Origin of the sequence: Crenobacter oryzisoli, assembly GCF_030385785.1 — a bacterium.
GTDB lineage: Bacteria > Pseudomonadota > Gammaproteobacteria > Burkholderiales > Chromobacteriaceae > Crenobacter_A > Crenobacter_A oryzisoli.
Window position 1 is genome coordinate 1 of record NZ_JAUEDK010000009.1, and the last position, 53,459, is coordinate 53,459.

The following is a 53,459-nucleotide window of genomic DNA, read 5'->3' on the forward strand; positions in this document are numbered from 1 at the left end:
GTTTGTGATCGTCGATGGCCATCCGATCCACAAGGCGAAGCTGGTCAGGGACTATGTGGAGAGCTTGGAAGGCAAGCTCAACCTGTTCTACTTGCCGCCTTACTCGCCGCAACTGAATCCGGACGAGCAGGTCTGGGCGCACGTGAAGCGCCAGGTATCAAAGCGTCTGGTGCAAAACCATGAGGAAATGAAGCGGCTAGCAATCGGCGCCTTGCGTCGAATCCAAAAGCTACCCGGGCTGGTGAAATCGTTCTTCCGCCAGCCTGAGTGCCAATATGCCTGCCAGTGACAATACTTTTGCAAAGCTTAGTATATTCATTAAATGGCTTATTACCTCGCCTCGTGACAGGCTTTATTGTTTCCGATTGATGAATGGCAAAAATGTCCGCACTATGCATTTATGAAAAATCAATAGGTTGCGGCAACTACTCATCCTCGGTAAGTTTGCACTCTCTGGGGACAGATGCACTTCACAGTTACAAATTTGTTTGCACTCAGCATTTCTTCTCTCCCCTCCCGAGCCCGCCAACATACCAAAGACATATTATCAACACATAGCCAATCGCCCGAGATCCGACACTTAGCTTCCCTCTGCGCCAAACAGGCTGTTGAGAGGCACGACCATCTGCCTCCTCCTTGCCGAATACTTCTGTGCCACCAAGACAAACCGCCCCCCGGTCTGGACCGGCAGGGCGGTGACATGAATCAACCAGAAGCGCCGCGTGGCATCAGGCCGGCTTTGGCTCACCCACTTGAATTTCAGCCAGATCCTGCTGAAAACGCTGGTAGCTGGCCGGCGAGAAACGTATTGCTAGTACCAGCATGCCCAGACTGGCAATGGTCATCAGCAACCAGATGTAGGACAGATCATTGAATGCATCACGCAGGCTACCGGCGGTCAGCGGGACCAAGCTGGCAATGATGAAGCCCCCCCCTTGTACGAAGGCAGTAAAGTTTCCGGCCAGGGTCGGGTCTTTCAGGTGGTCCATGGCGACGATGATGGATAGTGGGAACAAGAGACCTATGCTGACGCCCAGCAGCGATACGGCAATGTAAGGTGCCTGCAGTGGCGCAACAATCAACATCACGTAGCTCGCGGCGACTAGCAGCAGCGAGGTAGCCAGCAAGCCACGACGATCGGGGAAGCGGCCAATGACAAGCGACAGCCACAGCGCGGTCAACGCCTCGACAATGGTCAGCACCGACAGCAGTAGCCCGGCCGTACCCTTGGCCAGTCCCAGACCGATGTAGAACGGCGAGATCCACGCCATGGCCAGCATGAAGGCGCCGGTGCCGATGCCGAAGAAAAGTAGCAACGACCAGCAGCGACCAATGCGCCAGAACGGTGCGCTTCGGGCGGTTACTTGTACGCTGCTGCGGCCCTCGTACTGGCTTCGGCGCGATGCCAGCAGCCAGTACACGGTGGCGGCTACGGCCGGCAGCGACCAGCTGGCCAGGGTGGACAACCAGCCGAACTGGTCTTCGAGCCAGGAAGCGGTACCGGAACCAATGGCGGCTCCCACCACGATGCTGTTGGAGTACAGTGCGATGACGCTGCTGGTACTGGCGCCGAAATTGCGCTTGATGAAGCCCGGCAGTAGCGCCTGGATCACGGCGATGCCCAGCCCTACCAGGGCGGCGCTGGTGAACAGACCATAACTGTTATCGGTCCACAAACGCATCAGGCAAGCGATGGCGATGACGGCGCCACCAATGGCAATACCGCCTCCCTCACCCAGTGCCTGGCGGATACGCCCGGCATAGATGGCACCCAACCCCATCATCAAGACCGGGATGGAAGTCAGCAGGCTGATTCCTACCGATTTGACCCCGGCAAATTGGCTGATGGACTGAACCAGAGGACCAATGGCGGCGATGGCCGGTCTTAGGTTAAGCGACAGTAGCAGGATAGCAAGCAAGAGGAGGATGCCTGCCGGCTTGGCATGTTGACTCATGACAATTCCTGTTCAAGCAGTGGGTGATCGGCCCGGCTGCTGCAAGGCGACCGGGCGAGGGTGAATCAATAGGTGTAATCGGGCCGTCTCAGCAGATCCGTCATGCGCGGGACGATCAGCGCCTGGTAGACCTGCTGCTGCCACAGCGCCGGTTCAACCGGCTGCAGATCGACCGACACGGCCCCGGTAGGGCATGACAGTTCCTGTTGCAGCAACTGCGTGAGCGATTGCTGGATGCGCTCCAGGTTGGCCGCAGGGATGTCGGCCTTGAAGCAATGGATGACGACATGTGGCATGAGGAGCTCCAGGGTTCAGCTCAGTCCAGCGGACTGCATGGCGGCAATGCCTTCCGGCTTCAGCACGTTGTAATGGCCCACCGCCAGATCGTGCCAGCAGATGTCGAGACCGGCCCGGATGCCCTCCGCGATGAAGGACTCGCCATCACCACGAGCCCGCCAAACCAAGATGGCGCAGCGCAGGGGCTTGTCGGCCAGGGTAATCTGGTAATCCGGTGAGTAGATCACGTGGCCTCGATCAGAATGCGACCAGCCAAGCCAAAAATGCCAAATGGGTTGACCGCAAATGAGCGGCATCATACAGTGACTGGAATGATCATTCCAAATTAATTATTCATTTTGCATTTTTGCTCGCAAAACCACAGAGCATGGACTCATGGTCTGAAACGATCGGAATGATCAGGAATAAAGACATGCCAGCTCCGGCTGGCCTATCAGGCCGCGGATGCACTCACAAAAGCGTCGGTTCATCACCGGCAAGACAGATCAAGGACATCACAATGAACAGCACAATCCCCACCACCGTTGCAGTGTTGGGTACGGGCCTGATTGGCGCGCCAGTAGCGCGCAATCTGGCAAACAAGGGATTCAAGGTGAAGGTATGGAACCGCACGGCGGCCAAGGCGCAGGCGATCGAGCAGGACAATCTGCAGGCCTGCGCCAGCGTGGCTGAGGCCGTCAGCGATGCCAGCTACATCGTGACTGTGCTGAAAGACGGCGACAGCGTCGCTTCGGCCATGGCGGCCGGCAGTGGGCATTTTCTGCCGGGTGCCAAATGGATACAGCTCAGTACGGTGGGGATCGACGCCAGCGTCAGCCTGGCCAGCCTGGCCCTGCAGCAGCAACTGGTGTACTTCGATGCGCCGGTGCAAGGGACACGTCAACCTGCCGAGCAAGGCCAGCTGATCATTCTGGCAGCCGGACCGCTGACTGAGCGGGAAGCGGTGCAGCCCTTGTTTGACGCCATCGGCAAACGCACACTTTGGGTAGCCGACAATGCCGGTCAGGCGAGCCGGTTGAAGCTGGCCCTGAACAACTGGGCATTTGCCCTGACGCATGGGCTGGCAGAGAGCCTGGCTCTGGCCAAAGGTCTGGGAGTAGACCCGGCACTGGTCGTCGACGTGGTCAGCAACGGGCCAATGGATTGTGCCTATTTCCAGCTCAAGAGCGCAGCCATTCTGGCAGACAACTACACTCCAAGCTTTACGGTTGCCAACGCGGTGAAGGACGGCAAACTCATCGTCGAGGCTGCTCGCCAGGCAGGTGTGCAGGCCAATGTGGCTGCCGCCGGATTACAACGCTTTGAACGAGCCCTTGCCGCCGGCCATGGTGACAAAGACATGGCCGCCAGCTTCCTAGCGTCAGACTCCCCTATCTGACCATCGCCTGCTAGTGTCAGGGAGTCCACCACCCACGGCCACGCAGATCGACCGAGGTGTATACGCTGCCCGCTGCAAAGGCAAAATTCACCTCGAACGGCTGAACCCGGTGTTGCCATTCACTGCGAGATGCCGGTGCCAGCCATAGGCGGCCTGCATCCCGTTCCAGCAGGCAGACTTCGAATTCGGTGAAATCAACGACGCGGCCCAGGCGGTAAGACATGGCCTTGTAGCCGGCCTCTTTGGCCGAAAAGATCAGCGTGGCTACGGCGGACAGCGCCTCCCGAGGCAAGTACGCACGATCTGCGGCGGTACAGCAGACAGCCAGAATACTGTCCAGCTGATCACCGGTGGCCAGCGGTTCGCAATCCAGCCCCAGCTCGCCAGGTTCCGCACTGAATGCCACCACTGCTGCAGCTAGATCAGGGCTATGGGTAATGGCCCCCGTGACACCGTCAGGCCACCGGGGCATACCAGCTGCATCGCGTCCAACCACCGCGCCATGCATATGCAGGCTGGCCAACGCCTGTTCAGCACACAAACGACCGGCCAGGAAAGATACCTGCCGGGACCGGACTACCCTTGCGGGAATCGCAGGGTGCAGGCTGGCGGGCGTAATATCCCCCAGCAAAGCATCCAGCGCCGGCAGCGACAAGGCCGCGATCGCCACCTTGCCCATCTGCAGTGGCCACGGTCGCCACAATGCGGCCAGGCTGTTGGTCGCCTCTATGCCCCGGATAGACAGCCCATGCAGCAGCGCGGGCAGCACGCCCGCCTGCTCAACATCGCTTAACATGCTGTGATAGCCTTTAGCGCTTGCAGACATGCCGGGCATACTAACAGAGCATCAGCCAGCTCTCCCGTGGCCGAACGGACCAGCGATGATGTCAACGCCACCCTCTCTCATTTGCCGATTACTATGCATACCCCTCATTTTCATCCCGACGACGCAGCCGACGCGGCCATGCGCATTTTCTGGCAAAAAGGCTATGCTGCCACGTCGATCCAGGATTTGGTCGAGGGAACCGGCCTGTCGCGCAGCAGCCTATACAACACCTTTGAGAGCAAACACGGCCTGTTTCAGCACGCCTTGCGCCGTTACCACGGGCAGACTGCGGCCAACGTCGCCCTGCTGGCTGAAGATGGCTCTGCCGTAGCTCGCGTGCGCGCTCTGTTGCAGCAGATCGTCACGAATGAACTGACCGACACATCCTGTTGCGGCTGCCTGGTGGCTAATACTGCACTGGAACTGGGTGGGCGCGACAGCATAGTGACCAGCTTGCTGGGCGAGCACTTCACTATCCTGGAGACCGCCCTTATCGCCCTGATGCAACGAGGGCAGCAACAGGGGGAAATCGCCTCAGAGAAATCGCCCATCGCCTTGGCGCGTTTCATCGTGGCTACCATTCAGGGCCTGCGCGTGCTGGGCCGGGGCTATAGCGGAGCCGAACAGCCGCAGCGCCTGAACGACGTCATCGATATCGCCCTTGCCTCCCTGTAAACCGAAGGCATACAGAAATTTGGACTGCCCCTAGAACGATGGACACTCCACTTCTTGGAGAGAAAGTAGCCTTTTTCTGCCCAAGGCAGAAATGGTGAGTTTGGCCAATACATTGCCTGAAGGATAGAAAGGCGGCAGTAACTCATATATGAAGCGAAAAGAGGCCCTAGGGCCTCTTCGCTTTTCTAGCATGACTAGCGGATGACAGACTTCATTGTCTCGTAACAGACTTTATTGTTTCCGATCACAAGTCATGAACCTAGCCGGTGCTTACTCGACCGTCACCGATTTAGCCAAGTTGCGCGGCTTGTCCACGTCGGTACCGCGCGCCAGTGCGGCGTGGTAGGCGAGAATCTGTACCGGGATCGCGTGTACCACCGGGCTCAGCACACCAACGTGGCGCGGAGTGCGGATCACGTGCACCCCTTCCGACTCGCTGAAGTGGCTGTCGGCATCGGCGAACACGAACAGCTCGCCGCCGCGCGCACGCACTTCTTGCATGTTCGACTTCACCTTTTCCAGCAGGCTGTCGTTCGGTGCGATCACTACCACCGGCATCGCACTGTCGACCAGCGCCAACGGACCGTGCTTCAGTTCGCCGGCCGGGTACGCCTCGGCGTGGATATAGCTGATTTCCTTCAGCTTCAGCGCGCCCTCCAGCGCGATCGGATAGTGCAGGCCGCGACCGAGGAACAGCGCGTGGTCCTTGGCGGCAAACTTGTCGGCCCAAGCCTTGATCTGCGGCTCCAGGTTCAGCGCATGCTGCACGCTGCCCGGCAGGTGGCGCAGGTCGTCGAGATAGCCGGCCTCCTGTTCGGCCGACACACGGCCGCGTACCTTACCCAGCGTCACCGCCAGCGTGAACAGCGCCACCAGTTGGGTGGTGAACGCCTTGGTCGAGGCAACGCCGATTTCGGCGCCGGCACGAGTGTAGAACACCAGTTCCGATGCACGTGGAATCGCCGACTCACGCACGTTGCAGATCGACAGCGCGTACTGGTGGCCGCGCTCCTTGGCGTACTTTAGCGCCTCCATGGTGTCGAGCGTCTCGCCCGACTGCGAGATGGTCACCACCAAGTGCTGTGGGTCGGCCCAGGCGTTGCGGTAGCGGTATTCACTGGCGATCTCGACATCGCACTGCACGCCGGCGATGCTCTCGATCCAGTACTTGGCAGTCAGGCCGGCGTAGTAGCTGGTGCCGCAGGCAATGATTTTCACGCCGGTCAGCTTGGGCAGCAGCGCCTCGGCGTTCTCTCCGAACAGCTGCATCGCGAAGCCGGCGTCGAGCACCGCCTCGATGGTGTCGGACAGCGCCTTCGGCTGCTCGTAGATTTCCTTCTGCATGAAGTGGCTGTACGGACCCAGCTCCAGCGATGCGAGCGACACGTCGGACAGGTGCACCTCGCGCTCGACGACCGCGTCATGCTTGTCGACGATAACGACGCTGTCGCGACGCAGATGACCGATGTCGCCCTCTTCCAGGAAGATCACCTTGCGGGTGGCCGACAGAATCGCCGACACGTCCGAGGCGATGAAATTCTCGCCCTCGCCCAGGCCGATCAAGAGCGGACAGCCCATGCGCGCGCAGACCAGCTCGTCCGGACGGTCCAGCGCGATCACGCCGATCGCGTAAGCGCCGGTCAGCTCGCGCACCGCACGGCGCACCGCCTCGAACAGGTCGGGGGCATTCTGGTAATGGTGGTGAACGAGATGCGCGATCACTTCGGTATCGGTCTGCGACTCGAAGGTGTAGCCGAGCCCCCTCAGATGCTCGCGCTGTTCCTCGTGGTTCTCGATGATGCCGTTGTGCACCACCGCAATCAGGCCGTGCGACACGTGCGGGTGGGCGTTCGGCTCGGTCACGCCGCCGTGCGTCGCCCAGCGGGTGTGGCCGATGCCGAGCTGGCCGTGCAGCTGCTCGGCGGCCGCCGCCTGCTCCATTTCGGCGACGCGACCGACCCTGCGCACCCGGCGGATCTTGTCGCCGTCCAGCACGGCCACACCGGCCGAATCATAACCCCGGTACTCGAGGCGCTTGAGGCCGTCTACCAGAACCGGAACGATATCGCGCTTGGCGATGGCGCCAACGATGCCGCACATTATTTTCTCCTTGAACTGTCGGTTGGCGAAGGCGCGCAAATCAGCGTAATGCCCTTCGCTTGAATCTTTTCCCTCGCGTCCACAGCGAGGGCGTCGTCGGTCACCAGGGTGTGGATCTTGTCCCACGGCAACTCGAGGTTGGGAATGCGTCGGCCGATCTTGTCCGATTCGACCATAACGATCACCTCGCGCGCGACGTCGGCCATGACCCTTGAGAGGCCCACCAGCTCGTTAAAGGTGGTGGTGCCACGCTCCAGGTCGATGCCGTCCGCGCCGATGAACAGCTGGTCGAAGTCATAAGAACGCAGCACCTGCTCCGCTACCTGCCCCTGGAAAGACTCGGAATGCGGGTCCCATGTTCCGCCCGTCATCAGAAGGGTCGGCTCGTTCTCCAGCTCGCGCAACGCGCTGGCCACATTGAGCGAGTTGGTCATCACCACCAGACCACGCTTGTTGCCCAGCAAAGGAATCATTGCGCTGGTGGTGGTGCCGCTATCGATGATGATGCGGTTGTGGTCCCGGATCCGTTCGGCGGCAGCTCGAGCGATGGCAAACTTTCGGTTTGAAACCTGCTCGACATCCCCTTCGACCACCATCTCGCTGGGTAGCGACACCGCACCGCCGTAGCGGCGCAGCAACAGCCCCCCCGTCTCCAGCAGGGCAAGATCCTTGCGGATGGTGACCTCGGAAGTCGCGAAACGCCGGGTCAGCTCGTCGACGCTCACCTCGCCCCGTTCCTGCACCAGTGCCGCGATGGCATGGCGACGCTGCTGGGTATTTCGTTTCGTCATGCATTTGTTTCGTTTCGAAAGTTTATAGATGGTAGCAGCGAATGGTCGGGGGAGGCAAGACGGCTACCGAGCACGCTGCTACACGAGGGTTCGGCTCAGAAGCAAAACGCGCACATACAACAAAAAGCGCCCATTTCCCCATCAGGAAACGGACGCCGTTGAATGAGCCTTGCCGACGACAGCCAGGTCGCGAAATCAGCCTTTCTTTTGCGGACGCTGCCAGCCGGTCAGCGTCACCTGGCGTGCACGCGCCACCGTCAGTGTCTCGGCCGGTGCAGTCTTGCTGATCACCGAGCCCGCCCCGATCGTCGCCCCGTTCTCCACCGTCACCGGCGCAACCAGCATGGTGCCGGAGCCTATGAAGGCGTTATCGCCGATCACCGTCTTAAACTTGTTCACACCGTCGTAGTTGCAGGTGATGGTGCCGGCCCCGATATTGCTGCCGGAGCCGATCGCCGCGTCGCCGATATAGGTCAAGTGGTTCACCTTGCTACCGACACCGATCTCACTTTTCTTCACCTCGACGAAGTTGCCGATGTGCACCTTTTCGGCCAAGGTGGCGCCCGGACGCAGCCGCGCGTATGGACCGATCCTGCAGTCGGCGCCGACCACCGCGTCTTCCAGGTGCGAGAACGGCGCGATCTTGGTACCTGCAGCGATACGCACATTCTTCAGCACGCAGTGGGCGCCGATCGACACGCCGTCACCCAGCTCGACGGTGCCTTCGAACACGCAGTTCACATCGATCGTCACGTCCTGACCATGACTCAGCGTGCCGCGCACGTCGATGCGAGCCGGATCGGCCAATGTCACGCCGGCCAGCAACAGTTCGCGCGCCTGATTCTGCTGCAGCACGCGCTCCAGCTCGGCCAGCTGCAACTTGTTGTTGACGCCGGCAGCCTGCCAGCTGTCGGCCACACGCACACCGTGCACGGTGATGCCGTCGCGAACTGACAGCGCAATCACGTCGGTCAGGTAGTACTCGCCTTGTGCATTGCCATTGTTCAACTCGCCCAGCCAGCCGGCCAGCCGCGCAGTCGGCAGCACCAACATGCCGGTATTGATCTCAGTGATCGCACGCTGCTCCGGATTACAGTCCTTGTCCTCGACGATCGCCTCGATGCCGTGTGCACCGCGCACGATGCGGCCATAGCCGGCCGGATTGGCCACCACATCGGTCAACAGCGACGACTCGCTGCCGGCGGCGGCGACCAGGTCAGTCAGCGTCTCGACCCGAGTCAGCGGCACGTCTCCGTACAGCACCAGCGTCTTGCCGGCCTGTGGCAACAACGGCAACGCCATCTTCAGTGCATGACCGGTACCCAACTGTTCGGCCTGCTCGGCCCACTCGATGTCCGGATCGGTGATCGTCGCGCGCACCTGCTCACCGCCGTGGCCGTACACCACCACGATGCGCGCCGGATTCAACGCCCGGGCAGTATGGATCACCCGCGCGAGCATCGGTTCACCACCGATCGGATGCAGCACCTTGGGCAGGGAGGAATACATGCGCTTGCCTTTACCGGCAGCGAGGATGACGATACTGAGTTGGTCCATGGATCAGGCAAACAACCGGAAAAAATAAAAGAAATGGGCTACCCCGAGGGGTAGCCCATTATAAACCACGAATCGAGTCGTGCTTTTAACGCGTACGGCGGCGGAGGTAGTCCAGCGTCTTCAGCTCGGCGATCGCCACAGCCAACGCGGCATGCGCTGCCGCCGTTGCCTTGTCGTCGACCGCCTTCAGCAGAGCCTCTTCGGCTGCCCGCTTGGCTTCGTTGGCCCTCGCCTCATCAAGGTCTGCCCCGCGAATGGCGGTATCAGCCAGCACAGTGACCAGGCTCGGCTGCACTTCCATCATGCCGCCGGACACGGCGACCAGGACTTCCTTGTCCTGACCCGGCACCGTCAGGCGCAGCACGCCCGGTTTGATGCGGGTCAACAGCGGCACGTGACGCGGGTAGACACCGATTTCGCCTTCTTCAGCCGGAGCCACCAGAAACTCGGCTTCGCCCGAATAGATCTGCTCTTCGGAGCTAACCACTTCCACCTGCATCTTGGCCATGAGCCGTCTCCTTAAAGGGTCTTGGCCTTCTCGGCAGCTTCTTCGATGCTACCCACCATGTAGAACGCTTGTTCCGGCAGATGGTCGTACTCACCGCTGAGAATTGCCTTGAAGCCCTTGATCGTTTCGCGCAGCGGCACGTATTTGCCCGGCGAACCGGTAAACACTTCGGCCACGTGGAACGGCTGAGACAGGAAGCGCTGGATCTTACGAGCGCGCGCCACGGTCAGCTTGTCTTCCGGCGACAGTTCGTCCATGCCCAGAATCGCGATGATGTCGCGCAGTTCCTTGTATTTCTGCAAGGTGGTCTGCACGCCACGCGCTACCGAGTAGTGCTCATCGCCAACGACCAGCGGATCGAGCTGACGCGAGGTCGAGTCGAGCGGGTCCACGGCCGGGTAGATACCCAGCGAGGCGATGTCACGGGACAGTACCACGGTCGCGTCCAAGTGGGCGAAGGTGGTAGCCGGCGACGGGTCGGTCAAGTCATCCGCAGGCACGTATACGGCCTGGATCGAGGTGATCGAACCATCCTTGGTCGAGGTAATGCGTTCCTGCAGGCGGCCCATTTCTTCGGCCAGCGTCGGCTGGTAACCCACCGCGGACGGCATACGACCCAGCAGCGCGGACACTTCGGTACCGGCCAGGGTGTAACGGTAGATGTTGTCGACGAAGAACAGCACGTCACGACCCTTGCCCGACTCATCCTTCTCATCGCGGAAATGTTCCGCCATGGTCAGACCGGTCAGGGCCACGCGCAGACGGTTGCCCGGCGGCTCGTTCATCTGGCCGTAGACCATCGCCACTTTATCAAGGACGTTGGAGTCCTTCATTTCGTGGTAGAAGTCGTTACCTTCACGGGTACGCTCACCCACGCCGGCGAACACGGACAGACCCGAGTGCGCCTTGGCGATGTTGTTGATGAGCTCCATCATGTTCACGGTCTTGCCCACACCGGCACCACCGAACAGACCCACCTTACCGCCCTTGGCGAACGGGCACAGCAGGTCGATCACCTTGATGCCGGTTTCCAGCAGCGAGGTGGCGGACGACAGTTCGTCGAACTTCGGTGCAACCTGGTGAATGGCGCGACGGTCTTCGGTCGCTACCGGGCCGGCTTCATCAACCGGGTTGCCCAGCACGTCCATGATGCGACCCAGCGTGGCCTTGCCGACCGGCACCGAGATCGGTGCGCCGGTGTTGGCTACGGTCAAGCCGCGCTTCAGGCCGTCCGAGCTGCCCATCGCGATGGTACGGACCACGCCGTCGCCCAGCTGCTGCTGGACTTCGAACGTCAGGTCGCCATCGACCAGCTTCAGGGCATCATAAATCTTTGGCATGGCATCGCGCGGAAACTCCACGTCGACGACCGGGCCAATGATTTGTACGATTTTGCCTTGGCTCATTATCGGTTCCTAAACTCAATAAACTTTTACAGGCTGTCGCGACGGTCAGACCGCTGCGGCACCGGCCACGATTTCGGACAGCTCGGTGGTAATCGCCGCCTGGCGCGACTTGTTGTACACAAGCCGCAGCTGCTTGATGGCGTTACCCGCGTTGTCGGTGGCGGCTTTCATCGCCACCATCCGGGCTGCCTGCTCCGAGGCCATGTTTTCGGCCAGTGCCTGATAAACCACCGATTCCAGATAGCGGCGCACCAGGAACTCCAGAACCGCGAGCGGATTCGGCTCGTACAGATAGTCCCAGGAGTGGGTGTGCTCGACCACCATGTGTTGCGGGGTCAACGGCAGCAGTTGCTCGATAGCCGGTTCCTGCTTCATCGTGTTGATGAAGCCGGAGTACACGATGTAAATCGCATCCAGCTCGCCGTCGGCAAACTTCTTGAACAGCACCGTAAGCGGGCCAATCAGTTTTTCCATCTTCGGCACATCGCCGAGCTGGATCGCGCTGGCCACGACATTCATCTTGGCGCGCTGGCAGGCCGAGAGGCCCTTCGCGCCCAGGCAGCACACGTCGATGTCGACGTTGGCGTCCTTGAGCTCCTGCACCTTGCCGAAGAAGCGCTTGAGCGAGTTGGCATTGAGGCCGCCGCACAAGCCCTTGTCGGTGGTGATCAGGATGATGCCAGCACGTTTGATGGTCTCAGGCGTTGCCAGCAGAGGGTGTTCCACGTCCGTATTGGCCTGAGCAAGGTGCGCCATAACCGTGCGCACCTTCTCGGCGTAAGGACGGGCAGTGCGCATACGCTCTTGCGTCTTGCGCATCTTCGAGGTCGACACCATCTGCATTGCGCGAGTGATCTTCTGCGTGTTCTGCACGCTTCGGATCTTGGTGAGAATCTCTTTACCGACTGCCATGTCCTGAACCTTTCTCTTTGGCTAACTAGTAGTGTCTACGTTGGCCGAAAGACTCAGTTGTAGCTGAAGCCGGCTTTGAACGATTCCATCGCCTTGACCAGCACTTGCTCGTTGTCGCCCGAGAGGTCACCCTTCTCGTTGACGGCCTTGAGCAGGTCGGCGTTGTTGGCGCGCACGAAAGCCAGGAAGGCTGCTTCGAAGTCCAGCGCCTTTTTCACCGGCACGTCTTCGTAGTAACCCTTGTTCACCGCCCACAGGGTCAGCGCCATTTCGGCGGTCGACAGCGTGGCGTACTGCTTCTGCTTCATCAGTTCGGTAACGATTTCGCCGTGCAGCAGCTGCTTGCGGGTCGCTTCGTCCAGGTCCGAGGCAAACTGCGAGAACGCAGCCAGTTCGCGGTACTGGGCCAGCGCCAGACGGATACCACCGCCGAGCTTCTTGATCACCTTGGTCTGAGCCGCACCACCCACGCGGGATACCGAGATACCGGCGTTAATAGCCGGACGGATACCCGAGTTGAACAGGTCGGTTTCCAGGAAGATCTGGCCGTCGGTAATCGAAATCACGTTGGTCGGCACGAACGCGGACACGTCGCCGGCCTGGGTTTCGATGATCGGCAGCGCGGTCAGCGAACCGGTCTTGCCCTTCACTTCGCCGTTGGTCAGCTTCTCCACTTCGTCGGCGTTGATGCGCGAAGCACGCTCGAGCAGACGGGAGTGCAGGTAGAACACGTCGCCCGGGTAGGCTTCACGGCCCGGCGGACGGCGCAGCAACAGCGAAATCTGACGGTAAGCCACGGCCTGTTTGGACAGGTCGTCGTATACGATCAGCGCGTCTTCGCCACGGTCGCGGAAGTATTCACCCATCGCGCAACCCGAGTACGGGGCGATGAACTGCAGAGCGGCAGCTTCGGAAGCGGTAGCCGCGACAATGATGGTGTGACCCATCGCGCCGTGCTCTTCCAGCTTGCGTACTACGTTGGCGATCGACGAAGCCTTCTGGCCGACTGCGACGTAGATACAAATAACGCCGGTGCCCTTCTGGTTGATGATCGCATCCAGAGCCACGGCGGTCTTGCCGGTCTGGCGGTCGCCGATGATCAGCTCACGCTGACCACGGCCGATCGGCACCATCGAGTCGATCGACTTCAGACCGGTCTGCATCGGCTGATCTACCGACTGACGCGCGATCACGCCCGGGGCGATCTTTTCGATCGGCGAGCTGAATTTGGCGTCAACCGGACCCTTGCCGTCGATCGGCTGACCCAGCGCGTTCACCACGCGGCCAACCAGTTCCGGACCAACCGGCACTTCCAGAATGCGGCCGGTGCAGGTGACTTCGTCACCTTCGGAAATGTGCTCGTATTCGCCCAGTACCACGGCACCTACGGAGTCGCGCTCCAGGTTCATGGCCAGGCCAAAGGTGTTGCCCGGGAATTCGAGCATTTCACCCTGCATCACGTCTGCAAGGCCATGGATACGAACGATACCGTCGGTCACCGAGATTACCGTACCTTTGGTACGGACATCGGCGCCTTCGGCCAGGTTCTGAATCTTGGCCTTGATCAGATCGCTGATTTCAGAGGGGTTCAACTGCATGATCTCTCCTAATTCTTGAGGCTAGCCGCCATGTCCTGCAGTTTGCCGCGAATCGACGCATCGATCACGTCGTCGCCGACCAATACTCGGACCCCGCCAATCAGCTCGGGGGTGACGCGCACATCAAGACGCACGGTCTTACCGTACTTCTTGGAAAGCGTGTCGATGAGTTCGGTCTTCTGCTCATCGGTCATCGGGAAGGCGGTTTCTGCCAGAGCATCCAGCACACCCTCCGCTTCAGCCTTGAGGAGCTCAAACTGTTCGGCAATTTCCGGCAGCAGCAACAGACGGCCATTGGCGATGAGCGTGACCACCAGGTTCTTCACCTCGGCATTCACCTGCTCTGCGCCCAGCACGTTCAGCACCAACGCCTCAATCTCTTGAGCGGTATGTTTCGGCTCGGTGACGAACTTGGTCACCACCGGGTTTTGCACCATGGCAGCGAGCCACGCGAGCGCCTCGGACCAGGCGCCGAGGCGTTGTTGCTCGTTGGCCAGGCTAAATACCGCTTCGGCGTAGGGCCTTGCTACGGTAGTAAGTTCTGCCATGAATTGATTACAACTCCGCTTTGATGGAGGCCAACAGATCGGCGTGCTTGGTCGCGTCGATTTCCTTGCGCAGGATCTTCTCCGCGCCGGCCACGGCCAGGGTAGCAACCTGTTCGCGCAGAGTTTCCTTCGCGCGCAGGACTTCCTGATCGATCTCGGCCTTGGCATCTGCTACCAGACGTGCGCCTTCTTGGCGAGCGGTCTCGCGAGCCTCTTCCACGATCTGGTTGGCACGCTTTTCAGCGCCCAGCATGATCTCGGTCGATTGCTGACGGGCCTTGTTGAGCTCGTCGGCTACGCGCTTCTCGGCAGCCAGGAGATCCTGTTTGCCTCTTTCCGCTGCGGCCAAGCCATCGGCGATGCGCTTGGCGCGCTCATCCATCATGTTGGTAAGCGGAGGCCAAACAAACTTCATGGTGAACCACACCAGGATGGCGAAGGTAATCGCCTGCCCCAGTAGTGTTGCGTTGAATTCCACGCTTGTTTTCCTCCAGTGTGATTACAACAACCGTCCCACTTGGGGAATTAGGCGCCAGCGCCAGCCTTCAGAGCGGCCAGAGCAGCGGTCAGGAACGGGTTGTTGAAGGTGAACAGCATAGCCACACCCACACCGATCATGGAGATCGCGTCCAGCAGACCAGCGATAATGAACAGCTTGGTTTGCAGAACCGGAACCATTTCAGGCTGACGCACCGAGCTCTCCAGGAACTTGCCACCGAGGATGGCGAAGCCCAGCGCGGTACCGATGGCGCCCAGGCCAATGATCAGGGCAGCTGCCAGTACGGTCATCGACTGGATCTGAGAAACGAGTGCTTCCATTTAAATCTCCTAAGATTTTAAAGCAAGGATGGTTGGTAAAAAGGTGAAACGTAAAACGGGTACGACTTAGTGTGCTTCTACTGCCAGGCTCAGGTACACGATGGTCAGCATCATGAACACGAAGGCCTGCAGCGTGATGATCAGGATGTGGAAGATCGCCCACGGCGCGCCCAGCACCCACTGCGCCCCGATCGGCAGCAGCGCGATCAGGATGAAGATCAGTTCGCCCGAGTACATGTTGCCGAACAGACGAAGCGACAGCGAAATCGGCTTGGCGACCAGTTCGACCATCTGGAACACGAAGTTCACCGGGGCCAGAATGATCGCGCCAATCGGGTGGCTGGCGTGGAACGGTGCGGTCAGGAGTTCCTTGGTGTAGCCGCCAACGCCCTTGGCCTTGATCGAGAAGGCGATGATCAGGATCATCACCGACAGCGACATGGCGAAGGTAGCGTTTACGTCAGCCGACGGCACGACGCGCAGGAAGACGTGGTGCGGCTCCATGCCGAAGAAGGTGAAACCGATCCACTGGGCGATCATCGGGAACAAATCAACCGGGAACAGGTCCATGAAGTTCATCAGGAACACCCAGCAGAAAATGGTCAGCGCCAGCGGGCCGACCACTTTGCTCTTGGCATGAAACACTTCCTTGACCTGGGTATTGACCATGTCGATGACGATTTCGACAAACAACTGCAGGCGACCCGGCTTGTCCAGGCTGGCACCACGGGCTACACCGGCGAATACCGCCAGGAAGATAAAGCCCAGCAGCAGCGAGATCGAGAAGGTATCGATGTGGAGGCTCCAGAAGCCGCCGGTCTCATGCGCGGAGTTCCAGAACGTTAGGTGGTGCTTGATATAGTCAGTCGCGTTGCTTGCCATGCTTATGTTCTCAATTTTTGACTAAAAGCTTGAACCAGTAGGCCGATACGGCGGCGATATATCCACCGAACAAGGCAGCTACCGATAAATCCTTGAAAAACGCGAAGGCTGCCCCAAACATTGAAATCGTGAGCAAAAACTTCACCGCCTCGGCGGCGAAGTGGGCCTTCAGCAGTTCCGCCGGTGCGGCACGGCGGCGCTTGTAAGCAATTCTTGCGTAGACGAGAGCCGGGATTATCACGCTGCTTCCGCCGATCAGCGCGGACAGCACTGCGCTCAGTCTGTTATGGCTCAATACTGCACTGACCAGCACGGCGCACGCCGTCAGCATGCCTTGCAGGCGCACTAAGCGCCTGATTTCGGGATTAATCATGCCCTACCAGTCAGAAAAATCACGCGATTATAGGCAGACAGATTGATAAGCGTCAAATCGACGCCTACGCACTTTTAATACCAAATGAAATAGTCACTCCATTGATTTCAATTGGAGTTTTTCCAGTAGCGTCTCGAATTGATCGAGCGATCCGTACTCGATCGTCACCTTGCCTTTGCCCTGATTGCCATGGCGAATCTGCACCCGGGTGCCAAGTCGCTCGGACAGGCTTTCCGCAAGGCGCGCGATGTCGGGGTCGAGCCGGCGCAGAGGGGTGGGGATACTGGCCGGCTCGGTCAGCGCCTGCACGCGTCGTTCCATTTCTCGCACCGACCAACCCTGCTCAGCCGCCTGTTGCGCCAATGCAACTTGCTGCAATACAGGCAAAGTCACCAGCGCCCGTGCATGCCCCATTTCCAGCCGTTTGTCATGAAGCAATTCCTGCACTGGATCCGGCAGTTGCAACAGCCGCAATAAGTTGGATACGGCGCTGCGCGAACGACCGACTGCCTGGGCGGTCGCGTCATGGGTAAGGCCGAACTCGTCGATCAGGCGCTTGAGCCCCTTGGCCTCCTCGATCGGGTCGAGATCTTGGCGCTGGATATTCTCGATCAGCGCCATCGCGAGCGCGGCATCGTCGCTGACCACCTTGATCACCGCCGGGATGTCGGTAAGACCGGCCAGTTGGCTGGCACGCCAGCGACGCTCGCCGGCGATCAGTTCGTAATCTCCGAGGCCGATGTCGCGCACCACGACAGGCTGGATCACGCCCTGCGCGCGGATCGAATCGGCCAACTCGGCGAGGGCCTCATCGCTGATGCGGGTACGGGGTTGATATTTGCCGGGGCGGATTGCCGTGACCGGCAACGAGGTCAGGCGGTCGTCCGCGGCGTCGGTCGAGCCGAACAGCGCGTCCAGGCCGCGACCGAGTCCTTTGGTTTTGGCCATGGGATCAGTGGGCTGCAGAAAGAGTTGCGGGTTCGACGCGGGCGATCAGTTCGTCCGCCAGCGCGAGATAGGCTTGCGAGCCGCGCGCAGCGCGGTCGTAGATGATGGCGGGCAGGCCGTGACTCGGCGCCTCGGCAACGCGCACATTGCGCGGGATCACCGTCTCGAACACTTTGTCCTTGAAATGGCTGAACAGCTGCGCCGACACGTCCTGTGACAGGTTGTTGCGCGCGCCAAACATGGTGCGTAGCACGCCGATAATGTCGATCCTCGGATTGATCGCGATGCGCACCTTGCGTAGCGTGGCCATCAGATCGGAAATGCCTTCGAGTGCGTAGTATTCGCAGATCACTGGCACCAGCACACTGTCGGCAGCGACCAGCCCGTTCAGCGTCAACAGCGTCAGCGACGGCGGACAATCGATCAGCACGTAGTCGTAGTCGTCGAGCACCTCGGATAGCGCATTTTTGAGCCGTGCCTCGCGGGCCAGTTCGTTGACCAGTTCGACTTCGGCGCCGCCGAGTTCACGGTTGGCGGGCAGCACGTGGTAGCCGCCCTCCTTCGCTTCGTGACGTGCCTCGGCGACGCTGGCGTCGCCCAACAGCACCTGATAGATACCGGCCGCAAGCCGGCTCTTGTCGATGCCGCTGCCAGTGGTGGCGTTGGCCTGTGGGTCGAGGTCGACGATCAGCACGCGGCGCCCGCGTTCGGCCAACCCGGCTGCCAGGTTGACCACAGTGGTGGTCTTGCCGACCCCGCCCTTCTGATTCGCTACCGCGATCACCCGTGCACTCATGCGTTCACCACTCTCACCAGATGTCGTTCGGCGTCCAGCCCCGGTACGGTCAGCGGCAGCACTTCGGCCACGCGCACATCCGCCGGCAGCAGGGCGATTTCTTCGTAAGGATACACGCCCTTCATTGCCACCCACTGGCCACCGTCGGCCAGCAGATGCCGGGTCAGCTTGACGAACTCGGCCAGCTCGGAAAAAGCGCGCGATGTGATGCGGTCGAACTTCTGTTCCGGCTGGTAATGCTCGACCCGCTCGGTCACCACGGTGACATTAGTCAGGCCCAGTTCGATCACCGCCTGACGCAGGAAGGTGGTCTTCTTGTGATTGGCGTCGAGCACCACCACGGTCAGGTCGGGACGCGCGATCGCCGCCGGGATGCCCGGCATACCGCCGCCGGAGCCGACGTCGAGCAGGCGCGTGCCACCATCGAGCTTGGGCATCAGGCTCAGACTGTCGAGCAGGTGGTAGCTGACCATGCGCTCAGCTTCGCGCACCGCAGTCAGGTTATAGGTCTGGTTCCACTTGCCGAGCAGGGTCAGGTAGCCCTGCAGCTTGTCGATCTGGGCGGCGTCGAGCTCGAGGCCCAGCGCCGCGATCCCTTGTTGCAATTCTTGTGTCGTCGTCATGCTGTTTTTTTCGCGTCGGCAAAGCCACGTTTCAGGTGCACCACCAACAGCGCCACTGCGGCCGGCGTGATGCCAGAGATGCGCGACGCCTGCCCGAGGTTTTCCGGGCGGTGCTGATTGAGTTTCTGCTGGACCTCCTTGGAGAGACCCTTGACTAGGCTGTAGTCGATGTCGGCCGGCAGCGCGACATCGTCGAGTTGGTCGCGACGCGCCAGCTCTTCGTTCTGGCGGTCGATATAGCCTTGATATTTGACCTGAATTTCGACCTGCTCGGCAACCGCCGGATCCTCGACCGCGCCGCCGGCTTCCGGCAGCGTCATCAGGTCCAGATAGCGCACGTCAGGGCGCTTGAGCAGGTCGGCGAGCGTGTATTCGCGCTCGATCGTCTTGCCGAGCAAGGTTTCCAGCCGCGCCATGTCGCTTACCTTGTTCGGGTGCAGCCAGGTGCTCTTCAGTCGTGCCTTCTCGGCTTCGACTGCGTCGCGCTTACGACAGTAGCTGTCCCACTGCACGTCACCGATCAGGCCAAGTTCGCGGCCGATCTCAGTCAGGCGCAGGTCGGCGTTGTCTTCGCGCAACTGCAGACGGTATTCGGCGCGGCTGGTGAACATGCGGTACGGCTCGGACACGCCGCGGGTGGTCAGGTCATCGACCAGCACGCCAAGATAGGCCTCGTCGCGGCGCGGCGCCCAGCCTTCTTCCTCGAAGGCGTAGCGGGCCGCATTCAGGCCGGCGAGCAGGCCCTGCGCAGCGGCCTCTTCATAACCGGTAGTGCCGTTGATCTGGCCAGCGAAGAACAGGCCGGCAATCGCCTTGCTCTCCAGCGTGGTCTTCAGCGCACGCGGATCGAAGTAGTCGTACTCGATCGCGTAACCCGGACGCAGGATGTGGGCGTTCTCCATGCCGCGGATCGAACGCACTGCGGCGAGCTGGATGTCGAACGGCAGGCTGGTGGAGATCCCGTTCGGGTAGAACTCGTGGGTATCCAGGCCTTCCGGCTCCAGGAACACCTGGTGGCTGTCCTTGTCGGCGAAGCGGTTGATCTTGTCCTCGATCGACGGGCAGTAGCGCGGGCCGACCCCTTCGATCACGCCGGTGAACATCGGGCTGCGGTCGAAGCCGGAGCGGATGATCTCGTGGGTGCGCCCGTTGGTGTGGGTGATCCAGCACGGCAGCTGCTTCGGGTGCATCGCCACATTGCCGCGATAGGAGAACACCGGCTCCGGCGTGTCGCCCGGCTGTTCTTCCATCACCGAGAAATCGACGCTGCGGCCGTCGATCCGCGGCGGGGTGCCGGTCTTGAGTCGACCGACCGGCAGCGCCAAATCGCGCAGCCGCGCGCCCAGCGTCAGCGCGGCCGGGTCGCCGGCACGGCCGCCAGTGTAGTTTTCCAGGCCGACGTGGATCTTGCCGGACAGGAAGGTGCCGGCAGTCAGCACCACCGCACGGGCGACGAAGCGGATGCCGATGGTGGTGATGGCGCCGGTAACGCGGTCGCCCTCGACGATCAGGTCGTCGACCTGCTGCTGGAACAGATCGAGGTTGGGCTGGTTCTCCAGCATGTGGCGGATCGCCGCCTTGTAGCGCACGCGGTCGGCTTGGGCGCGGGTGGCGCGCACCGCCGGGCCCTTGCTGGCGTTGAGAGTACGGAACTGGATGCCGCCGATGTCGGTGGCGAGCGCCATCGCGCCGCCGAGCGCATCCACCTCTTTGACCAGGTGCCCCTTGCCGATGCCGCCGATCGACGGGTTGCACGACATCTGACCGAGTGTCTCGATGTTGTGCGTCAGCAGCAGTGTCTTGCGGCCCATGCGCGCACTGGCGAGGGCCGCTTCGGTGCCGGCGTGGCCGCCGCCCACCACTATCACGTCGTATGTCGTCGGGTAAATCATGGCTATTCAGCAAAGAGCGCGTATTGAGGTAACCCGCCATTGTACGCCAATTCGGCGCACCGGGGTAAGTAACTGATTTGACGGCGCTTATCTTGTCATATTCCGGTTACTATTCCGTCATCATTGCGTCATCGGAGCGACACGGCTGCGTCAAACGGGCCGCCTAGCATGAGTCCAACACCATGAGGAGGACCAAGCCATGCTGTTAAACGAACAACAGTCCCCGCGCAAACGCCCCCGGCTGACCGTGCGACTCGCCGACGGCGCCGACGATGTTCGCCGCGCGCAGAAGCTGCGCTACAACGTGTTCGGCGAAGAAATGGGTGCCAAGCTTGCGTCGGCCCACCTCGGCCTCGATGTCGACGATTACGATGCGTTGTGCGATCACCTGATCGTCGAGGACCCGGCCAGTGGCATGGTGGTCGGTACCTATCGGATGCTGCCGCCGGCCGCGGCACGCCGGGCGCCGAGCCTGTACTCGGAACATGAATTCGATCTGTCGCGCCTCGCCAACATCCGCGAGCACCTGATCGAGTGCGGCCGTTCCTGCGTACACAAGGACTTCCGCACCGGAGCGGTGATCACGCTGCTGTGGTCGGGCCTCGCCGACTACGTACAACAGCAGGGCGGCGCGTACCTGGCCGGCTGCGCCAGCGTCAGCCTGGTCGACGGCGGTCATCAGGCGGTGAGCCTGTACCGTCAGATCGAGGCCCAGCACCTGGCGCCGGCAGAATGGCGGGTATTCCCGCACCTGGCGCTGCCGCTTGATCAGGTACAGGACGATGCCACCCCGGCGCCGATGCCGCCGCTGATCAAGGGCTATTTGCGCGCCGGCGCCTTCGTCGGTGGCGAGCCGGCCTGGGACCCGGACTTCAATTGCGCCGACTTCTTCATGCTGCTGCCGATGGCCAAGCTGAACCAGCGCTACAACCAGCACTTCGTAGCCTGAGCCCCCTCCCCTGCCCCAAGGTTGGCCGAATCGCGTCGGCCGACCTTGCCGGTCGCCCCAGGCTGCTACAATGCCCGTCATGCAGCCCGTCACTTTCGCGCCGATCGGCGTCATCCACTCCCCTTATAAAGAGAAGTTCGGCATCCCTCGCCAACCCTCGCTGGTGCCGGCAGCGCGGATCACCCTGGAACTCGTACCCCCGTTCGACCAACCTGACGCGGTGCGAGGCCTTGAGGCATTCTCTCACGTGTGGATCCATTTCGTGTTCCATGAGACCGCTGCGCGCGGCTGGACTCCGTTGGTACGCCCCCCCAGACTCGGTGGCAACGCCCGGGTCGGCGTATTCGCCAGCCGCTCGACGCATCGCCCCAATCCGCTCGGCCTGTCGCTGGTCGAACTGCTTGGCGTCGACACCACGAACGGGGTGAGGCTGCTGCTCGGTGGTGCAGACCTGCTCGACGGCACCCCGGTGCTCGACATCAAACCCTACATCCCGTTCGTCGAGGCTCGCCTCGAGGCCCGCGGCGGTTTCGTCGACGGCCCGCCCCCGGTGCTGCGGGTGGAATGGAGCGAACGGGCACGCGCCGATCTTGCCGCGGCCGCCGATGTTCCGACGGGTTTTGCCGAACTGATCGAGCAGGTCCTGCAACAGGATCCGCGACCGGCGTACCAGGACGACCCAGAGCGGGTATACGGCGTACGGCTTGATCGCTTCGATGTACGCTTCCGGGTGGCCGGCAACGACGTGCAAGTGCTTGAAATCTGCGGCTGATACCCCGAACTTATGTATGGGCCACGGGTCTATCCGGGGCTTATCCATAATTCATAGAAAGAATACCGTCATGACAACTCGCGCCAAGACCACCATTCTGGCCTTGTCCCTGGTGTCGCTGCTGGCCGCGCCGTTCGCCGACGCGGCCCGCCTGGGCAAAGGCAAGAGCTATGGGATGCGCCGCGCCGCGCCGACCCAGAGCTACCAGCAACCGTACGCAGCACCGGCCCAGCCTGCCACTCCAGCCCCCGCACCTGCCCAGGCCGCACCGCAGCGCAAGGGACCGGGCGTCGGCACCGCCATCGCAGCCGGAGCCGCCGGTGCAGTAGGCGGCTACATGCTCGGCAAGGCGATGAGCGGCAATGCCTCCGGCAACGCCGCCGGCCACCCGGCCGAGCAAGGGCTACCGTGGGGCACCATTGCGCTGTTCGGCCTGCTGATCGTCGGTGGGGTGATGTTCCTGCGCCGCCGCACCGCGCAGGCCATGGCCACCCCGCCCGCTAGCGGCTATGGCCAGCAGCCCCAGCCGGCCAATGGTTCGTTCCACTACGAACCACAGCAGCCAGCCCAGCCGAGCAGCTACGGCACCATCCCGAAGATCGGTTCCGGCCTGGGTGCCGGCAGCGGCATCGGCGGCGGTGTGCCCGGCTATTCGCCGGCCAACCAGGGCCGTCTGCCGGATGGCACCGAGGTGCCGAACTTCCTGCGCCAGGCCAAGGCGACCTTCCTGCACCTGCAGAGCCTGAACTCGCCCGACGCGGTCGAGGAGGTACGCAAGTACATGACGCCGGAGCTGTTCGCCGCACTGCGCGACGATATCGCCAGCAATAACGAGCTGGCTGACTTCCCGTCGCTCGACTGCCAAGTGATCGAAGCGGTCGAGGAGGCCGGCCGCTATATTGCCAGCGTGCGCTTCTCCGGGACGGTGAGCGAAAGCGTCAACGCACCGGCCGAACCATTCGCCGAAACCTGGCATTACATCAAGGACGCCAGCACGCAAGGCAAGTGGCTGGTGGCGGGCATTCAGCAGGGCTAAGCGCATCGCCTTGCCCCATGCACATCAACGGACGCCTGTGGCGTCCGTTTTTTGTTGGACAGTTAATTTGACACTTAACTGGGCTACACTGGAATGCATTTTGCTGGAAATAACAATAAAACACAGGATGTGAGGACTGAATCAATGAGCACCCCGCCCCCCGAGCACGGCTCGCCCGCCACGGCGAACTGCCGTTTCCAGCCTATCTATAGCCTGTCGCACCGGCGCAGCGTGGCACTGGAGGCACTGAGCGCCAGTGTCGACCAGGATCCGACCTCCTGCCTGCTTTCCAGCTACTGCCGCGAGTTCGCCCTGCTCGAGCGCACGCCGCGCTGGCTGATGATCAAGCCTGCTCCGGTGAGCTTTGCCAGCGCAGAGGCCCGCGCCGCGCTACTGGAGACGCTGGAGGCGCACCAGCTGCCGTCGCATCGCATCGTCATCGCAGTCAGCGATGCGGCGCTGGAACAGTCGCCGGAGCTGATCGATGCGCTCGTTGCGCTGAAGCAAGCAGGCTTCCTGCTGGCGATCGACGATTTCGGGGTCGGCCCGACCCAACTGGCCCGGTTGAGCCAGCTTGAACCGGACCTGGTGAAGTTCGACCATGCACTACTGGAGAACGCCGCCGAGCCGGGGCGTAACCGCAATCTACTCACCAGGCTGGTGCATCTGATGCACGAAATGGGGGCACTGGTGGTGCTGACCGGGGTGCACAACGAGGACAATCTACTGATCGCGCTCGAGTCCGGCGGCGATCTGGTCCAGGGTGACTATGTCGCCGAACCGGCCGCCACGCCCGAGGACGACGCCGCGATCACCCCGCGCATCGACGCGCGCTGGGACCAACTGATGAACCGCGAGCTTCTGACCCGCAAGCTGACCCGTCGCCATCTCGAACTGGCGCGCCAGGCCTTCGTACAGTCGGCAATCGCGCTGATGCAGGGCACGCCGTTCACCCAGGCCGCCACGCCGATGCTGGCGCTGCCCGATGTGACCCGCGCCTTCCTGCTCGACCAGGAAGGTCGCCAGCTCGGCGGCAACCTGAACCGCCAGCGCAACGGCAACGGCAACCGCGACGACAAGTTCTCGCCGCTGACCGATACCACCGGCGCCATCTGGTCGCGCCGCGCCTATTTCCAGCACGCGATCGACCAGCCGGGCGTGCTGTACATGAGCGAACCGTATCTGTCGATGACCGACACGCGACGCTGCATAACGCTGTCGATGGCCATCGAGATCGACGAGACGCTGCACGTGCTGTGTACCGACCTGTTGGTCCGACACTAAAGGGCCGGCAACGACAAAGGGCAGCCCAAGGGCTGCCCTTTGTCGTTGCCATTCCGGCTGAAGGCGAAACCGCTTACTTCGGCTGGATCTCGCTGATCGGCTCGAACAGCGTCACCACCTTCTGCACTCCGGCGGTCTGGCTGACCACCTGGGCGGCGGCGTCGCCTTCGGCCTGGGTCAAGAGCCCCATCACATAGACCACGCCGCGCTCGGTCACCACCTTCACCTGGCTGGAGGGGAAGCCGTTGCCGTTGAGCAGGTTGGTGCGCACCTTGGTGGTGATCCAGGTATCGTTGTTGCGCTGGGACAGGCTGGAAGCGGGTGCGACCACAGTGTAGTTGTATACCTTGCGCACATTCGGCTGCGCCCGCACCAAGGTCTCGGCCACCTGGCGGGCTTCCTCGGACGGCACCTCGCCGGTCATCAGCGCAGCGCGGTTGAAGCTGGCGACATTGACATGGGCCGACGGCAAGCGGTCGCTGATCTGGCTCTGCGCCTTCACCTCGATCGCCTGGTCGTCGACATAGGCGCCACTGGTGCGACGGTCGGTAGCGACCAGCGCGCCGCCGGCAGCCCCGCCGGCGATCAGCGGCAGGCAACCGCTCAAGGTGGTGGCCAGCACGGCGCCAAACAGCAGTGCGTAGTGACGTCGCGCCATTCTCATTCCCCCCCGAGCAACATGCAGTCGATCGCGTCGCACAGCGCGTGGATCAGCAGGATGTGAACCTCCTGGATCCGAGCGGTGCGGTCGGCCGGCACGTTCAGGTGCAGGTCGTCCGGCGACAGCAACTCGCCGATCTTGCCGCCATCCTTGCCGGTCAGCGCGACCACGCTCATGCCGCGTTCGTGCGCGGCGTAGATCGCCTCGATCACGTTAGCCGAATTACCCGAGGTGGAAATCGCCAACAGGATGTCGCCCTGATGGCCGAGCGCACGCACCTGCTTCGAAAACACCATGTCGAAGTCGTAGTCGTTGCCGATCGCAGTCAGCGCAGAGCTGTCGGTGGCGAGCGAAATCGCTGCCAGGCCCGGACGCTCCTTCTCGAAGCGGCCGACCATCTCGGCGGCAAAGTGCTGGGCATCGGCGGCCGAGCCGCCGTTGCCGCAGGCGAGGATCTTGCCCTCGTTCATCAGGCAAGCCACCATCTGCTCGGCGGCAACGGCCACCGCCGGCGACAGCAACTCCATCGACGCCTGCTTGGCGGCGATGCTTTCCAGAAAATGTCCGTTGACGCGTTCGATCAGATCCATGCGTATCCCTTGTGCATCGCTACGCGATGATGTTCTTGAGCCAGACAGGCGAACCCTGCCCTTCGCTCAGGACGGCATCGATGCGACACGGCGCGTCGATGCCCTTGCTAGTTAGGTAGACTTGGGCGGCGTGCACGAGTTTCCGGCACTTGGCTGGCGTGATGCTGGCGGCCGCCCCACCGAAGTTGGCCGAAGCCCGGTGACGTACCTCGACAAACACCCAAGCGGCGCCGTCACGCATCACCAGATCAAGCTCGCCGCCGGCGCAATGCCAGTTGCGCTCGACCAGTTTCAGACCCTGCCCTGTCAGGAACTCCAACGCGCGTTGCTCAGCGGCCTGACCGGTCTTGTTCACTGCAGCGCCTCGCTGCCGATCACCGCTAGCGGCTGGCGGCGGACGAACTGGCGATCACGGCCGAGGCGCAGATCACCGGTGACGCCATCGAGACGCATCCCGGGCGTGGCCCCCTTGCCGGCCAGTTGCACTGCCAGTCGGTAGGCATCGATGCCCAGCGCGTACAGGCGTTCGGTCTGCCGGGTCAGCGGTTGCGCCGGCCGAGCGTAGCGCTGCACCGCCGGGTGCTGCGGCATCAGGAACCACGGCATGTCGATTACCCGCATGCCGCGCAAAGCCGGGTCTGGGCTTCGCACATTGATCTGCGAACCGGCGTAGGCCGGTTCGTCCGGGCTGGTCAGTGCGCGCGCCTGCGCGGTCTCGGTCGCGCCCATCGTGAAGACCAGCGCGTCATGCTGCGCCGCCAGCGCGGTCAGCTGCTCCGGCGCCGCGCGGCTGAGGTCGAACTGCGCTGCGGGCTGTCCGGTCAGCCGTTGCCACTCGGCTCCGAACGCCTGGCCGAGGCGCTGCGACAGCGGGTCGGCGTTGCCGACCACCAAGGGACTGCTTCGCCCATCGTCGCGAAGCTGGTCGGCGAGCTGCCGAGCCTCGCCTTCCACCGTCAGCGACAGGCTGTATAGTTTCGGATTGGCCTTGATGCCGGCATCGAGGCTGTTCAACGCCAGTGTCGGCACGCTCACCAGCGGCGCCACCGCGGCAATCCCCGGCCGGGTCAGCGGCCCGACGATCACGTTAGCGCCCTGCGCCAGCGCCGCGCGGTACTGGGCCACCACGGTATTCTCTTCACTGGGGATGAATACCACATTGGCCGCTCGATCGGCTGCCGCGGCTGCGTCGAAACCGCTCTTCACCACCTGAGCCGCCTCGCCGAGTAGCTTCGACTCGGTCGGCAGCATCAGCACAATCTTTGGCAACTTGGCACTCGGCACTGGCGCGACAGGGGGTAGCGCCTGGCTAGTCGGTGAAAAGCCGGGGTCGACGGTCTTCGGTGCCGGTGCAGCCGCTTGCAACGGCGCGGCATGGCCGAACGTCTGCAGCGGCATCTGGTTCTGTTGGATGATATAGTCGGGCGTTTGTGCCACGGCGGCGGTCAGCCACGTCATCGTCACCCCAACCAGCAGTGGAGCCAGCTTTTGCATACCTCGTTTGCTCACTTGATTGACTCGACCCGGGATAGTTTCACTCGCGGCACATTATATGTGGTGGCCACGCCCATTGGAAATCTGGCCGACATCAGCGCCCGCGCCCTGGCCGCCTTCCAGGTTGCAGATGTGGTGTGCGCCGAGGATACCCGGGTCACCGGCCAGCTGTTGTCCGCCTACGGCATCTCGACCAAGCTGGTCAGCGTGCGCGAGCACAACGAGCGCAGCATGGCGGAACAGGTAATCCGCTGGCTCGCCGACGACAAGATCGTGGTGCAGGTGTCCGATGCCGGCACGCCGGCGGTGTCCGACCCAGGGGCCCGCTTGGCCGAAGCGGTGTGGCAGGCCGGCTACCGGGTCAGCCCGGTGCCGGGCGCCAGCGCCGTGATCGCCACCCTGTCGGCCAGCGGCCTGACCACGCCGCGCTTCCTGTTCGCCGGCTTTCTGTCGGCCAAACCTGGCGAACGCCGCCGCCAGCTGGGTGAATGGCGCGAAGCCGACTACGCGGTGGTGCTGTACGAGGCGCCGCACCGTATCCTCGACCTGCTCGCCGACATCGTCACCGAGTTGGGCGAGTCGCGCGTGCTGCTGCTCGGCCGGGAGCTGACCAAGACCTTCGAGACGCTGAAGCGGCTGCCGGCCGCCGAGCTGCTGTCCTGGGTCGAAGCCGACAGCAACCAGCAGCGCGGCGAAATCGTGCTGGTGATCGATGCGGCACCGCCGATGGCCCAGGATCATGGCCTCGACGCCGAGGCGCAGCGCGTCATCGCGCTATTGGCCGCCGAGCTGCCGACCAAGCAAGCAGCACAGCTGGCTGCACAGATCACCGGTGCACCAAAGAAGCTGCTGTACGACCACGCGCTCAGCCTGAAGAATTAAAAGCCCAGCTACTCGTTTACAAGCCCACCCTGTTTGGGTAGAATCGCCCCCTCTTGCCCAGGTGGCGAAATTGGTAGACGCAGGGGACTCAAAATCCCCCGCCGCAAGGTGTGCCGGTTCGAGTCCGGCCCTGGGCACCAGAATTCGCCAAAAAACCCGTCAAGCTCGCGCTTGACGGGTTTTTTGTTGCTGCCGTGACAAAAACGCGGCCGTGGCGCTGGCATTTCGGCGCTCTGCTTGCTACTCTGCGCCCATCGTTAGGAAGGAACTCGATTCATGAGCAAGGAAACGGCCCTGGGCGCGGCGCTGAAAGCGGCAGTTCAGACCATGAGCAAGAAGAAACAAACCGACATGATCGCCGATCATGTCTATGGTAAGTACGACGTATTCCGCCGCTTCCGTCCTCTGGCGATCGGCATTGACCAGGCACTGGTCGCCGAGCTGCCGCAGTTCGACCCGGCACTGATCGCACGCGTGCTCGCCAACCACTGCCGCCGTCCGCGCTACATCAAGGCGCTGGCACAAGGCGGCAAGCGCTTCGGCCTGGACGGCAAGCCGGTCGGACAGGTGACCGCCGAAGAACAGGAAGTCGCCCGCCAGAACCCGGCCCTGCAGCCGCAGGCCAAGCCCGCCGCTACCGATGTGCCGGCTGCGGACGCGACCCCGGCCAACGACGCCGAATAAGCGTTTGCGCCCCCCCTCCACGGGTCGGTTATGCTGAAGCATAACCGACCCGTTGTCCTTTCTATCCCCCATGTTCTCGGCCAACCCTGACCCTGCCCTGCTGATCGACAGCCACTGCCACCTCGACGCAGCCGAATTCGACGGAGAACGCGACGCGGTGGTCGCTGCCGCACACGCCGCTGGCGTCGGGCAGATCGTGGTGCCGGCGGTGCACGTCGCCAACTTCGAAAGCACCTTGGCGATGCGCGAACGCTACGGTTGCTGGATTGCGTTCGGCCTGCATCCGATCTACGTCGACCAGCACCTCGACGAACACCTCGAGCAGCTCGACGACTGGTTGACCCGGCACCGTCCGGTTGCGCTTGGCGAGATCGGCCTCGATTTCTATCTGCCCGAACTCGACCCGGCCCGCCAGGAATGGCTGTTTGTCGAACAGCTCAAGCTCGCACGACGCCACGACCTGCCGGTTTTGCTGCATGTGCGTCGCTCGCAGGACCGTCTGCTGAAATACCTGCGCCAGTACCCGGTGGTCGGCGGCATTGCACATGCGTTCAACGGCAGTACCGAGCAGGCCGAAGCCTTCCTCCGTCTGGGCCTCAAGCTCGGCTTCGGCGGCGCGATGACGTTTCGCGGCTCGCAGCGCATCCGTCGCCTGGCGGCCAGCCTGCCGGACAGCGCACTGGTCCTGGAAACCGACGCGCCGGACATCCGTCCGGAATGGGCGCAGGACGTTCCGAACCAGCCGGCCAACGTGGCGCGCTTCGCCACGGTGTTGGCCGAATTGCGCAACAGCACGCCTCTGGAAATCGCTCGGCTTTCGAGTGCCAATGTCCTCGCCACCCTCAAGCTCTCATTCTGAAGATCGCTTATACCAATTGAAATACCAATTAAAACGTCACTAAAATCTGGTTTAATACCGGCGTTTGCTTATGAATCACCAGGTATTTAAGCCGCCAACATGCGTAATCTCACCATCGCCAGCCGCATCGGCCTCGGCTTCTTCCTATTGCTCGTTATGCTTGCCGGCGCCGGCCTGGTCAGCCATCTCGGCTTGAACCGAGTCGAACAACGCGTCGACGGCGTGGTATCGCAGGATCTGCGCTTCTACAACGCGCTGGTCGATGCTCGCTATCACATGGGCAATCTGCGCCGTTTCGAAAAGGACAGCTTTATCAACCTGGCCGTCACGGCCAAGCGCGATAGTTACGAGCAAAAATGGCAGGCCAGCCTGAAGAGCGCCAACGACGCGATCGACCGCGCTGCCACGCTGCCTTTGCCCCCCGAGCGGGCCGATCAGGTCGCGGAAGTACGCCGTCGGCTGGCCGCCTACGCCGATGGAGCCAACAGCGTGTTCGCGCGCGTTAACAATGGCGCCATCACCACGACCGCCGACGCCAACATGGCCATCGACCAGTACAAGGTCCAGGTCCACGCGATGGAAGACTCGCTCAACCAGCTGACCGACCAAGCCCGCCAAAGCGCCGACCGGCTCGAAGCAAACATCATCGACAGCACCAGCCAGGTACGCATGCTGTTGCTGACGCTGGTCGCAATCGGCATCGTCGCAGGCACCCTGCTCGCCTTCGCCATTGTGCGGTCGATTCGTGCCCCGCTTGACCGCATCGCCACGATCAGCCAGGAGTTGGCCGAACGCCGTGACCTGAACACGCAGCTGCCACAGCTCGGCAACAACGAGGTGGGCCGTACCGCCGAGGCGTTCAACGCGGTACTTGGGACGATGCGCGCCTTGATCCAGGAATCACACCTGCACTCGGCACAGTTGGTCGATGCCGCCCAACAACTGGACGGCGTCGGCAGCCAACTGAGCAACTCGGTCGACTCACAGGCACAGGCCGCCTCGGTCAGCGCCGCCGCGGTCAAGCAGATGACAGTCAGCATCAACCATGTCGCCGGCAGCACCCACGGCGTCGAGAGCAAGGCACGCGAGGCCAATGAGATGGCGACCCGTGGTAGCGAACTGGCCGAACGCGCCACCGGCCAGATCTACCAGATCGCGCAAAGCATCGGCGACACCACCGACCGGATCGACCAGCTCGAGCGACGCTCCGGCGAGATCGGCACCATCGTCCAGGTGATTCGCGACATCGCCGAGCAGACCAATCTGTTGGCGCTGAACGCGGCGATCGAGGCTGCTCGAGCCGGCGAGACCGGCCGCGGCTTCGCCGTGGTGGCGGACGAGGTGCGCAAGCTGGCCGAACGCACCAGCGCGGCGACCAGCGAGATCGCGGCGCGCATCGATGGCGTGCAGGACGACACCCGCTCGGCGGTCGCCAGCATGCACGAAGCGCGCCGACGCATCGACAGCGGCGTAGAAGGGACCGAGCAGGTGCAGCAGGCACTGACGGCGATCCGTACCCTATGCGGCCAATCGGTCGACAGCATCGCCGACATCGCCACGGCGATCCAGGAGCAGAGCCAGGCCAGCCACGATATTGCCCGCAACGTCGAACAGATCGCGCAGATGAACAGCGGCAGCAGCCACTCGGCGCAACAGGCTCATCAACTGGTACTAGAGTTGACCCGGCTTGCGCAGGCGCTCGACGGTGGCCTGAACCGCTTCAAGGTCTGATCTTCCGAGCGCCCAGAAACGACAACGCCGCCCGATCGGGCGGCGTTTTTCATGGTCGGAAGCGCTGAACGGTTTAACCGGCAGCCAGTTCGCGGCGCTTCTCGCGCACGTAGCCGACCACGCCGACGAAGAACAGCACGGTCAGCGCCACTTCGGCGAGTGCCAGCTGCTGCGCGAGACCGCGGTCGGCCCAGCCACGCATCACCCCCTCCATGAAGAAGGCCAAGATGAACATGCTTGACCACTGGTAGGTGTAGACCCGCTCCTTCAGGATCCCCATCAAGGGCAGCAACAGCAGCGCCGCTTTCAACGCCAGGAACGAACCGCCCGGGCGTAACGGCGCGAGCCACAGCTCCCAAGCCAGCGACAGGAAAATCAGCGCGAGCAGCGCCAGCACCGCAAGCCAGTGAAACGGCCGGGAACTCATGCCTGTTCCGCCTCGCTATCGTCGCGCTTGATCGGCTTGCCGAGGAACACCGACATCACGATGCCCGCCTCGTAGAGCAGCCACAACGGCACCGCCAACATGGTCTGCGATAACACATCCGGCGGGGTTACGATCGCTGCGATCACGAAGGAAGCGACGATCACGTAGGGCCGCCCCTGGCGCAGCGTTGCGACCGACACCACTCCCATCTTGGTCAGCAAGATCACGACCACCGGCACCTCGAAGGTGACACCGAACGCGATGAACATGCCGAGCACGAACGACAAGTACTTGTCGATGTCGGTCATCATCGACACCCCGCTCGGGGTCACCGAGCTCATGAAGTGGAACACGATCGGGAACACGAGGAAGTATGCAAAAGACATACCCACGAAGAACAGTACCACGCTCGCCACCACCAACGGCAGCACCAGACGCTTCTCGTGGGTGTACAGCGCCGGCGCGACAAAGGCCCAGACCTGGTACAGCGTGTGCGGCAGCGAGATCAGGAACGCCACCAGCATGGTGACCTTCAGTGGCACGAAGAACGGCGCGGTCACATCGGTGGCGATCATGCGGCTACCGGCTGGCAGCACGTCCATCAACGGTTTGGCGAGCAGATGATAGATGTCGCCCGACCAGTGGAACAGGCCGAGAAACACGATCAATAGGCCGAGCAACGCCCGTACCAGACGGGTGCGCAGCTCGATCAGGTGGGCAAGGAGCGGTTGTTCGTTCATGAATGAGACGGAGGGGCCGGAGGAACGGCCGGCTGCGGGGTGGACGGCGTGTCGGAGGACGGCGACGTGACGGCCGATGTAGGCATCACGTAAGCGGACGGGTCGATCAATGGCGCAGCCATTGCCATCGACGGTGCGACCACAGTCGGTACCGTTGGCGTGGCAACGGGCACATCGGCGGTCTGAATCTCGCCAGCCGCACCATGCAGGTTGGTATCGGCCGCGTGCACGGCATCGGCGACGCTGTCTTTCACCTCACCGAGCGCCTGCTCGGCCGTGGCTAGCTCGCCGCGCAACGTATCGGCGCTCGCCTTGACCTCGGCCAGCTCGGACTCGATGCGCCGCTGAAAGGTCTGGGCGGCGTCCTGGATGTCGCTTTGCAGCTCAGCCAGACCGGACAGGTTGGTTTCGCGCTGGATGTCGGACTTGACGCTAGTGACAAAACGCTGCAACCGCGCCACCAGTGCACCGACCGTACGGGCCACCGTCGGCAGACGCTCGGGGCCGAGCACCACCAACGCCACCACCCCGATCAGCAGCAGTTCGCCAAAACTGATATCGAACACAGCAGTGGCTTACTTCTTCTCGGCTTCGCCGTCGATCACGCGGCCGCTGTTTTGCTGCTCGGCAGCGTCGGCCTTCTCGTTCTCGCCCTTCATGCCTTCCTTGAAGCCACGCACCGCGCTGCCCAGGTCTTCGCCGACATTGCGCAGCTTCTTGGTGCCGAACACCATCACAACCACCAGCAGCACAATCAGCCAATGCCAAATGCTAAACGAACCCATGGTACTTCCTTCCTCAATATTACCGGGCCCCCGGCACCCTGCCCGACCCGTTCAATCTTCTGCCTCAGCCCTTGTGCCCGAAGACGTGGATGTGCAGATGGAACACTTCCTGGCCGCCGCCGCGCCCGGTGTTGATGCCGGTCTTGAAGCCATGCCCGAGGCCTTGCTCGCTCGCGAGTTTCGGCGCCAGCGCCAGCATCTTGCCGAGCAGTGCTTCGTCGGCCGCTTCGGTCGTCGCGAGCGAGGTGATATGCCGCTTCGGGATGATCATGAAATGCACCGGTGCGATCGGACGGATGTCGTGGAAGGCAAACACTTCGTCGTCCTCGTACACCTTGCTGGCCGGCAGTTCGCCCGCCGCGATGCGGCAGAACAGGCAGTCGCTCATCGTGATCCCCTCAATCAGTTCTTGGGACGCGACGCTTTTTCGTCGAGCCCGGAAATGCCTTCGCGGCGCCTCAGTTCGGCCAGCACGTCGTCCGGACGCAGGCCGTGATAGGTCAGCAGCACCATCGTATGGAACCACAGGTCAGCCACCTCGCGCACCAACGGCAGTTTTTCGCCGTCCTTCGATGCCATCAGAACTTCGGCGGCCTCCTCGGCCACTTTTTTCAGGATCGCGTCCTCGCCCTTGTGAAACAGCGAGGCAACGTACGAACTCTGTGGGCTGGCTTCGCGGCGCGCCTCCAGCGTGTCCGCGATCGATGCGAGAATCTCGGCGGAGACCATGCTTATCCTTTCCTGGCACCGGCCCACGCCGATGCGTCTCAGTCTGTTCGTTACAAATATCTGATGATCTAAAACAATTCTACCCGGCAACGCAGAGGACGTCTCGTCCCGACTCAGTGGCCGTGGCCGTGCGCGTAGATCGACTTCGGGTCCTTCAACACCTCGTCGACGACGACCCACTCACCATCCTCGAAACGACGGTAGAAGCAGCTCTCGCGACCGGTATGGCAGGCGATACCCCCTTGCTGCTCGATCTGCATGACCACCACGTCACCGTCGCAGTCGAGGCGCAGTTCCTTGACCGCCTGCAGGTGGCCTGACTCTTCACCCTTCTTCCACAAGCGGCTGCGCGAGCGGCTCCAGTAATGGGCGATCTTGGTATCGGCGGTCAACGCCAGCGACTCGCGGTTCATCCACGCCACCATCAGCACCCGGCCGGTCTCGGCGTCCTGCGCAATCGCCGGCACCAGACCATCCTGGTCCCACTTCACTTCATCAAGCCAATTCATCCGCAAAAACCTTTTTAGCCACAGAACCCACAAAATCCCCAGACCAGAAAAGAAGCCTGCTTCGGCAGCACCACAGACACGGGGTTTGCTTCTCTTTACCGCAGTTCAGTGGCCCCTGTGACACAACCTCTTTTTAAAGCCGTACTTCGATCCCGGCTGCCTGCATCGCCAGCTTCGCTTCGCGCACGGTGTACTCGCCGAAGTGGAAAATGCTCGCCGCCAACACCGCGTCGGCGTGGCCTTGCTTCACGCCGTCGACCAGATGCTGAAGATTACCGACGCCACCCGACGCAATCACCGGGATGTCGACCGCATCGGACACCGCGCGGGTCAGCGACAGGTTGAAGCCGATCTTGGTGCCGTCGCGGTCCATGCTGGTCAACAGAATCTCGCCTGCGCCGTACGCCTGCATCTTTCTTGCCCATTCGACCGCATCGAGGCCGGTCCGGTTTCGTCCGCCGTGCGTGAAAACCTCCCAGCGGTCGTTGTCCGGCGTCACGGCCTTGGCGTCGATCGCCACCACGATGCACTGGCTGCCGAAGCGGTCGGACGCCTCGCGCACCAAGTCGGGGTTGGTCACTGCCGAGGTATTGATGCTGACCTTGTCCGCGCCGGCGTTGAGCAGGCGACGGATATCATCGACACGGCGCACGCCGCCGCCAACGGTCAGCGGGATGAACACTTGCGAGGCGACCGACTCGATCACGTGCAAGATCAGGTCGCGGTCGTCGCTACTGGCGGTGATGTCGAGGAAGGTCAGCTCGTCGGCGCCTTCATCGTTGTAGCGTCGCGCGATGTCGACCGGGTCGCCGGCGTCTCGCAGCCCCTCGAAGTTGACGCCCTTGACCACGCGACCGGCGGTGACATCGAGGCAAGGGATGATGCGTTTGGCTAGGGCCATGATGGGATACTCACAGTGCAGGGGCGCAGGGTTGGCCGAACACCGGCCCTCCCTGCGCCCCGATCGGGTGATGCTTGAATCAGGCTTCGGACAGCTCGTCGGCCAGGGCCTGGGCCTGCGCGAAATCGATGCTGCCTTCGTAGATGGCACGACCGGTGATCGCGCCCTCGATGCCCTCGCCCTCGACCGCGCACAGACCGCGCACGTCGTCGAGATTGGTCAGACCGCCCGAGGCGATCACCGGCACGGTCAGCGCCTGCGCCAGCTTCACGGTGGCGTCGATGTTGACACCATTCATCATGCCGTCGCGACCAATGTCGGTGTAGATCACCGAGGCCACGCCGTAATCCTGGAAGCGCTTGGCCATCTCGATCACGTCATGGTTGGTGACCTTGGCCCACCCGTCGATCGCCACTTTGCCGTCCTTGGCATCGAGGCCGACGATCACCTGGCCCGGGAAGGCGTCGCAGGCGTCGTGCAGGAAGCCCGGGGTCTTCACCGCCGCGGTGCCGATGATCACGTATTCGAGGCCCAGATCGAGGTACTTTTCGATGGTGTCGAGGTCGCGGATGCCACCGCCGAGTTGCACCGGCATGTCGTTACCGACGGCGGCCAGGATCTCGCGGATCACCGACAGATTCTTCGGCTTACCGGCGAACGCGCCGTTCAGATCCACCAGATGCAGCCGGCGTGCGCCCTGATCGCGCCAATGCAGCGCGACCTTGACCGGGTCGTCGGAGAATACGGTGGCGTCGTCCATCACGCCTTGTTTGAGGCGGACACACTGACCGTCTTTCAGGTCGATAGCGGGGATGAGCAGCATGATGCGTTGCGTCGTTCTAGAAGTTAAACAGTGCCGTCCCAGGCGAGGAAATTCTTCATCAGCTGAAGACCCGCGCGGTGGCTCTTTTCGGTGTGAAACTGGGTCGCGAACACATTATCGCGTCCGATGATGCATGAGAAGCGCTCAGGGTACTCGCTCTCGGCGAGGCTCAGGTCGGCCTCGGCCGGCGCAAAATAGTAGCTGTGCACGAAATAGAAGCGCTCGCCGTCTGCCACGCCGGCAAACAGCGGGTGCGGCCGGGTCTGATACACCCGGTTCCAGCCCATGTGCGGCACCTTCAACCGTTCACCCTGGGCGTCGGTCAGGCCGCGGGCAAAGCGCTTCACCTCGCCGCGGAACAGGCCGAGGCCGGGTGTATCGCCCTCCTCGCTGTGCTCGAGGAGCAGCTGAGCGCCGACGCAGATGCCGAAGAACGGCTTCGTCGCCGCACTCTCGCGCACGGCCTCGGCCAAGCCATGGGCGTTCAGCTCGCGCATGCAGTCGGGCATCGCACCCTGGCCGGGAAACACCACCTTATCGGCACGAATCACTACGTCCGGGTCGCTGGTCAGCAAGACCTCAGCACCGACTTCGTTGACGGCTTCGATCGACTTGAGCACCGAATGCAGGTTGCCCATGCCGTAATCAATAACGGCGACTTTCATGTTCAATGTGTCAGGTTCGAGGTGTAGCAAAACTCCAGCGCAATCCCGCTGGGGTCGGTAAAAAACACCGCGTCATAGCTGTCGCTGTAACGCGGACACTCGGCCGGCGACTCGGTCGCCGTTGCGCCCTGCACCAGCAAGACCACCGCATACCGCGCATCGCGCGGCGACCAGCCCATAGCGACATCAGCCGGTCGTTGCACGTCAAGCTCTCGTTCAGATCGCGCACGCGCAGGCAAAGATGGTTCAGCCCCGGCGCGATCGTGCTCATGCGGTCAGCGTGCCCTTGGTCGACGGGGTGATGCCCGCCATGCGGTCGTCGAACTCGCAAGCCATGCGCAGCGCGCGGCCGAAGGCCTTGAATGCGGTTTCGGCCTGGTGATGGCTGTTCACCCCGCGCAGGTTGTCGATATGCAGCGTCACCATGCTGTGGTTGACGAAGCCGTGGAAGAACTCGCTGAACAGGTCGACGTCGAAACCGCCGATCGCGGCACGGGTGAAATCGATGTGGTATTGCAGCCCCGGCCGGCCGGACAGGTCGATCACAACGCGGCTCAGCGCCTCGTCGAGCGGCACGTAGGCGTGGCCGTAACGGCGGATGCCCTTCTTGTCGCCGATCGCCTTGGCAAAGGCCTGGCCGAAGGTAATGCCGATATCTTCGACGGTATGGTGCGCATCGATGTGCAGGTCGCCCTTCGCGACGATGTCGATATCGATCAGGCCGTGACGAGCGATCTGGTCGATCATGTGGTCGAGAAAGGGCACGCCGGTGTCGAAACGGCCGACGCCGGTACCATCGAGGTTGATCGAAACGGTGATCTGGGTTTCCAGCGTGTTGCGGGTTACGGTAGCGGTACGCATTTCAAAGGCCAAAATAGTCGTTCAGCACGGCCAGCACCGCACTGTTCTCGTCGGGCGTGCCGACGGTGAAGCGCAGGCAATGCGCCAGCAGTGGGTGGGAACCGTGCAAGGTCTTGATCAGAATCTTGCGCTGTTTCAGTGCATCGAACAGCGCGGGGGCGTCCGGTACTCGGGCGGTGACGAAGTTGGCCTCGGACGGGAACACCGTCACACCGGCAAAGCCGGCCAGCGCATCGGCCAACTTGGCCCGCTCGCTGCGCAGTGTCTCAGCCTGGCCATCGAACACCGCCCGCTGTTCAAGCGCAAAGCGCGCGGCAGCCAGCGTCAGCACGTTGACGTTATAGGGTGGGCGCAGCTTGTCGAGCTCGGCAATCCACGCCGCGCTGCCGGCGGCATAACCGAGCCGGATGCCCGCGAGCCCAAGCTTCGACAGCGTGCGCATCACCAGCAGCTTGTCGACCGAGCCGGCAAGGCTCATAAAGCTGTCGTCGGCGAAGGCCTGATACGCTTCGTCGATCACAACCAGTCCTGGCGCAGCGTCGAGGATAGCCTCGACATCGCTGCGCGCGAATCGGTTGCCAGTCGGATTGTTCGGATATGCCAGGTAGACCACCGCCGGCCGGTGCTCGGCGATGGCGGCGAGCATCGCCGGCAGATCGAGGCTGAAGTCGGCCTTCAGCGGCACGCCGACGTAGTCGAGGCCGGAGAACAGCGCGTTCATCCTGTACATCACGAAAGACGGCTCCGGGGCGACCACGCTCGCGCCGGGACGCGCCACGGCCTGGCTGATCAGCGTGATGATCTCGTCCGACCCGTTGCCGAGCAACACTGCAGCGGAATCGGGAATGCCGAAGGCACGCTTCAGTTCGTCCTTCAGGCCCGCGCCGCTCGGGTCAGGGTAGCGGTTGATCGCGACCTCGGCCAAGCGCCGGCCCAGTTCGGCTGCCAGCGAGTCCGGCAGGCGATAGGGATTCTCCATCGCGTCGAGCTTGATATAGCCCGTCGCATCGGCGACATGATAGGCGCCGATGGCGAGGATTTCCGGGCGAACCCAAGCAGCTACAGACTGTTTCATTTCCCTGTCCGCGGGCCATCTTGGCGGCACCGCTGTCTATACATCGTTGACTTGTCTAGGTTTTCATCCTACCGCGTTCAAGGCAACGCCGCCAAGGCATTCAATCTTTCAGGCGCAGCTCGGCGGCGCGGGCGTGCGCAGTCAGCCCTTCGCCATGTGCGAGCAGGCTGGCGATACGACCGAGCGGCTGTGCTCCGGCCTCGGACACGCGGATCAGGCTGGTGCGCTTCTGGAAGTCATACACGCCCAGCGGACTGGCGAAGCGCGCAGTGCGGCTGGTCGGCAGGACGTGGTTCGGGCCGGCACAGTAATCGCCCAGACTCTCCGAGGTGAAACGCCCCATGAAGATGGCGCCGGCATGCTTCAGCTTCGGCAGCCAAGCATCCGGATCAGCCACCGACAGCTCCAAGTGTTCTGGCGCGATGTAGTTGGCGATCTCGCAGGCTTCGTCCAGGTCGGCCACCTCGATCAGCGCACCGCGGTTGCCCAGCGATGCCTCGATGATGGTCCGGCGCGGCATCGTCGGCAGCAGCTTGGCGATGCTGGCCTCGACCCGGTTGAGGAATTCGGCCGACGGCGCCAGCAAGATGGCCTGGGCGATCTCGTCGTGCTCGGCCTGGCTGAACAAGTCCATCGCGATCCAGTCCGGATCGGTCTCGCCGTCGCACACCACTAGGATTTCCGACGGGCCGGCCACCATGTCGATGCCGACCACGCCGAACACGCGGCGCTTGGCCGCGGCCACGTAGGCGTTGCCCGGGCCGGTGATCTTGTCGACCTGCGGAATCGTCTCTGTGCCGTAGGCGAGTGCGGCCACGGCCTGCGCCCCGCCGGCGGTGAACACCTTGTCGACGCCGGCGATGTACGCGGCAGCCAGCACCAGGTCGTTCCTCTCGCCGTTCGGCGTCGGCACCACCATGATGATCTCGCCGACACCGGCTACCTTGGCCGGCAGCGCGTTCATCAGCACCGACGAAGGATAAGCGGCCTTGCCCCCCGGCACGTAGATGCCGACGCGGTCAAGCGCGGTGACCTGCTGTCCGAGCAGCGTACCGTCCTCGTCCTCGTAGCTCCACGACGCCATCCGCTGTTTCTCATGGTAGCGAGTAACTCGCGCCGCGGCGGCCTCCAGTGCCTCGCGCAGTGCCGCCGGCAGACGCTCGTGGGCCGCCTTCAGCTCGTCGCGGCTCAGCGTCAGGTCGGCGATGCTCTCGGCGTGCATGCGGTCGAAGCGGTTGGTGTACTCGACCACCGCCGCATCGCCGCGAGCCTTCACGTCGTCGCAGATCGCGGCCACTGCCGCATCCACGGCCGGGTCCTGTGCGGTTTCGAACGCCAGTAGCGCCTTCAGGCGCTCGGCAAAGTCGGACTGGGATGAAGCTAGACGCAGCATGGCATTACCTTCAGGCCGGCACCGCCGACGCGAAGGCGTCGAGCACCGGCTGGATCGTGTCGTATTTCAGTTTCAGCGCGGCCTGGTTCACCACCAGACGCGAGCTGATGTCGGCGATGTGTTCCACCGCTTCCAGGTTGTTCGCCTTCAGCGTGCCGCCGGTCGACACCAGGTCGACGATGGCGTCGGCCAAACCCACCAGCGGCGCCAGCTCCATCGAGCCGTACAGCTTGATGATGTCGACGTGGACGCCCTTGGCCGCGAAGTGCTCGCGGGCGATCTGCGGGTATTTGGTCGCCACCTTCAGGCGGGCGCCCTGTGTCACCGCCGCGTGGTAGTCGAAGCCCTTCTTCACCGCCACCATCATCCGGCACTTGGCGATATTGAGGTCGATTGGCTGGTAGAGGCCGGCACCGCCGTGCTCGATCAGCACATCGCGGCCGGCGATGCCGAGATCGGCCGCGCCGTACTGCACATAGGTCGGCACGTCCGAGGCGCGCACGATCACCAGCTGCACGTCCTCACGGTTGGTGCCGATGATCAGCTTGCGCGAGGACTCCGGGTTCTCCGCCGGTACAATGCCGGCGGCCGCCAGCAGCGGCAGCGTTTCGTCAAAAATCCGCCCCTTGGAAAGGGCAATGGTCAAAGTCATGAGGCGTTCAATCAAAAACAGTAATTAACCCACCAGGCTGCGTCGCTCTCGGTCGAGCTGGGCAACGAAGCGTTGTACCAGCGACTCCGTCGCATTGGACAGGGAGACGAAGGCACAGCCCAGGCGCAACACCTGCTTGCCGTTGCGTTGCAGCACCGGCTGGTGGTGGCGGATTTCCAGGTCGACTCGCAGCACACCCAGCGGCTTGAGGTCGATCTGACAGCCGGAGAAGACGGTACCGATCTCGTAGCCGGCATCGCTGGTATCGGGTAGCCACAGGCCGACCCCGCCCAGACTGATATCGAACAGCGGCAGCACCACCGGCCCGGCGGCATGATCGGCGATCTGGCACTCGATCGGCGCGCTGACCCGGGTCGGGACACGGAAGAATTCGCGACGCTGCAACTTGATCACTTCGGGGGGCAGTGCTACTTCAAACGCTGGGCGGCCATCGAAGTTGACCTCGCGAACCCGGCCGGTCGAGAACTGGGTCTTTACCCCTTCCGGCGCGCAGACAAATATTTGGCGATCGCTCGCCAGCAACTGCCGGTTGGCTTCGGCGTCGCCCCCCCAGTCGAAGACCAGCGTGCCGTTGCGCTGGTCAACTTCGAGCAGTCGGGTCAGGATGAAGGTTTTGCCGTGGTTGGAGAACACGGTCAGCATTTGCCCCGCGTTGACGATGCTCTTCAGATGATGGGCCACGCTAACCGGCGTGCTCAGCGTGAAGCGGGCAAGATCGAGCTGCTCGTCACTATCGGCGGTCAGCAATTGGGAAACAGTTTCTTCGGTCACTTGAGTCATCCAGGCTCGTCAGACAATCGGCGGCGAACAGTTTAGCGCAACAGCAGCTGAATATCATTGGCGAGTTGCCCGGCGGGCGCGCCATACGGCTCATAAGCCCGCAACCGGCCCTCCCGGTCGAACAGGTAGCTGCCCGCACTGTGATCGACGGTGTAGCCCCCTCCTTCGGTCGGCTGTTTCTGCGCCACGATCTTGAACTGGCTGGTAACCTTTTCGATCTGACCCGGATTACCGGTCAGCCCGACAAAGCTCGGGTCGAAATGCGGTACGTAGCTAGCCAGCACTGCCGGAGTGTCCCGCTCGGGGTCCACGGTCACGAACAGCACCTGCACATTCTTGGCCCCCGCCCCCAACTGCTTCATCGCATTGGCAAATTCGAACATCGTGGTCGGGCACACATCGGGGCAATGGGTATAGCCGAAGAACAGCGCTACCACCTTGCCCTTGTAGTCGGACAACGAACGCGATTTGCCGGTCTGATCGGTCAGCGTGAAATCGCCGCCGAAGTCCACGCCGGCGATGTCCGTGCCCTTGAACGGCAGGGCGGGCGGTTTGCTCGGGCCACAGGCGACAAGACCGGCCAATAACAGGCCGGCCACAAGAAAACGGAAAACAGTACGCATCAACTGACGGGAATAAAGAGGTAATGGTCAAGCAGTAACGCTGCGAACAACCAGGTCAGATACCAGATCGACCACAAGAAAGTGAGCCGCGCCAAAGCATCAGCATACTGGCGATGCAGACGACCAGCAAGGTAAAGGAAGCGTGCGTTCAGGCCCAGCGCCAGTACCAGATATAGGCAGCCGGCCTCGCCGAGGGCCACCGGCAGCAGGGTTACCGCCGCGAGCAGCCAGGTATAAAGCAGCACCGACAGCGTGGTGAAGCGCTCGCCATGAGTGACAGGCAGCATCGGCAGCCCGGCCGCTCGGTAATCGTCGCGACGGTACAGCGCCAACGCCCAGAAGTGCGGCGGTGTCCAGGTATAGATGATCAGGAACAACACCAGCGCGGTCGCACCGATTTCGCCGTTGACGGCCGCCCAGCCGAGCACCGGCGGCATCGCGCCGCTGGCACCGCCGATCACGATATTTTGGGGTGTGTTCGGTTTTAGCAGCAGCGTATAGACAATCGCGTAGCCAACGAAGGTGCCGAACGTCAGCCAAGCTGTCAGCGGATTTACCAACGCGACCAGGAGCGCCATGCCTAGACCGCCGGCGGTCAGTGCAACGACCAGGATCTCAACAGGGTCCAGTTCGCCACGTGCACTGGCACGCCAGGCGGTGCGACGCATACTGGCATCGATGGTGCGTTCAACCAGGCAGTTGACCATCGCCGCCGAACCTGCCACCAGTGCGATGCCGAGCGTCGCCGGCAATACCACGCGCCAGTCGGGCAGCCCGGACGACGCGAGGAACATGCCGATCACCGCGCAAAATACGATCAGGCTCACCACCCGCGGCTTGGTCAGATGCCAAAGCGCGCGAGCATGTTGTTGAGCCTGCTGTAGGACCAGAGTGCTCATCAGCCTTCCTTCCCGTGCGTCCATCGCCCAAGTCCTGCCCAGCGAGCCCAGCCATGGTGCCCCTCTACTCCCCGGCCTTGCCCATGGAAGGCCCGGACCTCGTCCAACCGACTTTTCGATCGACCGGCAACGAGCATGGTGACAGTCAGCAACAGCATCGCACCCGCATTGTGCGCCACAGCCACTGGCAGCGGCAGATAGGCGAGCACATTGGTGACTCCCAACACGATCTGCACAGCCCACACCAGAATCAATAGCAGCAGGCGCGGCCTAAGTTCGGCCAGCCGCCAGCCCAGCCAGACATAGCGCCAGAGTGCCAGCGACACCACGAGGGCACCGAGCCGGTGCATCCAATGGATTGTGACGAGATTGGCAGGATCGAGTGGCGCGCCGTCAGGTGTCTCGCCCAGCTCGCGGAAGAGATGGAAGGCGTGGTCAAAGCGCAAAGCGGGTACCAGCTCGCCATTGCAGGACGGAAAGCCCTGACAGGCCAGCGCAGCATAATTGGCCGACGTCCAACCGCCGAGCAGAATCTGGCCCAACACCAGCGCCACCAACAGCCAGCCGGCGTGCAGGACGACGCGCGACACCTCGACCCGGTCCAATCGGGAGGACAGGGCCAACCAGCCGAGCATCGCGACGATGGTCATGCCAACCAGCAGATGCGAGGTGACGATCGCCGGCTTGAGCAGCAACGTCACCGTCCACATCCCGAGCATGCCCTGCAGCAGCACCGCACCGAGCAGGAAACCGGCAGCAAGCCGCTGCTGTCGTCGCCGTAAAGCGAGCAGTGCGATCACCACGATCAAGAGCCCCAGCGTACTGGCTGCGTAACGGTGGATCATTTCCTTCCACGCCTTGGCAAAGCTGACCGGCCCGCCAGGGTCGGTGCTCATCGCCTCGCTGATCGGAACGGCAGCATGGGCCGGCGACAACTGCCCATAGCAACCCGGCCAATCCGGGCAACCAAGGCCGGCGTGCGACAGACGGACATAGGCGCCGAGCGGTACCACCAGCAGCGCCAGCAGAAAAGCCAACCAGATCCAGCGTTTCATACCCACCCCCTTTGCCCAACGCCGCGACCTAATACCGATCGCAGGCTCAACCCAGCCCGTTGTTGGTCTTCAGCACCCGCGCCAGTTCGTGTATCACCCGGGTCGGGTCGGCCGAATCCGGATAGAACATCACTTGGTTGCCGAGCGGATCGACCAGGTAGTAACCGGGCCGACCCGCCAGCCGACCCAGACCATTGTTAGCCACCAGAGTCACCACCCCGTTCTCGTCGGAGCGGGGAGCCACGACGGATGGCTGCTGCAACCTCACCCGCACCAGCCGGTCGGCCGCCTCGCCCTGTGCGGCCTGGATTTGTTTCAGGACGAAACGACGCCTTTGACAGATCGAATCGCACGCAGCCGGCTCGACGCTGACCAGCGCCCATCGTTGTCTCGGCCAGCCGGACTCCCGGCTGGCCACAAACGGCTCGGTCGGCAACAACTGGCCGTAGCTGCGCCCTCCTTCGACCCAGCCACTGCGATACAGCCCCCAGGACGCCAGCACCGGGCTTATGCATAGCAGTGTCATCATCGTGAGCTTGAGGCGGGCGCGGCGTTGATTAGGCATGGCGACGTCTCCACAGGGTGATGGCGGCCGCGCACAGGCAGAGCCCGAGCAACAGCCATTGCAGCGCATAGGCATAATGGCGCTGTGGACTGAACTGGGGTCGACTGGGCAGGGCCGCCAGCGGCGGCTCGACTTGGCTCAGCGCCACCAGCCCCTGACGCAACGGTACGCCGAGCCGGGTGGCAAGCTCCACGGTGTCGAGTACATCGACCCGGCCCGCTACGCCATGTACCGCGCCCGGCAAGGTGAAATGCTGCGGCATCGGTAGCCAGCGTCCGGTCTGCTCTCCAGACAATGGCGGCAACGACTCACCGGCCCGAGCGACCGGCAGCCAGCCACGCTCGACCAGAACGGCGCTGTTGTCCGCCAGTTTCATGACCTGAATGACCCGCACTCCGGGCTGGTCGTCACGGTAGACGTTGTTGAGCAGAATGACCGGTCCCACCGCTTGACCGCGCAACCAGACCGGCTGCCAACCGGGGTAGGCATCCAGCGGCAACTCGGCCAAAGCCAGGACACCATGACGGGTGAGCTGATCGAATTGAACCAGCGTCGCAGCGCGCTCTTGCCCACGCTGCCACTGCCATACCGCCAGGGCAAACGGCAACAACGCGATCAGCGATAACAGCCAAACCAACCAAGAAGAACGCCTCGGTCTAGACTGGGACAAGGCCCCATTGGGAGAAGTCATGAAACTGTTCGTCATGCTCATGCTGTTTGCCATCGTGCTCACGTTGTTCTGGGGCCTGACCGGAGTCCTGAAAGGCACCCCGGGCTCTACCCGCGCGGTACGGTCACTGACATTGCGCATTGGCTTGTCGCTTGGCTTATTCCTACTGCTGCTCATTGGCGGCTGGCTGGGCTGGTGGCACCCTCACGCCCTATAAACGAGCCGCCTACAGCCAGTACACGAACACGAACAGCAGCAACCAGACCACGTCGACAAAGTGCCAGTACCAGGCCGCCGCTTCGAAGGCAAAGTGATTGTGTTCGTCGAAGTGGCCGCGCAACACCCGCAGCAGCACCACGAACAGGATGATGGTGCCAAGCAGCACGTGCAGGCCATGGAAGCCGGTCAGCATGAAGAACGTCATGCCGTAAGCACCGGCGGCCAGGGTCAGGTTGAGCTCGGTGAAAGCGTGGTGATATTCGACGAACTGCAGGGTTAGGAAGCTCGCCCCGAGCAGCACGGTCAACGCCAGCCCGGCTGCCAGCTGCTTGCGCTTGCCCTGAATCAGTCCCCAGTGCGCCCAAGTCACCGTGGCGCCCGAGGTGAGCAGCAGCAGGGTGTTGATCGCCGGCAATCCCCATGCGGCGACGGCTTCATAGTGCTGGGTGATGCCCGGCCCGGTAGACAGCGGCCAGGCCGCAGTAAAGTCCGGATAGAGCAGCTTGTGGGCCATGTCACCCAGTTCCGGCACCGAGATGGTCCGCACATAGAACAGCGCGCCGAAGAAGGCGGCGAAGAACATCACCTCGGAAAAGATGAACCAGCCCATCCCCCAGCGGAACGACATGTCCTCTTTGCCGTGATAGGCGCCGTTGAGACTTTCTCGGATCACATCGCCGAACCAGCCGAACAGCATCCAGAGCAGGATCGCGAAGCCGAGCGCCAGCAACACCTTGCCGACGCCCAGGCTGTTGACGGTCAGCGCCGCTCCCAGCCCCAGGCAGAACAGCGCGGCCGAGCCGACCAAGGGCCAGCGCGACGGCGACGGTACGAAATAGTGGGTTTGTTCGGTGGTTTCCATCATCGCCCGGTCCTTTTCAAGGAACACGATCCCGGCCCTGCCGGCCGGCTCCGTTTGCTCACGCCTGCCTGATGACACTGCTGCCTGTCGACGCGCCCCGCTACGGTTCGGCCAGGCTGCTGGCGAGCCAATACAGCACCCCGAGCAGGCACAGCGCGACCACGATCGCCGTGATGATCAGCTGCGGCACCGACAGCCCGCTGTCCTGTTCTTCCGCATTGCGTCTGCGACGCACGCCGAAAAAAGCCGCCAACACGGCCCGGACTCCTGCCAGCAGTTTCATAATCCGCCCTGCCCCGGCACCTCAAAGATCGAGTACGCCAGCGTAATCGTGCTGATATCGCGCGGCATCTTGGGATCGACCACGAACACCACCGGGAAGCGCTTGGTCTGTCCTGGCTCGAAGCTCTGTTGCTTGAAACAGAAGCAGTCGAGCTTTTTCACATACTCTCCGGCCGCGGCCGGCAGGTAACGGGGGACGGCTTGACCGACCATGCGCCGATCCGATGCGTTGGTGATTTCATAATCGACGCGGATGAACTCCCCGGTCTTCACTTTCAAGTGCGAGGTCAGCGGCCGCACTCGCCAGGGAAGCCCAGCCTGCACCATCGAGTCGAAGGTCATCTCAATCTGTGCTCCTGCTGCGCCGGCTTGCATTGGCGCCGCATCGGCGACCGCTATCTGATTGAGCCCGGTTGCCTCGCAGATCACTCGGTACATCGGCACCAATGCCCAGGCGAAACCAAACATCACGAGCGCGATGATTGCGAGCTTCTTCAGCAGAACCAGGTTGACCGAATGCTGGCTGCTTTCCATGATCATGCCCTCAGTGGTGCTTGCCACCCTTCATCGCGCGGATCGCACCGTTCTCAGCGACCTCCAGCTCCGGCGCCTCTGCGAAGCTGTGGTACGGCGCCGGCGTCGGAATCTGCCACTCCAGCGTGTCGGCTCCCTCCCACGGTTTCTGCGGCGCAGGTTCTCCGCGCCTGATCGACACCAGCATGTTGTAGAGGAAGATCAGCTGGCCAAGACCGAAGAAGAAAGCGCCAACGCTGGCGATCTCGTTGAAGGTGGTGAACTGCAGCGCGTAGTCGGGAATCCGGCGCGGCATGCCGGCCAAGCCCAGGAAATGCATCGGGAAGAAGGTGACGTTGAACCAGATCAGCGACCACCAGAAGTGCACCTTGCCGAGCCGCTCGTTGTACATCTTGCCGGTCATCTTCGGAAACCAGTAGTAGATCGCCGCGAACAGGCTAAACAAGGCACCGGCCACCAACACATAGTGGAAGTGCGCCACCACGTAGTAACTGGCATGCAGTGCGATATCGACCGCCGCCACCGACAGGGTCACGCCGGACAAGCCGCCGATGGTGAACAGCATGATGAAACCGATCGCGAACAGCATCGGCGTCTCAAAGGTCATTGAGCCTTCCCACATGGTGGCGATCCAGTTGAACACCTTCACCCCGGTCGGCACCGCGATCAGCATGGTCGCGTACATGAAGAACAACTGGGCGGTTGCCGGCATGCCAGTGGCGAACATATGGTGCGCCCAGACCATGAAGGACAGGATGCCGATCGAGCTGGTGGCGTACACCATCGAGGTATAGCCGAACAGCGGCTTGCGGGCGAAGGTCGGGATCACGTGGCTGATGATGCCGAAGGCCGGCAGCGCCATGATGTAGACCTCGGGATGGCCGAAGAACCAGAACACGTGCTGGTAGAGGATCGGATCGCCGCCGCCGGCCGCGTTGAAGAAGTGGGTGCCAAAGTGGCGGTCGGTCAGCACCATAGTGACGGCACCGGCGAGCACCGGCATCACCGCGATGATCAGGTAGGCGGTGATCAGCGTCGCCCAGGCGAACATCGGCATCTTCATCAGCGTCATGCCCGGCGCGCGCAAGTTGAGGATGGTAACGATGATGTTGATCGAGCCCATGATCGAGCTGATCCCCATGATGTGGATGGCGAAGATAGTCATGTCCATGCCCATGCCCATCTGCGTCGACAGCGGCGCATACAGCGTCCAGCCGGCAGCAGCCGCACCGCCCGGTACCGCGAACGACGCCAACAGCAATAACGCCGCAGGCGGCAGCAACCAGAAGCTCCAGTTGTTCATGCGCGCAAACGCCATGTCCGGCGCGCCGATCATCAAGGGCAGCAACCAGTTGGCCAGGCCCGTGAACGCCGGCATGATCGCGCCGAACACCATGATCAGGCCATGCAGCGTGGTGAACTGGTTGAACAGCTCGGGCTGGAAGAACTGCAGGCCGGGATGGAATAGCTCGGCGCGGATACACAGCGCCATCACCCCGCCCGACAGAAACATGGCGAAACTGAACCACAGGTACAAGGTGCCAATGTCCTTGTGGTTGGTCGCGGTCAGCCAACGCGACAGCCCGGACGGTTTGCCGTGCGAATGCGGGGCGTGCTGGGTATCGGTAACGGTTGCCATCTGGGTCGCTCCTTTAAACCTTGCCGCCACGGGCCGCCTTGACGTCCTTGGGTTGGATCACATCGCCGGTGTGGTTGCTCCAGGCATTACGCTCGTAGGTAATCACCGCTGCGATATCGGTATCGGACAGCTGCTTACCCCACGCCGCCATCGCCGGGTTCTTCTGGCTACCGTTCAGCACGATGTGGATATGCGCTGCCTTGTCGGTGGTGACAATCTTGGAGCCGTCGAGTGCCGGGAAGGAGCCCGGGATACCCTTACCTGTCGCCTGGTGACAGGGCACGCAGTTCTGCTGGTAGACCTTCTCGCCGCGCGCCTTCAGATCCTCGAGCTTCCAGATCTTGTTCGGGTCGTCGGCCATGGCTGCGACCGCCTTTTTCTTGTCGGCCAGCCATTTGTCGTAGTCGGCAGGGCTCTTGGCGATCACGACGATAGGCATGTAGCCGTGGTCTTTGCCGCACAGCTCAGAACACTGGCCGCGATAGGTGCCGGGAGTGTCAACCTTGAACCAGGTGTCACGCACGAAGCCGGGAATCGCGTCCTGCTTCACGCCCAGCGCGGGCATCCACCAGGAATGGATCACGTCGTTGGCGGTCAACAGCAGCCTTACCTTCTTGCCAGTCGGCACCACCAACGGTTCGTCGACCTCCAAGAGATAGTTGACCGGCTTGGCGGAGACACCCTGGATCGCGCTCTGCGGCGTGGCAAGATGGCTGACGAAACCGAAGTTGTCGTCGAGGTAGTCATAGCGCCACTTCCACTGGTAGCCGGTGACCTTGATCGTCATGTCCTCGCCGCGGGTACTCTTCTGGGCAAGCACGGTACGGGTCGCCGGCCACGCCATGCCGACCAGGATCAGGAAAGGGACGACGGTCCAGATGACCTCGACCGTGGTGTTTTCGTGGAACAGCTTAGCGGTGCGCCCGGCCACCTTGCGATGGCGGATAATGGCATAGAACATCACCCCGAACACCACCAGCGCAATCGTGCCGGTGATGATCAAGAGCAACGTATGCAGTCCGTAGATGTCGCGGGCAATCGAGGTGACCGGCGACTGCAGATTGACCTCGGCCGCCTCGGCCGAGGTCGCCAGCATACCGAGCATTACCGTGAAAAATCGCAGAAAAGACATGGGTTCCCCCTGCTTTGCGGGCCCAAGGGGGCCCAAGCCGACCACCGTCCGAACCACCGGCACATCGTGAAATGATGTTAATGGTGGCTCTTAATCCGCTCATTAATGACGTCGAGCTTTTCTGATACTAGGCTGTAAGTTCGATAAAACAAGCTGCAATGATGTTGCCATCCCACAGCGGCTTCGCCGGGCGCGTTTGCCGGCCGGCGTGAGGCGGCCGTACACTGCTCCTCCGTCCCGCTCAGGAGAAAGCGATGAACGCACGCCTTTTGGCGATAGCCGGCATCAGCACCGGCCTGTTGGCCGGTTGCGCCAACATGATGTCCGGCACCAATGCCACCTACGCTGGCGCTTACGGCGCCAAATGGTTCGAGCAGGCGGGCTATCCGCTCAATGGGCTACTGCAGTGTCAGGTGATCGACCCCAAGGCCGGCAGCGTCAACTGTAGCGGGGTGACTCTGCGCGGCGAGCAGGCGGTGATGACTGGCGATCTCAACAAGCCGACTGGCGGCGGTTCCCCATTTGTCGGTACCGTCGGCGGACGCGAAGTGTTCCGCGAGATCATGCACTGACAGCGCGTTTGCATGCGCAAACAAAAACGGCACCCGCAGGTGCCGTTTTTGTTTGGCCTGATCGATGTACTCAGGCGAATTCGATCTTGCCGTCGGCGATCGACTTGAGCACCGCCAGCGACTCGAGGCGTACCCCGGCGTCGCGGATCAGCTTGCCGCCGCCCTGGAAGCCCTTCTCGATCACAATGCCGACGCCGGCCGGTTCCGCCCCTGCCTGCTTGACGATATCGATCAGGCCACGGGTGGCATGGCCGTGCGCGAGAAAGTCGTCGATGATCAGCACCCGCTCACCCGGTTTCAGGTAGCGGCGCGACACACGTACCTTGTAGACCTGCTGCTTGGTGAACGAGTACACCTCGGTCTCGAACGCGTCGGCATCGAGGTTAAGACTCTGGGTCTTTTTCGCGAACACCACCGGTGGGTAACCAAAATGGCGAGCTGCCATCGCCGCCACCGCAATGCCGGATGCTTCGATGGTCAGGATCTTGTCGATCTTCACACCGGCGAAGCGGCGGGCGAACTCCGCCCCCATCGCATCGAGCAGCTCGACATCGAGCTGATGATTGAGAAAGTTGTCGACCTTCAGAACGAAACCATCCAGGAGTCGGCCTTCGGTCAGGATCTTGTGCTTGAGCTGTTCCATGCTGGGTGCGGCAAAATTCAGAATTGAATCATGAAATTGTAACGCATGCACCCCGGCCCTGTCGGACGACAAATCTTCTTATTAAGATTTTTGCTCGAAAGGAATTTCCAGCAGCAGTGGAGCATGGATATGCGCCTTTAAGGTTGCCAGATTGTCCTCGTAGGCCGGTTGATCGGGCACAATCCGATTGGCGACCCAGCCGGCCAGCGGCAGACCTGACGCCTCAATGGCCTGCGCAGTCAAGAGCGCATGGTTGATGCAGCCAAGCCGCATCCCGACCACCAAGATGATCGGCAGGTCCAGCGCCCACGCGAGATCGCGCATGAACAGCGTGTCGGACAGTGGCGCGAACCAGCCGCCTGCGCCCTCTACCAGCACCAGGTCGGCCTGTTCAGCCAATGCTAGGTAGTGCGCCTTGATCGTGTCGAGCGAGATGGCTACGCCGGCCTCGCGCGCGGCGATATGCGGGGAGACCGGCGGCAGGAAGCGATACGGGTTCATCAGTTCACGGTCGGTCTGCCCGCTGGCGGCGACCAAGCGCTCGACGTCGTCGTTGACCCAACGACCGTCCGGCAGAACCTCGCAGCCGGCAGCGATCGGCTTCATCGCCATCACTCGCTTGCCCTCGCTCCGCCACTGCTCAATCAGCCGCACCGCCGCGTGTGTCTTGCCGATTTCGGTATCGGTGCCGGTGATGAAATAGCCTTGGGCCATGGCGGAAGCACTCCTGCGGAGACAGAAAGGCCGTCAGCTTGAGCCAAACCCGCCCCGCTGGCAAGCCGTCAAACGGACGCACGAAAGCAGGCCCTTGTGGAGCCTGCTTTGACCAGCGAACGGCGGATCACGCGGTCCCGGCAATGTTCAGGTGTCGCGGATTGCGCTTACACCGAGGTTTGCGGATTCGGACGTTCTGCCCGGCTATGCAATTTGTTCAGTGCCGACAGGTAGGCCTTGGCGCCGGCGACGATCACGTCGGTGTCGGCCCCCTGACCGGACACGATGCGGCCATCGCGTGACAGGCGTACCGTCACCTCGCCCTGCGATTCGGTGCCCTTGGTCACCGCGTTGACCGAATAGAGTTCCAGTTCGGCCGCGCTGTGGACCACGCTCTCGATGGCCTTGAAGGTGGCATCGACCGGGCCGGAGCCAACCGACTCGGCGCGCTTCTCTTCACCCTGCGCGATGAACACGATCTCGGCGTGCGGCGCTTCACCGGTCTCGGTGTGGATCTTCAACGACACGAAGTTGAAGTCCTCCTGGCCGAGCGACACCATCTCGTCCGACACCAGCGCGTGCAGGTCCTCGTCGAAGATCTCGCGCTTCTTGTCGGCCAGCTCCTTGAAGCGAGCGAACGCGGCATTCAGCGCCTCCTCGCTGTCGAGATGAATGCCCAGTTCGGCGAGCTTGGTGCGGAACGCGTTGCGGCCGGACAGCTTGCCGAGGGTCAGGCGGTTGGTGCTCCAGCCAACACTCTCGGCCGACATGATCTCGTAGGTTTCACGGTGCTTGAGCACGCCGTCCTGGTGAATGCCCGACTCGTGGGCGAAGGCATTGGCACCGACGATGGCCTTGTTCGG

The 53,459-nt window shown here is 62.4% G+C and carries 66 protein-coding genes and 1 tRNA gene (1 of these 67 running past the window's edge); 14 read left to right on the plus strand and 53 right to left on the minus strand.

The window, feature by feature from the left end; genetic code table 11:
- On the plus strand, window positions 1-289 hold a 289-nt coding region (locus QU481_RS06885), incomplete at its 5' end, for a transposase (protein ID WP_289828758.1).
- A 439-nt stretch (window positions 290-728) separates the two neighbouring features.
- On the opposite strand, the gene QU481_RS06890 is transcribed toward QU481_RS06885, so the two are convergent.
- The 3 genes from QU481_RS06890 to QU481_RS06900 all read right to left on the minus strand — a co-directional run bounded on the left by QU481_RS06890 (window position 729) and on the right by QU481_RS06900 (window position 2,479).
- On the minus strand, window positions 729-1,955 hold the full coding sequence (locus QU481_RS06890; RefSeq protein ID WP_289829192.1) for an MFS transporter: 1,227 nt from the start codon (window positions 1,953-1,955) through the stop codon (window positions 729-731).
- 65 nt (window positions 1,956-2,020) lie between these two features.
- Window positions 2,021-2,251: a tautomerase family protein gene (locus tag QU481_RS06895; RefSeq protein WP_289829193.1), complete on the minus strand. Its 231-nt coding sequence runs from the start codon at window positions 2,249-2,251 to the stop codon at window positions 2,021-2,023.
- Window positions 2,252-2,266: 15 nt separating this feature from the next.
- The gene (locus QU481_RS06900; protein WP_289829194.1) at window positions 2,267-2,479 is read right to left on the minus strand and encodes an HAD family hydrolase; all 213 of its coding nucleotides are present in this window, start codon (window positions 2,477-2,479) and stop codon (window positions 2,267-2,269) included.
- Between the two features lie 185 nt (window positions 2,480-2,664).
- Here QU481_RS06900 and QU481_RS06905 point away from each other — a divergent pair, with 185 nt between their 5' ends.
- A complete protein-coding gene (locus tag QU481_RS06905) occupies window positions 2,665-3,630 on the plus strand; it encodes an NAD(P)-dependent oxidoreductase (RefSeq protein WP_289829195.1) in 966 nt (321 codons plus the stop codon).
- A gap of 16 nt (window positions 3,631-3,646) precedes the next feature.
- Here QU481_RS06905 and QU481_RS06910 read toward each other — a convergent pair whose 3' ends face one another.
- Window positions 3,647-4,456 (minus strand): 4'-phosphopantetheinyl transferase family protein, encoded by an 810-nt coding sequence (locus QU481_RS06910; RefSeq protein WP_289829196.1) that lies wholly within the window; start codon window positions 4,454-4,456, stop codon window positions 3,647-3,649.
- 36 nt (window positions 4,457-4,492) lie between these two features.
- Here QU481_RS06910 and QU481_RS06915 point away from each other — a divergent pair, with 36 nt between their 5' ends.
- Complete coding sequence (locus tag QU481_RS06915) at window positions 4,493-5,131, plus strand: TetR/AcrR family transcriptional regulator (RefSeq protein ID WP_289829197.1); 639 nt, start codon at window positions 4,493-4,495, stop codon at window positions 5,129-5,131.
- A 270-nt stretch (window positions 5,132-5,401) separates the two neighbouring features.
- On the opposite strand, the gene glmS is transcribed toward QU481_RS06915, so the two are convergent.
- The 16 genes from glmS to mnmG all read right to left on the minus strand — a co-directional run bounded on the left by glmS (window position 5,402) and on the right by mnmG (window position 20,884).
- Window positions 5,402-7,231, minus strand: a complete 1,830-nt coding sequence (gene glmS, locus QU481_RS06920) for a glutamine--fructose-6-phosphate transaminase (isomerizing) (protein WP_289829198.1) — start codon at window positions 7,229-7,231, stop codon at window positions 5,402-5,404.
- Complete coding sequence (locus tag QU481_RS06925) at window positions 7,231-8,022, minus strand: DeoR/GlpR family DNA-binding transcription regulator (protein WP_289829200.1); 792 nt, start codon at window positions 8,020-8,022, stop codon at window positions 7,231-7,233. Before QU481_RS06925 ends, glmS begins: the two co-directional genes overlap by 1 nt.
- Window positions 8,023-8,217: 195 nt before the next feature.
- Window positions 8,218-9,579, minus strand: a complete 1,362-nt coding sequence (gene glmU / locus QU481_RS06930; RefSeq protein ID WP_289829201.1) for a bifunctional UDP-N-acetylglucosamine diphosphorylase/glucosamine-1-phosphate N-acetyltransferase GlmU — start codon at window positions 9,577-9,579, stop codon at window positions 8,218-8,220.
- A gap of 85 nt (window positions 9,580-9,664) precedes the next feature.
- A complete protein-coding gene (locus tag QU481_RS06935; RefSeq protein WP_289829202.1) occupies window positions 9,665-10,087 on the minus strand; it encodes a F0F1 ATP synthase subunit epsilon in 423 nt (140 codons plus the stop codon).
- An 11-nt stretch (window positions 10,088-10,098) separates the two neighbouring features.
- Window positions 10,099-11,493, minus strand: a complete 1,395-nt coding sequence (atpD, locus tag QU481_RS06940; RefSeq protein WP_289829203.1) for a F0F1 ATP synthase subunit beta — start codon at window positions 11,491-11,493, stop codon at window positions 10,099-10,101.
- A gap of 45 nt (window positions 11,494-11,538) precedes the next feature.
- Window positions 11,539-12,405 (minus strand): F0F1 ATP synthase subunit gamma, encoded by an 867-nt coding sequence (gene atpG, locus QU481_RS06945; RefSeq protein WP_289829204.1) that lies wholly within the window; start codon window positions 12,403-12,405, stop codon window positions 11,539-11,541.
- A gap of 53 nt (window positions 12,406-12,458) precedes the next feature.
- A complete protein-coding gene (gene atpA / locus QU481_RS06950) occupies window positions 12,459-14,003 on the minus strand; it encodes a F0F1 ATP synthase subunit alpha (RefSeq protein WP_289829205.1) in 1,545 nt (514 codons plus the stop codon).
- Window positions 14,004-14,011: 8 nt separating this feature from the next.
- Entirely contained in the window at window positions 14,012-14,551 is a 540-nt protein-coding gene (locus tag QU481_RS06955; RefSeq protein WP_289829206.1) for a F0F1 ATP synthase subunit delta, read from the minus strand.
- A gap of 7 nt (window positions 14,552-14,558) precedes the next feature.
- Window positions 14,559-15,029: a F0F1 ATP synthase subunit B gene (locus QU481_RS06960; RefSeq protein WP_289829207.1), complete on the minus strand. Its 471-nt coding sequence runs from the start codon at window positions 15,027-15,029 to the stop codon at window positions 14,559-14,561.
- Between the two features lie 47 nt (window positions 15,030-15,076).
- Entirely contained in the window at window positions 15,077-15,370 is a 294-nt protein-coding gene (gene atpE, locus QU481_RS06965; protein ID WP_289829209.1) for a F0F1 ATP synthase subunit C, read from the minus strand.
- Window positions 15,371-15,436: 66 nt separating this feature from the next.
- Window positions 15,437-16,252, minus strand: a complete 816-nt coding sequence (gene atpB, locus QU481_RS06970; protein WP_289829210.1) for a F0F1 ATP synthase subunit A — start codon at window positions 16,250-16,252, stop codon at window positions 15,437-15,439.
- A 10-nt stretch (window positions 16,253-16,262) separates the two neighbouring features.
- Complete coding sequence (locus QU481_RS06975) at window positions 16,263-16,625, minus strand: ATP synthase subunit I (protein WP_289829211.1); 363 nt, start codon at window positions 16,623-16,625, stop codon at window positions 16,263-16,265.
- A 93-nt stretch (window positions 16,626-16,718) separates the two neighbouring features.
- On the minus strand, window positions 16,719-17,573 hold the full coding sequence (locus tag QU481_RS06980; protein ID WP_289829212.1) for a ParB/RepB/Spo0J family partition protein: 855 nt from the start codon (window positions 17,571-17,573) through the stop codon (window positions 16,719-16,721).
- Window positions 17,574-17,577: 4 nt separating this feature from the next.
- Window positions 17,578-18,369, minus strand: a complete 792-nt coding sequence (locus tag QU481_RS06985; RefSeq protein WP_289829213.1) for a ParA family protein — start codon at window positions 18,367-18,369, stop codon at window positions 17,578-17,580.
- Window positions 18,366-18,992, minus strand: a complete 627-nt coding sequence (gene rsmG / locus QU481_RS06990; RefSeq protein ID WP_289829214.1) for a 16S rRNA (guanine(527)-N(7))-methyltransferase RsmG — start codon at window positions 18,990-18,992, stop codon at window positions 18,366-18,368. The genes QU481_RS06985 and rsmG overlap by 4 nt, the downstream gene beginning before the upstream one ends.
- Window positions 18,989-20,884: a tRNA uridine-5-carboxymethylaminomethyl(34) synthesis enzyme MnmG gene (mnmG, locus tag QU481_RS06995; protein ID WP_289829215.1), complete on the minus strand. Its 1,896-nt coding sequence runs from the start codon at window positions 20,882-20,884 to the stop codon at window positions 18,989-18,991. The genes rsmG and mnmG overlap by 4 nt, the downstream gene beginning before the upstream one ends.
- Before the next feature lie 199 nt (window positions 20,885-21,083).
- Here mnmG and QU481_RS07000 point away from each other — a divergent pair, with 199 nt between their 5' ends.
- The 4 genes from QU481_RS07000 to QU481_RS07015 all read left to right on the plus strand — a co-directional run bounded on the left by QU481_RS07000 (window position 21,084) and on the right by QU481_RS07015 (window position 24,925).
- Entirely contained in the window at window positions 21,084-21,833 is a 750-nt protein-coding gene (locus QU481_RS07000; protein WP_289829216.1) for a GNAT family N-acetyltransferase, read from the plus strand.
- A gap of 79 nt (window positions 21,834-21,912) precedes the next feature.
- Complete coding sequence (gene tsaA, locus QU481_RS07005; protein WP_289829217.1) at window positions 21,913-22,605, plus strand: tRNA (N6-threonylcarbamoyladenosine(37)-N6)-methyltransferase TrmO; 693 nt, start codon at window positions 21,913-21,915, stop codon at window positions 22,603-22,605.
- 70 nt (window positions 22,606-22,675) lie between these two features.
- The gene (locus QU481_RS07010) at window positions 22,676-23,641 is read left to right on the plus strand and encodes a Tim44 domain-containing protein (RefSeq protein ID WP_289829218.1); all 966 of its coding nucleotides are present in this window, start codon (window positions 22,676-22,678) and stop codon (window positions 23,639-23,641) included.
- 144 nt (window positions 23,642-23,785) lie between these two features.
- Window positions 23,786-24,925, plus strand: coding sequence for an EAL domain-containing protein (locus QU481_RS07015; RefSeq protein WP_289829219.1), 1,140 nt, complete (start codon window positions 23,786-23,788; stop codon window positions 24,923-24,925).
- A gap of 73 nt (window positions 24,926-24,998) precedes the next feature.
- Here the strand turns inward: QU481_RS07015 and QU481_RS07020 are convergent, their stop codons facing one another.
- The 4 genes from QU481_RS07020 to QU481_RS07035 are packed head-to-tail and all read right to left on the minus strand — an operon-like array spanning window position 24,999 to window position 27,670.
- Complete coding sequence (locus QU481_RS07020; protein ID WP_289829220.1) at window positions 24,999-25,583, minus strand: BON domain-containing protein; 585 nt, start codon at window positions 25,581-25,583, stop codon at window positions 24,999-25,001.
- A gap of 2 nt (window positions 25,584-25,585) precedes the next feature.
- Window positions 25,586-26,176 (minus strand): phosphoheptose isomerase, encoded by a 591-nt coding sequence (locus tag QU481_RS07025; RefSeq protein WP_289829221.1) that lies wholly within the window; start codon window positions 26,174-26,176, stop codon window positions 25,586-25,588.
- Between the two features lie 19 nt (window positions 26,177-26,195).
- Window positions 26,196-26,531: a YraN family protein gene (locus QU481_RS07030; RefSeq protein ID WP_289829222.1), complete on the minus strand. Its 336-nt coding sequence runs from the start codon at window positions 26,529-26,531 to the stop codon at window positions 26,196-26,198.
- A complete protein-coding gene (locus QU481_RS07035) occupies window positions 26,528-27,670 on the minus strand; it encodes a penicillin-binding protein activator (protein ID WP_289829223.1) in 1,143 nt (380 codons plus the stop codon). The genes QU481_RS07030 and QU481_RS07035 overlap by 4 nt, the downstream gene beginning before the upstream one ends.
- On the opposite strand from QU481_RS07035, the gene rsmI reads away from it, so the two are divergent.
- From rsmI to QU481_RS07060, 5 genes are all read left to right on the plus strand, one after another.
- A complete protein-coding gene (gene rsmI, locus QU481_RS07040; protein ID WP_435382723.1) occupies window positions 27,665-28,552 on the plus strand; it encodes a 16S rRNA (cytidine(1402)-2'-O)-methyltransferase in 888 nt (295 codons plus the stop codon). The two genes, QU481_RS07035 and rsmI, sit on opposite strands and share 6 nt — an antisense overlap.
- A gap of 55 nt (window positions 28,553-28,607) precedes the next feature.
- Window positions 28,608-28,692, plus strand: a tRNA-Leu gene (locus QU481_RS07045).
- A 136-nt stretch (window positions 28,693-28,828) separates the two neighbouring features.
- Entirely contained in the window at window positions 28,829-29,236 is a 408-nt protein-coding gene (locus QU481_RS07050; RefSeq protein ID WP_289829224.1) for a ProQ/FINO family protein, read from the plus strand.
- A 52-nt stretch (window positions 29,237-29,288) separates the two neighbouring features.
- Entirely contained in the window at window positions 29,289-30,095 is an 807-nt protein-coding gene (locus QU481_RS07055; protein ID WP_346432425.1) for a TatD family hydrolase, read from the plus strand.
- A gap of 99 nt (window positions 30,096-30,194) precedes the next feature.
- On the plus strand, window positions 30,195-31,826 hold the full coding sequence (locus QU481_RS07060; protein ID WP_289829225.1) for a methyl-accepting chemotaxis protein: 1,632 nt from the start codon (window positions 30,195-30,197) through the stop codon (window positions 31,824-31,826).
- 73 nt (window positions 31,827-31,899) lie between these two features.
- On the opposite strand, the gene QU481_RS07065 is transcribed toward QU481_RS07060, so the two are convergent.
- The 21 genes from QU481_RS07065 to QU481_RS07165 form a co-directional block, all read right to left on the minus strand.
- Window positions 31,900-32,253 (minus strand): DUF2069 domain-containing protein, encoded by a 354-nt coding sequence (locus tag QU481_RS07065; RefSeq protein WP_289829226.1) that lies wholly within the window; start codon window positions 32,251-32,253, stop codon window positions 31,900-31,902.
- On the minus strand, window positions 32,250-32,993 hold the full coding sequence (tatC, locus tag QU481_RS07070; protein ID WP_289829227.1) for a twin-arginine translocase subunit TatC: 744 nt from the start codon (window positions 32,991-32,993) through the stop codon (window positions 32,250-32,252). Before tatC ends, QU481_RS07065 begins: the two co-directional genes overlap by 4 nt.
- The gene (gene tatB, locus QU481_RS07075) at window positions 32,990-33,559 is read right to left on the minus strand and encodes a Sec-independent protein translocase protein TatB (protein WP_289829228.1); all 570 of its coding nucleotides are present in this window, start codon (window positions 33,557-33,559) and stop codon (window positions 32,990-32,992) included. Before tatB ends, tatC begins: the two co-directional genes overlap by 4 nt.
- Before the next feature lie 9 nt (window positions 33,560-33,568).
- On the minus strand, window positions 33,569-33,778 hold the full coding sequence (gene tatA / locus QU481_RS07080) for a Sec-independent protein translocase subunit TatA (protein WP_289829229.1): 210 nt from the start codon (window positions 33,776-33,778) through the stop codon (window positions 33,569-33,571).
- Between the two features lie 64 nt (window positions 33,779-33,842).
- Entirely contained in the window at window positions 33,843-34,166 is a 324-nt protein-coding gene (locus QU481_RS07085; RefSeq protein ID WP_289829230.1) for a histidine triad nucleotide-binding protein, read from the minus strand.
- Window positions 34,167-34,180: 14 nt separating this feature from the next.
- Complete coding sequence (locus QU481_RS07090; protein WP_289829231.1) at window positions 34,181-34,507, minus strand: phosphoribosyl-ATP diphosphatase; 327 nt, start codon at window positions 34,505-34,507, stop codon at window positions 34,181-34,183.
- A gap of 113 nt (window positions 34,508-34,620) precedes the next feature.
- Window positions 34,621-35,016 carry a phosphoribosyl-AMP cyclohydrolase gene (hisI, locus tag QU481_RS07095; protein WP_289829232.1) on the minus strand — a complete coding sequence of 132 codons (396 nt, stop codon included), beginning with the start codon at window positions 35,014-35,016 and terminating at the stop codon, window positions 34,621-34,623.
- 133 nt (window positions 35,017-35,149) lie between these two features.
- Complete coding sequence (gene hisF, locus QU481_RS07100) at window positions 35,150-35,917, minus strand: imidazole glycerol phosphate synthase subunit HisF (protein ID WP_289829233.1); 768 nt, start codon at window positions 35,915-35,917, stop codon at window positions 35,150-35,152.
- Window positions 35,918-35,996: 79 nt separating this feature from the next.
- Window positions 35,997-36,740: a 1-(5-phosphoribosyl)-5-[(5-phosphoribosylamino)methylideneamino]imidazole-4-carboxamide isomerase gene (hisA, locus tag QU481_RS07105; protein ID WP_289829234.1), complete on the minus strand. Its 744-nt coding sequence runs from the start codon at window positions 36,738-36,740 to the stop codon at window positions 35,997-35,999.
- Between the two features lie 23 nt (window positions 36,741-36,763).
- A complete protein-coding gene (gene hisH, locus QU481_RS07110) occupies window positions 36,764-37,405 on the minus strand; it encodes an imidazole glycerol phosphate synthase subunit HisH (protein ID WP_289829235.1) in 642 nt (213 codons plus the stop codon).
- A 2-nt stretch (window positions 37,406-37,407) separates the two neighbouring features.
- Window positions 37,408-37,608 carry a VOC family protein gene (locus tag QU481_RS07115; RefSeq protein ID WP_289829236.1) on the minus strand — a complete coding sequence of 67 codons (201 nt, stop codon included), beginning with the start codon at window positions 37,606-37,608 and terminating at the stop codon, window positions 37,408-37,410.
- Window positions 37,609-37,672: 64 nt separating this feature from the next.
- On the minus strand, window positions 37,673-38,266 hold the full coding sequence (gene hisB / locus QU481_RS07120; RefSeq protein ID WP_289829237.1) for an imidazoleglycerol-phosphate dehydratase HisB: 594 nt from the start codon (window positions 38,264-38,266) through the stop codon (window positions 37,673-37,675).
- 1 nt (window position 38,267) lies between these two features.
- A complete protein-coding gene (gene hisC / locus QU481_RS07125; protein WP_289829238.1) occupies window positions 38,268-39,341 on the minus strand; it encodes a histidinol-phosphate transaminase in 1,074 nt (357 codons plus the stop codon).
- A 100-nt stretch (window positions 39,342-39,441) separates the two neighbouring features.
- A complete protein-coding gene (gene hisD, locus QU481_RS07130; protein WP_289829239.1) occupies window positions 39,442-40,734 on the minus strand; it encodes a histidinol dehydrogenase in 1,293 nt (430 codons plus the stop codon).
- Between the two features lie 10 nt (window positions 40,735-40,744).
- On the minus strand, window positions 40,745-41,386 hold the full coding sequence (gene hisG, locus QU481_RS07135; RefSeq protein WP_289829240.1) for an ATP phosphoribosyltransferase: 642 nt from the start codon (window positions 41,384-41,386) through the stop codon (window positions 40,745-40,747).
- Between the two features lie 24 nt (window positions 41,387-41,410).
- The gene (locus tag QU481_RS07140) at window positions 41,411-42,187 is read right to left on the minus strand and encodes a flagellar brake protein (RefSeq protein ID WP_289829241.1); all 777 of its coding nucleotides are present in this window, start codon (window positions 42,185-42,187) and stop codon (window positions 41,411-41,413) included.
- Between the two features lie 32 nt (window positions 42,188-42,219).
- Window positions 42,220-42,810: an SCO family protein gene (locus QU481_RS07145; RefSeq protein WP_289829242.1), complete on the minus strand. Its 591-nt coding sequence runs from the start codon at window positions 42,808-42,810 to the stop codon at window positions 42,220-42,222.
- Window positions 42,810-43,709: a heme o synthase gene (cyoE, locus tag QU481_RS07150; protein WP_289829243.1), complete on the minus strand. Its 900-nt coding sequence runs from the start codon at window positions 43,707-43,709 to the stop codon at window positions 42,810-42,812. Before cyoE ends, QU481_RS07145 begins: the two co-directional genes overlap by 1 nt.
- Window positions 43,709-44,764, minus strand: a complete 1,056-nt coding sequence (locus QU481_RS07155) for a COX15/CtaA family protein (protein ID WP_289829244.1) — start codon at window positions 44,762-44,764, stop codon at window positions 43,709-43,711. The genes cyoE and QU481_RS07155 overlap by 1 nt, the downstream gene beginning before the upstream one ends.
- A 46-nt stretch (window positions 44,765-44,810) precedes the next feature.
- The gene (locus QU481_RS07160) at window positions 44,811-45,329 is read right to left on the minus strand and encodes a redox-active disulfide-containing membrane protein (RefSeq protein ID WP_289829245.1); all 519 of its coding nucleotides are present in this window, start codon (window positions 45,327-45,329) and stop codon (window positions 44,811-44,813) included.
- Window positions 45,322-45,966, minus strand: a complete 645-nt coding sequence (locus tag QU481_RS07165) for an SURF1 family protein (RefSeq protein ID WP_289829246.1) — start codon at window positions 45,964-45,966, stop codon at window positions 45,322-45,324. The genes QU481_RS07160 and QU481_RS07165 overlap by 8 nt, the downstream gene beginning before the upstream one ends.
- Before the next feature lie 52 nt (window positions 45,967-46,018).
- On the opposite strand from QU481_RS07165, the gene QU481_RS07170 reads away from it, so the two are divergent.
- Window positions 46,019-46,216, plus strand: a complete 198-nt coding sequence (locus tag QU481_RS07170) for a DUF2909 family protein (RefSeq protein ID WP_289829247.1) — start codon at window positions 46,019-46,021, stop codon at window positions 46,214-46,216.
- A 9-nt stretch (window positions 46,217-46,225) separates the two neighbouring features.
- On the opposite strand, the gene QU481_RS07175 is transcribed toward QU481_RS07170, so the two are convergent.
- From QU481_RS07175 to coxB, 5 genes are all read right to left on the minus strand, one after another.
- On the minus strand, window positions 46,226-47,083 hold the full coding sequence (locus QU481_RS07175; protein ID WP_289829248.1) for a cytochrome c oxidase subunit 3: 858 nt from the start codon (window positions 47,081-47,083) through the stop codon (window positions 46,226-46,228).
- Between the two features lie 97 nt (window positions 47,084-47,180).
- Entirely contained in the window at window positions 47,181-47,363 is a 183-nt protein-coding gene (locus tag QU481_RS07180) for a DUF2970 domain-containing protein (RefSeq protein WP_289829249.1), read from the minus strand.
- Window positions 47,360-47,896, minus strand: coding sequence for a cytochrome c oxidase assembly protein (locus QU481_RS07185; protein ID WP_289829250.1), 537 nt, complete (start codon window positions 47,894-47,896; stop codon window positions 47,360-47,362). Before QU481_RS07185 ends, QU481_RS07180 begins: the two co-directional genes overlap by 4 nt.
- Window positions 47,897-47,906: 10 nt before the next feature.
- Complete coding sequence (gene ctaD / locus QU481_RS07190; RefSeq protein ID WP_289829251.1) at window positions 47,907-49,535, minus strand: cytochrome c oxidase subunit I; 1,629 nt, start codon at window positions 49,533-49,535, stop codon at window positions 47,907-47,909.
- 13 nt (window positions 49,536-49,548) lie between these two features.
- A complete protein-coding gene (gene coxB, locus QU481_RS07195) occupies window positions 49,549-50,667 on the minus strand; it encodes a cytochrome c oxidase subunit II (RefSeq protein ID WP_289829252.1) in 1,119 nt (372 codons plus the stop codon).
- Between the two features lie 254 nt (window positions 50,668-50,921).
- On the opposite strand from coxB, the gene QU481_RS07200 reads away from it, so the two are divergent.
- A complete protein-coding gene (locus QU481_RS07200; protein ID WP_289829253.1) occupies window positions 50,922-51,239 on the plus strand; it encodes a hypothetical protein in 318 nt (105 codons plus the stop codon).
- A 70-nt stretch (window positions 51,240-51,309) separates the two neighbouring features.
- Here the strand turns inward: QU481_RS07200 and QU481_RS07205 are convergent, their stop codons facing one another.
- The 3 genes from QU481_RS07205 to QU481_RS07215 all read right to left on the minus strand — a co-directional run.
- Window positions 51,310-51,882, minus strand: coding sequence for a xanthine phosphoribosyltransferase (locus QU481_RS07205; protein ID WP_289829254.1), 573 nt, complete (start codon window positions 51,880-51,882; stop codon window positions 51,310-51,312).
- Window positions 51,883-51,963: 81 nt separating this feature from the next.
- Window positions 51,964-52,596 (minus strand): dethiobiotin synthase, encoded by a 633-nt coding sequence (bioD, locus tag QU481_RS07210; RefSeq protein WP_289829255.1) that lies wholly within the window; start codon window positions 52,594-52,596, stop codon window positions 51,964-51,966.
- A 167-nt stretch (window positions 52,597-52,763) separates the two neighbouring features.
- A protein-coding gene (locus tag QU481_RS07215; RefSeq protein ID WP_289829256.1) for a 2-isopropylmalate synthase crosses the window boundary here: on the minus strand, window positions 52,764-53,459 show its end. 1,095 nt of this gene lie beyond the right edge of the window; only the last 696 of its 1,791 coding nucleotides appear in the window; its start codon lies off the right edge, out of view — the gene reads right to left on this strand; it ends in the stop codon at window positions 52,764-52,766.

What these genes read in the sequence shown, in the direction of transcription:
- tsaA (WP_289829217.1), top strand. Translation starts at nt 21,913, where the DNA reads ATGCAGCCCGTCACTTTCGCGCCGATCGGCGTCATCCACTCCCCTTAT.
- QU481_RS06955 (WP_289829206.1), bottom strand. Translation starts at nt 14,551, where the DNA reads ATGGCAGAACTTACTACCGTAGCAAGGCCCTACGCCGAAGCGGTATTT.
- QU481_RS06895 (WP_289829193.1), bottom strand. Translation starts at nt 2,251, where the DNA reads ATGCCACATGTCGTCATCCATTGCTTCAAGGCCGACATCCCTGCGGCC.
- QU481_RS07085 (WP_289829230.1), bottom strand. Translation starts at nt 34,166, where the DNA reads ATGAGCGACTGCCTGTTCTGCCGCATCGCGGCGGGCGAACTGCCGGCC.
- ctaD (WP_289829251.1), bottom strand. Translation starts at nt 49,535, where the DNA reads ATGGCAACCGTTACCGATACCCAGCACGCCCCGCATTCGCACGGCAAA.
- glmU (WP_289829201.1), bottom strand. Translation starts at nt 9,579, where the DNA reads ATGGACCAACTCAGTATCGTCATCCTCGCTGCCGGTAAAGGCAAGCGC.
- QU481_RS07090 (WP_289829231.1), bottom strand. Translation starts at nt 34,507, where the DNA reads ATGGTCTCCGCCGAGATTCTCGCATCGATCGCGGACACGCTGGAGGCG.
- QU481_RS07160 (WP_289829245.1), bottom strand. Translation starts at nt 45,329, where the DNA reads ATGCCTAATCAACGCCGCGCCCGCCTCAAGCTCACGATGATGACACTG.
- QU481_RS07155 (WP_289829244.1), bottom strand. Translation starts at nt 44,764, where the DNA reads ATGAAACGCTGGATCTGGTTGGCTTTTCTGCTGGCGCTGCTGGTGGTA.
- QU481_RS07025 (WP_289829221.1), bottom strand. Translation starts at nt 26,176, where the DNA reads ATGGATCTGATCGAACGCGTCAACGGACATTTTCTGGAAAGCATCGCC.
- QU481_RS07060 (WP_289829225.1), top strand. Translation starts at nt 30,195, where the DNA reads ATGCGTAATCTCACCATCGCCAGCCGCATCGGCCTCGGCTTCTTCCTA.
- QU481_RS07170 (WP_289829247.1), top strand. Translation starts at nt 46,019, where the DNA reads ATGAAACTGTTCGTCATGCTCATGCTGTTTGCCATCGTGCTCACGTTG.
- QU481_RS06975 (WP_289829211.1), bottom strand. Translation starts at nt 16,625, where the DNA reads ATGATTAATCCCGAAATCAGGCGCTTAGTGCGCCTGCAAGGCATGCTG.
- QU481_RS07180 (WP_289829249.1), bottom strand. Translation starts at nt 47,363, where the DNA reads ATGAAACTGCTGGCAGGAGTCCGGGCCGTGTTGGCGGCTTTTTTCGGC.
- hisD (WP_289829239.1), bottom strand. Translation starts at nt 40,734, where the DNA reads ATGCTGCGTCTAGCTTCATCCCAGTCCGACTTTGCCGAGCGCCTGAAG.
- hisA (WP_289829234.1), bottom strand. Translation starts at nt 36,740, where the DNA reads ATGCTGCTCATCCCCGCTATCGACCTGAAAGACGGTCAGTGTGTCCGC.
- hisI (WP_289829232.1), bottom strand. Translation starts at nt 35,016, where the DNA reads ATGAATTGGCTTGATGAAGTGAAGTGGGACCAGGATGGTCTGGTGCCG.
- QU481_RS07200 (WP_289829253.1), top strand. Translation starts at nt 50,922, where the DNA reads ATGAACGCACGCCTTTTGGCGATAGCCGGCATCAGCACCGGCCTGTTG.
- atpG (WP_289829204.1), bottom strand. Translation starts at nt 12,405, where the DNA reads ATGGCAGTCGGTAAAGAGATTCTCACCAAGATCCGAAGCGTGCAGAAC.
- QU481_RS06980 (WP_289829212.1), bottom strand. Translation starts at nt 17,573, where the DNA reads ATGGCCAAAACCAAAGGACTCGGTCGCGGCCTGGACGCGCTGTTCGGC.
- atpB (WP_289829210.1), bottom strand. Translation starts at nt 16,252, where the DNA reads ATGGCAAGCAACGCGACTGACTATATCAAGCACCACCTAACGTTCTGG.
- coxB (WP_289829252.1), bottom strand. Translation starts at nt 50,667, where the DNA reads ATGTCTTTTCTGCGATTTTTCACGGTAATGCTCGGTATGCTGGCGACC.
- QU481_RS07185 (WP_289829250.1), bottom strand. Translation starts at nt 47,896, where the DNA reads ATGGAAAGCAGCCAGCATTCGGTCAACCTGGTTCTGCTGAAGAAGCTC.
- QU481_RS07010 (WP_289829218.1), top strand. Translation starts at nt 22,676, where the DNA reads ATGACAACTCGCGCCAAGACCACCATTCTGGCCTTGTCCCTGGTGTCG.
- hisG (WP_289829240.1), bottom strand. Translation starts at nt 41,386, where the DNA reads ATGACTTTGACCATTGCCCTTTCCAAGGGGCGGATTTTTGACGAAACG.
- glmS (WP_289829198.1), bottom strand. Translation starts at nt 7,231, where the DNA reads ATGTGCGGCATCGTTGGCGCCATCGCCAAGCGCGATATCGTTCCGGTT.
- QU481_RS06910 (WP_289829196.1), bottom strand. Translation starts at nt 4,456, where the DNA reads ATGTCTGCAAGCGCTAAAGGCTATCACAGCATGTTAAGCGATGTTGAG.
- QU481_RS06925 (WP_289829200.1), bottom strand. Translation starts at nt 8,022, where the DNA reads ATGACGAAACGAAATACCCAGCAGCGTCGCCATGCCATCGCGGCACTG.
- cyoE (WP_289829243.1), bottom strand. Translation starts at nt 43,709, where the DNA reads ATGAGCACTCTGGTCCTACAGCAGGCTCAACAACATGCTCGCGCGCTT.
- QU481_RS07140 (WP_289829241.1), bottom strand. Translation starts at nt 42,187, where the DNA reads ATGACTCAAGTGACCGAAGAAACTGTTTCCCAATTGCTGACCGCCGAT.
- QU481_RS06985 (WP_289829213.1), bottom strand. Translation starts at nt 18,369, where the DNA reads ATGAGTGCACGGGTGATCGCGGTAGCGAATCAGAAGGGCGGGGTCGGC.
- QU481_RS06905 (WP_289829195.1), top strand. Translation starts at nt 2,665, where the DNA reads ATGCCAGCTCCGGCTGGCCTATCAGGCCGCGGATGCACTCACAAAAGC.
- QU481_RS07035 (WP_289829223.1), bottom strand. Translation starts at nt 27,670, where the DNA reads ATGCAAAAGCTGGCTCCACTGCTGGTTGGGGTGACGATGACGTGGCTG.
- bioD (WP_289829255.1), bottom strand. Translation starts at nt 52,596, where the DNA reads ATGGCCCAAGGCTATTTCATCACCGGCACCGATACCGAAATCGGCAAG.
- hisF (WP_289829233.1), bottom strand. Translation starts at nt 35,917, where the DNA reads ATGGCCCTAGCCAAACGCATCATCCCTTGCCTCGATGTCACCGCCGGT.
- QU481_RS07000 (WP_289829216.1), top strand. Translation starts at nt 21,084, where the DNA reads ATGCTGTTAAACGAACAACAGTCCCCGCGCAAACGCCCCCGGCTGACC.
- QU481_RS07145 (WP_289829242.1), bottom strand. Translation starts at nt 42,810, where the DNA reads ATGCGTACTGTTTTCCGTTTTCTTGTGGCCGGCCTGTTATTGGCCGGT.
- QU481_RS07050 (WP_289829224.1), top strand. Translation starts at nt 28,829, where the DNA reads ATGAGCAAGGAAACGGCCCTGGGCGCGGCGCTGAAAGCGGCAGTTCAG.
- hisB (WP_289829237.1), bottom strand. Translation starts at nt 38,266, where the DNA reads ATGCGTACCGCTACCGTAACCCGCAACACGCTGGAAACCCAGATCACC.
- QU481_RS07205 (WP_289829254.1), bottom strand. Translation starts at nt 51,882, where the DNA reads ATGGAACAGCTCAAGCACAAGATCCTGACCGAAGGCCGACTCCTGGAT.
- atpD (WP_289829203.1), bottom strand. Translation starts at nt 11,493, where the DNA reads ATGAGCCAAGGCAAAATCGTACAAATCATTGGCCCGGTCGTCGACGTG.
- rsmG (WP_289829214.1), bottom strand. Translation starts at nt 18,992, where the DNA reads ATGACGACGACACAAGAATTGCAACAAGGGATCGCGGCGCTGGGCCTC.
- QU481_RS06890 (WP_289829192.1), bottom strand. Translation starts at nt 1,955, where the DNA reads ATGAGTCAACATGCCAAGCCGGCAGGCATCCTCCTCTTGCTTGCTATC.
- tatA (WP_289829229.1), bottom strand. Translation starts at nt 33,778, where the DNA reads ATGGGTTCGTTTAGCATTTGGCATTGGCTGATTGTGCTGCTGGTGGTT.
- mnmG (WP_289829215.1), bottom strand. Translation starts at nt 20,884, where the DNA reads ATGATTTACCCGACGACATACGACGTGATAGTGGTGGGCGGCGGCCAC.
- QU481_RS07015 (WP_289829219.1), top strand. Translation starts at nt 23,786, where the DNA reads ATGAGCACCCCGCCCCCCGAGCACGGCTCGCCCGCCACGGCGAACTGC.
- tatC (WP_289829227.1), bottom strand. Translation starts at nt 32,993, where the DNA reads ATGAACGAACAACCGCTCCTTGCCCACCTGATCGAGCTGCGCACCCGT.
- QU481_RS07020 (WP_289829220.1), bottom strand. Translation starts at nt 25,583, where the DNA reads ATGGCGCGACGTCACTACGCACTGCTGTTTGGCGCCGTGCTGGCCACC.
- QU481_RS06935 (WP_289829202.1), bottom strand. Translation starts at nt 10,087, where the DNA reads ATGGCCAAGATGCAGGTGGAAGTGGTTAGCTCCGAAGAGCAGATCTAT.
- atpA (WP_289829205.1), bottom strand. Translation starts at nt 14,003, where the DNA reads ATGCAGTTGAACCCCTCTGAAATCAGCGATCTGATCAAGGCCAAGATT.
- hisC (WP_289829238.1), bottom strand. Translation starts at nt 39,341, where the DNA reads ATGAAACAGTCTGTAGCTGCTTGGGTTCGCCCGGAAATCCTCGCCATC.
- hisH (WP_289829235.1), bottom strand. Translation starts at nt 37,405, where the DNA reads ATGAAAGTCGCCGTTATTGATTACGGCATGGGCAACCTGCATTCGGTG.
- atpE (WP_289829209.1), bottom strand. Translation starts at nt 15,370, where the DNA reads ATGGAAGCACTCGTTTCTCAGATCCAGTCGATGACCGTACTGGCAGCT.
- QU481_RS07175 (WP_289829248.1), bottom strand. Translation starts at nt 47,083, where the DNA reads ATGATGGAAACCACCGAACAAACCCACTATTTCGTACCGTCGCCGTCG.
- QU481_RS07065 (WP_289829226.1), bottom strand. Translation starts at nt 32,253, where the DNA reads ATGAGTTCCCGGCCGTTTCACTGGCTTGCGGTGCTGGCGCTGCTCGCG.